Source organism: Bradyrhizobium liaoningense (genome assembly GCF_018130955.1).
Lineage (GTDB): Bacteria > Pseudomonadota > Alphaproteobacteria > Rhizobiales > Xanthobacteraceae > Bradyrhizobium > Bradyrhizobium liaoningense_C.
The window spans coordinates 57,672-112,913 of sequence record NZ_JAFCJM010000013.1; the positions used below are offsets into that span (position 1 = coordinate 57,672).

Annotated in this window: 54 protein-coding genes (1 of these 54 cut by a window edge); 26 read left to right on the forward strand and 28 right to left on the reverse strand. The window is 64.7% G+C overall.

Annotated elements, in window-relative coordinates; all coding sequences use genetic code 11:
• The 7 genes in view from JQ632_RS13430 to JQ632_RS13460 are tightly spaced (at most 15 nt apart) and all read left to right on the forward strand, a layout consistent with a single transcriptional unit that may run on beyond the window.
• Positions 1-403, forward strand: partial view of a cytochrome D1 domain-containing protein gene (locus JQ632_RS13430; protein ID WP_249151900.1) — the 3' end only. 770 nt of this gene lie to the left of the window's left edge; the window shows 403 of its 1,173 coding nt (coding positions 771-1,173); its start codon lies off the left edge, out of view; the stop codon is at positions 401-403.
• Complete coding sequence (locus JQ632_RS13435) at positions 400-1,386, forward strand: Lrp/AsnC family transcriptional regulator (protein ID WP_212402806.1); 987 nt, start codon at positions 400-402, stop codon at positions 1,384-1,386. The genes JQ632_RS13430 and JQ632_RS13435 overlap by 4 nt, the downstream gene beginning before the upstream one ends.
• Positions 1,386-1,838, forward strand: coding sequence for an Lrp/AsnC family transcriptional regulator (locus JQ632_RS13440; protein ID WP_212402807.1), 453 nt, complete (start codon positions 1,386-1,388; stop codon positions 1,836-1,838). Before JQ632_RS13435 ends, JQ632_RS13440 begins: the two co-directional genes overlap by 1 nt.
• 2 nt (positions 1,839-1,840) lie before the next feature.
• The gene (locus JQ632_RS13445) at positions 1,841-2,317 is read left to right on the forward strand and encodes an AsnC family transcriptional regulator (RefSeq protein WP_212402808.1); all 477 of its coding nucleotides are present in this window, start codon (positions 1,841-1,843) and stop codon (positions 2,315-2,317) included.
• A 15-nt stretch (positions 2,318-2,332) separates the two neighbouring features.
• Positions 2,333-3,541, forward strand: coding sequence for a heme d1 biosynthesis radical SAM protein NirJ (gene nirJ / locus JQ632_RS13450; protein WP_212402809.1), 1,209 nt, complete (start codon positions 2,333-2,335; stop codon positions 3,539-3,541).
• A complete protein-coding gene (locus tag JQ632_RS13455; protein ID WP_212402810.1) occupies positions 3,519-5,084 on the forward strand; it encodes a nitrite reductase in 1,566 nt (521 codons plus the stop codon). Before nirJ ends, JQ632_RS13455 begins: the two co-directional genes overlap by 23 nt.
• A complete protein-coding gene (locus JQ632_RS13460; RefSeq protein ID WP_212402811.1) occupies positions 5,068-5,811 on the forward strand; it encodes a CbiX/SirB N-terminal domain-containing protein in 744 nt (247 codons plus the stop codon). Before JQ632_RS13455 ends, JQ632_RS13460 begins: the two co-directional genes overlap by 17 nt.
• Before the next feature lie 5 nt (positions 5,812-5,816).
• Here JQ632_RS13460 and JQ632_RS13465 read toward each other — a convergent pair whose 3' ends face one another.
• Both JQ632_RS13465 and JQ632_RS13470 read right to left on the reverse strand, forming a co-directional pair.
• Positions 5,817-6,410, reverse strand: a complete 594-nt coding sequence (locus JQ632_RS13465) for a UbiX family flavin prenyltransferase (protein WP_212402812.1) — start codon at positions 6,408-6,410, stop codon at positions 5,817-5,819.
• Positions 6,407-7,927, reverse strand: coding sequence for a UbiD family decarboxylase (locus JQ632_RS13470; RefSeq protein WP_212402813.1), 1,521 nt, complete (start codon positions 7,925-7,927; stop codon positions 6,407-6,409). Before JQ632_RS13470 ends, JQ632_RS13465 begins: the two co-directional genes overlap by 4 nt.
• Before the next feature lie 102 nt (positions 7,928-8,029).
• Between JQ632_RS13470 and JQ632_RS13475 the strand changes: the two genes are divergently transcribed.
• The 6 genes from JQ632_RS13475 to JQ632_RS13500 all read left to right on the forward strand — a co-directional run bounded on the left by JQ632_RS13475 (position 8,030) and on the right by JQ632_RS13500 (position 12,812).
• On the forward strand, positions 8,030-8,572 hold the full coding sequence (locus JQ632_RS13475) for an SCP2 domain-containing protein (RefSeq protein WP_212402814.1): 543 nt from the start codon (positions 8,030-8,032) through the stop codon (positions 8,570-8,572).
• Between the two features lie 2 nt (positions 8,573-8,574).
• Positions 8,575-9,552 carry a peptidase U32 family protein gene (locus JQ632_RS13480; RefSeq protein WP_212402815.1) on the forward strand — a complete coding sequence of 326 codons (978 nt, stop codon included), beginning with the start codon at positions 8,575-8,577 and terminating at the stop codon, positions 9,550-9,552.
• Between the two features lie 52 nt (positions 9,553-9,604).
• Positions 9,605-10,492, forward strand: coding sequence for a U32 family peptidase (locus tag JQ632_RS13485; RefSeq protein ID WP_212402912.1), 888 nt, complete (start codon positions 9,605-9,607; stop codon positions 10,490-10,492).
• A gap of 144 nt (positions 10,493-10,636) precedes the next feature.
• A complete protein-coding gene (locus JQ632_RS13490) occupies positions 10,637-11,974 on the forward strand; it encodes a hypothetical protein (RefSeq protein ID WP_212402816.1) in 1,338 nt (445 codons plus the stop codon).
• Positions 11,975-12,000: 26 nt separating this feature from the next.
• On the forward strand, positions 12,001-12,504 hold the full coding sequence (locus tag JQ632_RS13495; RefSeq protein ID WP_212402817.1) for a DUF2249 domain-containing protein: 504 nt from the start codon (positions 12,001-12,003) through the stop codon (positions 12,502-12,504).
• Positions 12,501-12,812 carry a metal-sulfur cluster assembly factor gene (locus JQ632_RS13500; RefSeq protein ID WP_212402818.1) on the forward strand — a complete coding sequence of 104 codons (312 nt, stop codon included), beginning with the start codon at positions 12,501-12,503 and terminating at the stop codon, positions 12,810-12,812. Before JQ632_RS13495 ends, JQ632_RS13500 begins: the two co-directional genes overlap by 4 nt.
• A 117-nt stretch (positions 12,813-12,929) precedes the next feature.
• Here the strand turns inward: JQ632_RS13500 and JQ632_RS13505 are convergent, their stop codons facing one another.
• From JQ632_RS13505 to JQ632_RS13515, 3 genes are all read right to left on the reverse strand, one after another.
• Entirely contained in the window at positions 12,930-13,769 is an 840-nt protein-coding gene (locus JQ632_RS13505; RefSeq protein WP_212402819.1) for a GGDEF domain-containing protein, read from the reverse strand.
• Positions 13,770-13,804: 35 nt separating this feature from the next.
• A complete protein-coding gene (locus JQ632_RS13510; protein ID WP_212402820.1) occupies positions 13,805-14,116 on the reverse strand; it encodes a hypothetical protein in 312 nt (103 codons plus the stop codon).
• 224 nt (positions 14,117-14,340) lie between these two features.
• Positions 14,341-16,356, reverse strand: coding sequence for a bifunctional diguanylate cyclase/phosphodiesterase (locus tag JQ632_RS13515; protein ID WP_212402821.1), 2,016 nt, complete (start codon positions 16,354-16,356; stop codon positions 14,341-14,343).
• A 329-nt stretch (positions 16,357-16,685) separates the two neighbouring features.
• Between JQ632_RS13515 and JQ632_RS13520 the strand changes: the two genes are divergently transcribed.
• The 5 genes from JQ632_RS13520 to JQ632_RS13540 all read left to right on the forward strand — a co-directional run bounded on the left by JQ632_RS13520 (position 16,686) and on the right by JQ632_RS13540 (position 22,543).
• Positions 16,686-17,537: a 3-hydroxybutyryl-CoA dehydrogenase gene (locus JQ632_RS13520; RefSeq protein WP_212402822.1), complete on the forward strand. Its 852-nt coding sequence runs from the start codon at positions 16,686-16,688 to the stop codon at positions 17,535-17,537.
• 253 nt (positions 17,538-17,790) lie between these two features.
• Positions 17,791-19,275, forward strand: coding sequence for a cytochrome c oxidase accessory protein CcoG (ccoG, locus tag JQ632_RS13525; RefSeq protein WP_212402823.1), 1,485 nt, complete (start codon positions 17,791-17,793; stop codon positions 19,273-19,275).
• Positions 19,276-19,303: 28 nt separating this feature from the next.
• A complete protein-coding gene (locus tag JQ632_RS13530) occupies positions 19,304-19,768 on the forward strand; it encodes a group III truncated hemoglobin (protein ID WP_212402824.1) in 465 nt (154 codons plus the stop codon).
• Between the two features lie 264 nt (positions 19,769-20,032).
• The gene (locus tag JQ632_RS13535) at positions 20,033-20,689 is read left to right on the forward strand and encodes a ubiquinol-cytochrome c reductase iron-sulfur subunit (RefSeq protein WP_212402825.1); all 657 of its coding nucleotides are present in this window, start codon (positions 20,033-20,035) and stop codon (positions 20,687-20,689) included.
• A 126-nt stretch (positions 20,690-20,815) separates the two neighbouring features.
• Positions 20,816-22,543 (forward strand): methanol/ethanol family PQQ-dependent dehydrogenase, encoded by a 1,728-nt coding sequence (locus JQ632_RS13540; RefSeq protein WP_212402826.1) that lies wholly within the window; start codon positions 20,816-20,818, stop codon positions 22,541-22,543.
• A gap of 312 nt (positions 22,544-22,855) precedes the next feature.
• Here JQ632_RS13540 and JQ632_RS13545 read toward each other — a convergent pair whose 3' ends face one another.
• From JQ632_RS13545 to xoxF5, 6 genes are all read right to left on the reverse strand, one after another.
• Positions 22,856-25,171, reverse strand: coding sequence for a molybdopterin cofactor-binding domain-containing protein (locus JQ632_RS13545; protein ID WP_212402827.1), 2,316 nt, complete (start codon positions 25,169-25,171; stop codon positions 22,856-22,858).
• 1 nt (position 25,172) lies between these two features.
• Positions 25,173-25,625, reverse strand: a complete 453-nt coding sequence (locus tag JQ632_RS13550) for a (2Fe-2S)-binding protein (protein ID WP_212402828.1) — start codon at positions 25,623-25,625, stop codon at positions 25,173-25,175.
• A 639-nt stretch (positions 25,626-26,264) separates the two neighbouring features.
• Complete coding sequence (gene gfa, locus JQ632_RS13555; RefSeq protein WP_212402829.1) at positions 26,265-26,828, reverse strand: S-(hydroxymethyl)glutathione synthase; 564 nt, start codon at positions 26,826-26,828, stop codon at positions 26,265-26,267.
• A gap of 33 nt (positions 26,829-26,861) precedes the next feature.
• On the reverse strand, positions 26,862-27,971 hold the full coding sequence (locus tag JQ632_RS13560; RefSeq protein ID WP_212402830.1) for an S-(hydroxymethyl)glutathione dehydrogenase/class III alcohol dehydrogenase: 1,110 nt from the start codon (positions 27,969-27,971) through the stop codon (positions 26,862-26,864).
• Between the two features lie 60 nt (positions 27,972-28,031).
• Complete coding sequence (locus JQ632_RS13565; protein WP_249151902.1) at positions 28,032-28,553, reverse strand: c-type cytochrome, methanol metabolism-related; 522 nt, start codon at positions 28,551-28,553, stop codon at positions 28,032-28,034.
• 80 nt (positions 28,554-28,633) lie between these two features.
• A complete protein-coding gene (gene xoxF5, locus JQ632_RS13570) occupies positions 28,634-30,442 on the reverse strand; it encodes a lanthanide-dependent methanol dehydrogenase XoxF5 (RefSeq protein ID WP_212402831.1) in 1,809 nt (602 codons plus the stop codon).
• Between the two features lie 520 nt (positions 30,443-30,962).
• Between xoxF5 and JQ632_RS13575 the strand changes: the two genes are divergently transcribed.
• Positions 30,963-31,931 carry a helix-turn-helix domain-containing protein gene (locus JQ632_RS13575; RefSeq protein WP_212402832.1) on the forward strand — a complete coding sequence of 323 codons (969 nt, stop codon included), beginning with the start codon at positions 30,963-30,965 and terminating at the stop codon, positions 31,929-31,931.
• Positions 31,932-32,005: 74 nt separating this feature from the next.
• On the opposite strand, the gene JQ632_RS13580 is transcribed toward JQ632_RS13575, so the two are convergent.
• The 4 genes from JQ632_RS13580 to JQ632_RS13595 all read right to left on the reverse strand — a co-directional run bounded on the left by JQ632_RS13580 (position 32,006) and on the right by JQ632_RS13595 (position 35,312).
• On the reverse strand, positions 32,006-32,431 hold the full coding sequence (locus JQ632_RS13580) for a hypothetical protein (RefSeq protein WP_212402833.1): 426 nt from the start codon (positions 32,429-32,431) through the stop codon (positions 32,006-32,008).
• A gap of 111 nt (positions 32,432-32,542) precedes the next feature.
• Positions 32,543-33,586, reverse strand: a complete 1,044-nt coding sequence (locus JQ632_RS40270; RefSeq protein WP_212402834.1) for an FUSC family protein — start codon at positions 33,584-33,586, stop codon at positions 32,543-32,545.
• An 85-nt stretch (positions 33,587-33,671) separates the two neighbouring features.
• Entirely contained in the window at positions 33,672-34,643 is a 972-nt protein-coding gene (locus JQ632_RS13590) for an ABC transporter substrate-binding protein (protein WP_212402835.1), read from the reverse strand.
• Positions 34,644-34,733: 90 nt separating this feature from the next.
• A complete protein-coding gene (locus JQ632_RS13595) occupies positions 34,734-35,312 on the reverse strand; it encodes a LysE family translocator (RefSeq protein WP_312015607.1) in 579 nt (192 codons plus the stop codon).
• On the opposite strand from JQ632_RS13595, the gene JQ632_RS13600 reads away from it, so the two are divergent.
• Complete coding sequence (locus JQ632_RS13600; protein WP_212402836.1) at positions 35,287-35,922, forward strand: HAD hydrolase-like protein; 636 nt, start codon at positions 35,287-35,289, stop codon at positions 35,920-35,922. The two genes, JQ632_RS13595 and JQ632_RS13600, sit on opposite strands and share 26 nt — an antisense overlap.
• A gap of 28 nt (positions 35,923-35,950) precedes the next feature.
• On the opposite strand, the gene JQ632_RS13605 is transcribed toward JQ632_RS13600, so the two are convergent.
• The 3 genes from JQ632_RS13605 to JQ632_RS13615 form a co-directional block, all read right to left on the reverse strand.
• Positions 35,951-36,988: a medium chain dehydrogenase/reductase family protein gene (locus JQ632_RS13605; protein WP_212402837.1), complete on the reverse strand. Its 1,038-nt coding sequence runs from the start codon at positions 36,986-36,988 to the stop codon at positions 35,951-35,953.
• A gap of 107 nt (positions 36,989-37,095) precedes the next feature.
• Positions 37,096-38,643, reverse strand: coding sequence for a L,D-transpeptidase (locus JQ632_RS13610; RefSeq protein WP_212402838.1), 1,548 nt, complete (start codon positions 38,641-38,643; stop codon positions 37,096-37,098).
• Positions 38,644-38,916: 273 nt separating this feature from the next.
• Entirely contained in the window at positions 38,917-41,985 is a 3,069-nt protein-coding gene (locus tag JQ632_RS13615) for an ABC transporter substrate-binding protein (RefSeq protein ID WP_212402839.1), read from the reverse strand.
• Positions 41,986-42,290: 305 nt separating this feature from the next.
• Here JQ632_RS13615 and JQ632_RS13620 point away from each other — a divergent pair, with 305 nt between their 5' ends.
• Complete coding sequence (locus JQ632_RS13620) at positions 42,291-43,610, forward strand: solute carrier family 23 protein (protein WP_212402840.1); 1,320 nt, start codon at positions 42,291-42,293, stop codon at positions 43,608-43,610.
• On the opposite strand, the gene JQ632_RS13625 is transcribed toward JQ632_RS13620, so the two are convergent.
• Genes JQ632_RS13625 through JQ632_RS13635 form a run of 3 tightly spaced genes read right to left on the reverse strand, consistent with a single transcriptional unit; the run spans position 43,607 to position 46,582 of the window.
• Positions 43,607-44,539, reverse strand: coding sequence for an ABC transporter substrate-binding protein (locus JQ632_RS13625; RefSeq protein WP_212402841.1), 933 nt, complete (start codon positions 44,537-44,539; stop codon positions 43,607-43,609). The genes JQ632_RS13620 and JQ632_RS13625 overlap by 4 nt on opposite strands.
• Entirely contained in the window at positions 44,536-44,904 is a 369-nt protein-coding gene (locus JQ632_RS13630; protein WP_212402842.1) for a cytochrome c, read from the reverse strand. Before JQ632_RS13630 ends, JQ632_RS13625 begins: the two co-directional genes overlap by 4 nt.
• Before the next feature lie 13 nt (positions 44,905-44,917).
• The gene (locus tag JQ632_RS13635) at positions 44,918-46,582 is read right to left on the reverse strand and encodes a methanol/ethanol family PQQ-dependent dehydrogenase (RefSeq protein ID WP_212402843.1); all 1,665 of its coding nucleotides are present in this window, start codon (positions 46,580-46,582) and stop codon (positions 44,918-44,920) included.
• Positions 46,583-47,018: 436 nt separating this feature from the next.
• Here JQ632_RS13635 and JQ632_RS13640 point away from each other — a divergent pair, with 436 nt between their 5' ends.
• From JQ632_RS13640 to JQ632_RS13655, 4 genes are all read left to right on the forward strand, one after another.
• Positions 47,019-47,423: an EF-hand domain-containing protein gene (locus tag JQ632_RS13640; RefSeq protein WP_212402844.1), complete on the forward strand. Its 405-nt coding sequence runs from the start codon at positions 47,019-47,021 to the stop codon at positions 47,421-47,423.
• Positions 47,424-47,598: 175 nt separating this feature from the next.
• Positions 47,599-47,679, forward strand: coding sequence for a pyrroloquinoline quinone precursor peptide PqqA (gene pqqA, locus JQ632_RS13645; RefSeq protein ID WP_212402915.1), 81 nt, complete (start codon positions 47,599-47,601; stop codon positions 47,677-47,679).
• Between the two features lie 237 nt (positions 47,680-47,916).
• A complete protein-coding gene (locus tag JQ632_RS13650) occupies positions 47,917-48,795 on the forward strand; it encodes a hypothetical protein (protein ID WP_212402845.1) in 879 nt (292 codons plus the stop codon).
• Between the two features lie 110 nt (positions 48,796-48,905).
• Complete coding sequence (locus tag JQ632_RS13655) at positions 48,906-49,115, forward strand: hypothetical protein (protein ID WP_212402846.1); 210 nt, start codon at positions 48,906-48,908, stop codon at positions 49,113-49,115.
• 11 nt (positions 49,116-49,126) lie between these two features.
• On the opposite strand, the gene JQ632_RS13660 is transcribed toward JQ632_RS13655, so the two are convergent.
• From JQ632_RS13660 to JQ632_RS13680, 5 genes are read right to left on the reverse strand one after another with little or no spacing between them, the layout of a single operon-like run.
• Positions 49,127-49,474, reverse strand: a complete 348-nt coding sequence (locus JQ632_RS13660) for a hypothetical protein (RefSeq protein WP_212402847.1) — start codon at positions 49,472-49,474, stop codon at positions 49,127-49,129.
• A gap of 27 nt (positions 49,475-49,501) precedes the next feature.
• Complete coding sequence (locus JQ632_RS13665; protein WP_212402848.1) at positions 49,502-50,296, reverse strand: pentapeptide repeat-containing protein; 795 nt, start codon at positions 50,294-50,296, stop codon at positions 49,502-49,504.
• A 47-nt stretch (positions 50,297-50,343) separates the two neighbouring features.
• On the reverse strand, positions 50,344-51,072 hold the full coding sequence (locus JQ632_RS13670; RefSeq protein ID WP_212402849.1) for an ABC transporter ATP-binding protein: 729 nt from the start codon (positions 51,070-51,072) through the stop codon (positions 50,344-50,346).
• Positions 51,062-51,799, reverse strand: coding sequence for an ABC transporter permease subunit (locus JQ632_RS13675; RefSeq protein WP_212402850.1), 738 nt, complete (start codon positions 51,797-51,799; stop codon positions 51,062-51,064). Before JQ632_RS13675 ends, JQ632_RS13670 begins: the two co-directional genes overlap by 11 nt.
• A gap of 1 nt (position 51,800) precedes the next feature.
• The gene (locus tag JQ632_RS13680) at positions 51,801-52,781 is read right to left on the reverse strand and encodes an ABC transporter substrate-binding protein (protein WP_212402851.1); all 981 of its coding nucleotides are present in this window, start codon (positions 52,779-52,781) and stop codon (positions 51,801-51,803) included.
• 86 nt (positions 52,782-52,867) lie between these two features.
• On the opposite strand from JQ632_RS13680, the gene JQ632_RS13685 reads away from it, so the two are divergent.
• Positions 52,868-53,227, forward strand: coding sequence for a hypothetical protein (locus JQ632_RS13685; RefSeq protein ID WP_212402852.1), 360 nt, complete (start codon positions 52,868-52,870; stop codon positions 53,225-53,227).
• A 178-nt stretch (positions 53,228-53,405) separates the two neighbouring features.
• On the opposite strand, the gene JQ632_RS13690 is transcribed toward JQ632_RS13685, so the two are convergent.
• A complete protein-coding gene (locus JQ632_RS13690; RefSeq protein WP_212402853.1) occupies positions 53,406-54,227 on the reverse strand; it encodes a quinoprotein dehydrogenase-associated SoxYZ-like carrier in 822 nt (273 codons plus the stop codon).
• A 47-nt stretch (positions 54,228-54,274) separates the two neighbouring features.
• On the reverse strand, positions 54,275-55,201 hold the full coding sequence (locus JQ632_RS13695) for a quinoprotein relay system zinc metallohydrolase 2 (RefSeq protein WP_212402854.1): 927 nt from the start codon (positions 55,199-55,201) through the stop codon (positions 54,275-54,277).
• Positions 55,202-55,242: the final 41 nt, after the last annotated feature.

Sequence of the window (55,242 nt, forward strand, 5' to 3'; positions counted from 1 at the left end):
CGGCGACAGGCTGCTGCTGCCGGCGGTCGGACGGCACGAATTGATCGCGGTCGATCTGCGCAGCTTTGCCGAAGCCGGCCGCGTCGCGACCCACGGCCAGCCGGTGTTCGCGGTGGCGCGGCCGGACGGCCGCCATGTCTGGGTCAACTTTGCCCATCCGCACAACGACACCATCGAGATCGTCGAGACGGAGACGCTGAAGGTCGTTCACCGGCTGACGCCGGGGCCGGCCGTGCTGCACATGGAGTTCACGCCGCGCGGCAACGAGGTGTGGGTCTCGGTGCGCGACGCCGATCGCATCGACATCTACGACGCCGTGTCCTTCGCCAAGAAGGGGGAAATCGTGGCGCAAAAGCCATCCGGCATCTTCTTCACCGCACGTGCGACGAGGATCGGACAATGACGCCGACGTCCATCGAGCTCTCCCTGATCGATCGCTGGCAGCATGGCTTTCCCCTGGTCGACAAGCCGTTCGAGGTGGTGGCGCGCGCCGCGGCGCTGGAGGAGCGGGAGACCATCGACGTCTTCCGCCGCTGCCAGGCGCGCGACCTGATCTCGCGGGTCGGCGCCGTGGTCAGGCCGAATACGGTCGGCGCAAGCACGCTCGCGGCGCTCCAGGTTCCGCCCGATCGGCTGGAGGAGGTCGCGCGGATCGTCAGCCGCCAGCCGTTCGTCACTCACAATTACGAGCGCGAGCACGATCTCAATCTCTGGTTCGTGGTCGCCGGTGGCGACACGGATGCGATCGCCACGACGATCCGCGCTATCGAGAACCAGGCGGGCCTGACCGCGGTCGTGTTGCCGATGGTGCGGGCCTATCATCTCGGTCTCGGCTTTCCGCTCGGCGCGGCGTGTGCGCAGAAGGGCAGGACGGTCCGCCCGATCGAGGCGTACACACCGGATCCGCGCGATCGCAACATCCTTGCCGCGATCGAGAATGGTCTTCCGCTGGTCGAACATCCCTATCGTGCGGTTGCCGACCGGCTCGCACTCGACCAGGCCGAGGTGATCGCGCGGCTGGAGCATCTGATCGAGGCCGGCGTGGTGACCCGGTTCGGCTGTGTCGTGCGGCACGACAAGCTCGGCTTCAGGTCCAATGCGATGGCGGTGTGGGAAATCCCGGACGAGAGCGTCGAAGAGGTCGCCGCGACCTTTGCCCGGCATCCCGGCGTCACCCTGTGCTACCAGCGCCCGCGCCGGCTGCCGCTCTGGCCCTACAATCTCTTCTGCATGGTCCATGCGCGATCGCGCCACGATGCCCATGCGGTCATCGACGAGCTCAATCTGCTGGCCGACACCGGCTTGCGGCGGCAGGCGGTGTTGTTCTCCAGGCGCTGCTTCAAGCAGCGCGGCGCCGTTTTCTCCAGCCGTAGCGGAGCGAATTGATGCGTCCGCTCGACCCGACCGAAAGAGCCGTCGTGAACGCCCTGCAAGGCGGCTTTCCGCTGACGCAGCGGCCGTTTCGCGATGCCGGCGCCAGGCTTGGTCTCAGCGAGGGCGAGCTGATCGACTGTCTCGGCGGCCTCATCGCCGGCGGGCAGTTGAGCCGGTTCGGTCCGCTCTGGAATGCCGAACAGCTCGGCGGGGCGGTTTGCCTCGCGGCGATGGCCGTCCCACCGGAGCGCTTCGACGAGGTCGCAGAGCTCGTCAACGCCCATCCGGAGATCGCGCACAATTATGAGCGCGATCACGAGCTGAACATGTGGTTCGTGGTGTCGGCCGCAGAGGCCGGCCGGATCGATCGGGTGATCGCCGAGATCGCGTGCGAGACCGGCCTTGCGGTCCGTGCCATGCCCAAGACGCGCGAATTCTTCGTCGGCTTTCGTGTCGAGGTCTGATCATGCTGGATGCCATTGATCGCAGGCTGGTCGCAGCCACACAGGCAGGGCTCCCGCTCGTGCCGGAGCCCTATCGCGTACTTGCAGACCAGCTTGGCCTCGACGAACTCGAGGTGACCGGACGGCTCAAGCGCCTGCTCGTGTCAGGCGCGATCCGCCGCATCGGCGCGATCCCGAACCACTATGCGCTCGGCTACACCGCCAACGGCATGTCGGTGTGGGATATCGCCGACAACGACATTGCGGACATCGGCGCCAGGGTCGGCGCGCTCGAATTCGTGACGCATTGCTATGAGCGGCCGCGGCACCTGCCGCTCTGGCCGTACAACCTGTTTGCGATGGTGCACGGACGGACGCGGGATGAGGTCCGGAGCAAGGTCGCCGAGATTGCCGCGCTCGTCGGTCCGGCTTCGCGCGCCCACGAGGTGCTGTTCTCGACCCGGATCCTGAAGAAGACCGGCCTTCGCATCGCGGCCTGAACACAAGGAGCGGTCATGTTCCGCCTCAGCCAATATCTGCGCGAACTGGATAAGCCGGCGCCCGCGGGGCCGGTGCGTCAGCCGCCTGGGCCCGTCGTGATCTGGAACCTGATCCGGCGCTGCAACCTGACCTGCAAGCATTGCTATTCGATCTCGGGCGATGTCGATTTTCCCGGTGAGCTCTCGACCGCGCAGGTCTTCCACGTCATGGACGACCTCAAGGCCTTCCGCGTTCCGGTGCTGATCCTGTCCGGCGGCGAGCCCCTGATGCGGCCGGACATTTTTGAGATTTCCGCACGCGCCAAGGCGATGCGGTTCTATGTCGGCCTGTCCTCCAACGGAACGCTGGTCGATGCTGGTATGGCCGACCGCATCCGCGATGTCGGCTACGACTATGTCGGCATTTCGCTCGACGGCATCGGCGCGACCCACGACCGCTTCCGACGCAAGGAGGGTGCCTATCAGCAGGCGCTGGGCGGCCTGCGGCAGCTGCGCGATCGCGGCATCAAGGTCGGCGTCCGCTTCACCATGACCGAGGACAATGCGGCCGAGCTGCCGCGCCTGCTCGATCTCGTCGAAGAGGAAGGATTTCCAAAATTCTATCTCTCGCATCTCGTCTATGCCGGCCGCGGTAACAAGAACCGCGGCGACGATGCGCTGTGGCAGACGACGCGGCAGGCGATGGACATGGTGATCGCGCGCGCCTGGCGCTGGGCACAGGCCGGCAGCGAGATGGAGATCGTGACCGGCAACAACGACGCCGATGCGGTCTATCTCCTGCATTGGGCCGAGCGGAATGCGCCGGAGCGCGTGAGTGATCTGCGCGCAAAACTGATGCGCTGGGGCGGCAATTCCTCCGGCGTCAACGTCGCCAATATCGACAATCTCGGCAATGTCCATCCCGATACCATGTGGTGGCACCACGACCTCGGCAATGTGAAGGCTCGTCCGTTCTCTGAGATCTGGACCGATCTGTCCGATACGATCATGGCAGGCCTGAAGCAGAGGCCGCGTCGGGTCTCGGGCCGTTGCGGCGCTTGCGCGTACTTCGACATTTGCAATGGCAACACCCGCGTGCGCGCGCAACGCATCACCGGGGACGCCTGGGCGGAAGATCCCGGCTGCTATCTGAGCGACGAGGAGATCGGCCTGACAGTATCAAGCGCGCGCGTAAAGACCAGCATCTATCGCGGAGCACGTCATGAAGCACCGCTCTCTGTCTAGCTGGCTCTGCATCGCGCTTGCGCTCGGCGCGCTGACCGGTCCCGCTCGCGCAGAGCCGGATGCGGCAAAACTGTTCGCCGACAATTGTGCGGAATGCCATGGCGGCGATCGGCTCGGCCGGCTCGGACCGGCATTGCTGCCCGAGAATCTCGGCCGCATGACGGGCGCCCGCGCAGCCTCAGTCATCGCCGACGGCCGCACCGCCACCCAGATGCCGGGTTTTGCAGACAAGCTCGGCAAGGATGAGATCGCCGCGCTCGCCGCCTTCATTGCGTCGCCCTTGCCGTCGGTGCCGATCTGGGGTGCGAGCGATATCGAGGCCAGTCGCGTTACGCATGCGTCGGCGCCAAGACTCGACCGTCCGCGCTTTGCGGCCGATCCGATGAACCTGTTCGTCGTCGTCGAGGCGGGCGATCACCACGCGACGATCCTCGATGGCGATCATTTCGAGCCGCTGACGCGGTTCGAAACGCGCTTCGCGCTGCATGGCGGCCCAAAGTTCACCCCGGACGGACGCTACGTGTTCTTCATGTCGCGCGACGGCTGGGTCAGCAAATATGATCTCTGGACATTGACCATGCTGGCCGAGGTCCGCGCCGGTATCAATTCGCGTAACATCGCGATCTCGCCTGACGGCAGGCACATTGCGGTGGCCAATTATCTGCCGCATACGCTGGTGATGCTGTCGACGGACGATCTCGCGGTCGAGAAGATCTTTGATGTCAGGGATCGCAAGGGCAATTCATCCCGGGTGTCGGCCGTCTATCAGGCGCCGTCGCGCAACAGCTTCATCGCGGCGCTAAAGGACGTTCCCGAGATCTGGGAGGTCGCAACCGACGCGAACGCACCGCCGGTCTATTCCGGTCTCGTGCACAGCCACGAGAAGGGCATGATCGAGGCGCTGCCGTCTTCGCAGGGCCTGTTCGCGTTGCGCCGGATCGAGACGCCGGAACCGCTCGACGATTTCTTCTTCGATCCACCGTATCGCAATTTGATCGGCTCGGCGCGGGAGGGCAGGGCTATCGTCATCAACCTCACCACCGGCCGCGACATCAAGGCGCTCGACCTGCCGGGGTTGCCGCATCTCGGCTCGGGCATCACCTGGACCTGGAACGGCCGGGCTGTGATGGCGACGCCGCTACTGAAGGCGGGCAAGATCAGCGTGCTCGATATGCAGGACTGGTCACCGGTCAAGACGATCGAAACGCCCGGGCCCGGCTTCTTCATGCGCAGTCACGAGAACACGCCCTACGCCTGGACCGACAGCATGATGAGCGCGACGAAGGATACGCTCTCGATCGTCGACAAGCGCACGCTGGAGGTGGTTCGCAGCGTGACCCCCGAGCCCGGCAAGACCGCGGCCCATGTCGAGTTCGACCGATACGGACGCCACGCCCTGGTCTCGATCTGGGAAGACAAGGGCGCGCTCGTGGTTTACGATGCAGCGACATTCGCCGAGGTGAAGCGCATTCCGATGTCGCGTCCCTCGGGCAAGTACAACGTGTGGAATAAGATCACCTTTTCCGATGGCACCAGTCATTGAACGAGCAGGCAGCTCGTCACGGACCGGCTTGCTGCTCGCCGCGCATGGCGAGCGGCGGCCGGACGCCGGCAACGAGGGCGTGTTTCGCATCGCTGAGGCGCTCGCCGGTCGGGGACTGGAGGTTGCCGTCGGCTTCATCTCGGGCGTACCGTCGGTCCGCGAGGCACTGCAAACGCTGGTTGCCGATCGCATCCTGGTCTATCCGCTGTTTGCCGCCAACGGCTATTTCACCCGGGATCGGCTGGTGCAGATCCTGGAGGAGGCCAACAAGGCCGGTCGCAGCGTCGAGATGCTGACGCCGCTCGGGCTCGATCCCGGCTTGCCCCACGTCGTGATGCAGCAGGCATTGGGCGCGGCGCATGAGCACGAACTGACGCCGGCCGCCTGTACGGTGATTCTGCTGGCGCATGGCTCGCAGCGCAACCCGGCCTCCCGCCAATCCACCGAGGAGCTTGCGCGTGCGCTCGAACGGCACGGCGTCTTTCGCAAGGTTGAGGTCGCCTTCCTCGAGGAACAGCCCTCGCTTGATGACACGGCCGCGGCGCTCGCCGGTCCTGCGGTCGTTGTCGGGGTGTTCTCAGGCGAGGGCCTGCACGGGGCAAGGGATGCGCCTGGGCTGGTCGCGCGGCTCGGCCGCCGCGACGTCGTGTTTGCCGGCATCATGGGAACCGCTCCCGGCATCGCCGACCTGGTGGCGCAGGCAGTTGCCGCGAGGCAGGCGACCTGACGCGGTCAGGGACGAGCTGCGTCAGTCCCCCAGGCTTGCGCCGGCGCCGACACGTTTGCGAGATCGAGCAGGTTGATTGCGCGACAGGCGATCTGGTCGACCATCTCCGCGAGCGACTGCGGCTTCAGGTAAAAGGCCGGCAGCGGCGGCGCGATGATCGCACCGGTTTCGGTCACCTGTTGCATGGCTCGGAGATGGCCGAGATGCAGCGGGCTATCGCGCACCAGAAGCACCAGGCGCCGCCGTTCCTTGAGCTGCACGTCGGCGGCACGCACCAGGAGATTGTCGAGCTGCCCATAGGCGATGGCTGACAGCGTGCGGACGGAGCAGGGCGCCACGATCATCCCCCGGATCGGAAACGAGCCGCTGGCGATGCTCGCGCCGATGTCGGAATGGCCGTGGTGGCGGAAGGCGAGGTCGCGCAGGTGCGACAGCGCGCCGGTGCCGACCTCTTCGCTCAGCGTACGTTCCGCCGCCGGCGAGACCACGAGATGGACCGCGCAGCGCGGATTCTCCGCCAGCCGTTCGACGACCCGCACGCCGATCGCAGCGCCCGACGCGCCGCTGATGCCGACGATGATTCGCTGCCGCTCGCTCATGCCGGCTCGCGTGCTGTGCCCGTGAGGCCGAGGCGGGACCACATCGCATCGATACGCCCGATCACGGCGGGATCCATCGCGAGCGGCTCGCCCCAGAGCCGCTCCGTCTCCGGCGCAATCTTGGTGGTGGCGTCGATACCGAGCTTGCCGCCGAGCCCGGATTTCGGGGAGGCGAAGTCGAGATAGTCGATTGGCGTGTCGCTAAGCGTCACCAGATCGCGCGAACTGTCGCTGCGGGTCGAAACCGCCCACATCACCGCGCGCCAGTCGCGGATGTCGATGTCGTCGTCGACCACGATCAGGAGTTTCGTGTAGCTGAACTGCGGCAGCATCGACCACAGGCCGAGCATCAGCCGCCGCGCCTGCCCCGGATAACGCTTCTTGATCGACGCAATCGCGATTCTGTAGGAGCAGGCCTCGGGCGGCAGGTGGCAGTCGACGACTTCGGGGAATTGCTGCCGGATCAGCGGCACGAACAGCTGGTTCAGCGCTTCGCCGATCCGCGACGGCTCGTCCGGCGGGCGACCGGTGAAGGTCGAGAGATAGATCGGCTGGCGCCGGCTGGTCACGGCGGTGACGCGCAGCACCGGAAACGGCTCGACCGAATTGTAGTAGCCGGTGTGGTCGCCGTAAGGACCTTCCTGTGCCGTCTCGGTTGCCGAGACAAAACCCTCGATGACAATCTCGGCGTGGGCCGGAACGGCGAGCGGCACGGTGCGGCATGGTGTCAGGTCGGGCCGTTCGCCGCGCAAAATGCCGGCGAATCGCAGCTCGGAGATCGTTTCGGGCAGCGGCAGTACTGCGGCGAGGATGGTCGCGGGGTCGGCGCCGATCACGATCGCGACCGGCATATCCCGTCCAAGCGCCTTCCACTGCTGATGATGGCGGGCGCCGCCGCGATGGGCGAGCCAGCGGATGATGGCGCGGTCGCGGCTGAGCACCTGCATCCGGTAGACGCCGACATTCTCTTCCTGATCGGCGGTCGGCGATTCCGGCGGGACGGTGACGACCAGCGGCCAGGTGATCAGCGGCGCCGGTTCGCCGGGCCAGCAGATCTGTGCCGGAAGCCGGCCAAGGTCGATGTCGTCGCCCATCGCAACGCAGTCCTGCACCGGCGCGGCGGCGCGCGTTCGCGGCCGGGTCGCGAGCGCCGCCCGTGCCAGGGGCAGCTTGTCCCAGGCCTCGCGGAGACCGTGCGGCGGACGGGGCGCGCGCAGCTCGGCCATCAGCGAGCCCAGCTCCTCGAGACGATCCGGCACGATGCCCATGCCCCACGCGATCCGCTCGACGGTGCCGAACAGGTTGGTGAGGAGCGGCATTCCGGACGGCGTGCCGTCCGCCTTGATCGGGCGCTCGAACAATAGTGCAGGGCCGTGCCCGGCGAGAACCCGGCGATGGATTTCGGTGATCTCGTGAACCACCGAAACCTCGTTACGAATGCGTCGCAACTGCCCCTTGCCTTCGATGAAGCGCAGGAAGTCGGATAGTTCCCGGAAGCGCGGGAGATCACGCTGCAACTGAACGGGCTCCTCAAAAAAGAGCAGAGCTAGCCGGGTTGATCTTGGCTTTCATTGTTCCGGCTCAAATACATCCGTGTCGGATACGTCCAGATGTGGTCCATGAGTGATCCGTCCGCCGCACGATCCGGTTCGTTACCCGTCATTCCGCCGCTTCTCGCCGTTGCGATGCGGCCCCTGCCGCTGCTGCCCTTGCAGCTCATTCTCTCCGGCGTCCTGCAACGGATCTTGCAGCGCAATCCCGCCATCTTCGACCGGCTTGGCGAGCATTCGCGCGCGCGGTTCGGCATCGAGCCGACCGATCTGCCGTTTTCATTCGTGGTCGAGGCGTCGCCGCCGCGCCTCGGCGTGGTGCACGTCCTGCCGCGCGATCTGGATGCGCGCATCCGCACCTCGCTTGCCAGTCTGCTGGCTCTGCTCGAGGGCAAGGTCGATGGCGACGCCTTGATGTTCTCGCGCGATCTCGTGATTGAGGGCAACGTCGAGGCGATTCTGGCGCTGCGCAATGCGATCGACGACGCACAGCTCGACCTCGTCGAGGAGCTTTCCTCCCTGTTCGGACCGCTCGGCCGTCCGGCCCGGCGCGCCCTTGCCATGGCACGCGAGCGCGTGCTTGGCGCGTCCCACCGCCACGGTGGATTTTGACCATGGAGCTGATCTGTCCCGCCGGCACGCCGGCCGCGTTGAAGAGCGCCATCGAAGCCGGAGCCGACGCGATCTACTGCGGCTTCAACGACGAGACCAACGCCCGCAACTTTCCCGGCCTGAACTTCAGCCGCGACGAGATGCGCAGGGGGATCGCGCTCGCCCACAGGAGCGGGGCCAAGGTCCTGGTCGCCATCAACACCTTTCCACGCGCCGGCGGTGTCGACCTCTGGCACCGCGCCGTGGACGATGCGGTCAGCGCCGGGGCCGATGCGCTAATTCTCGCCGACATCGGCCTGATGGACTATGCGGCCAGGCGCCATCCAAACCAGCGCCTGCATGTTTCAGTTCAGGCAGCGGCCGCAAATCCCGATGCCATCGCCTTCTATGTCGAAGCGTTCGGCGCGCGCCGCGTCGTGCTGCCGCGCGTGCTGAGCGTGCCGGAGATCGCTGAAATCACGCGTGAAGCCGCCTGCGAGACCGAGGTCTTCGTGTTCGGCGGCCTCTGCGTGATGGCGGAGGGACGCTGCTCGCTGTCGTCCTATGCCACCGGCAAATCGCCGAACATGCAAGGAGTCTGCTCGCCGGCAAGCCACGTCGTCTACCAGCAGACGCCGCAGGGCACGAATTCGCGCCTCGGCGGCTTCACCATCAACCGGTTCGGACCCGACGAGCCCGCCGGCTATCCGACGCTGTGCAAGGGGCGCTTCTCGACGGAACTGGGCACCGGCTACATCTTCGAGGATCCCGTCAGCCTCGACGCCACGACGCTGCTCAAGGGCTTGCGCGATGCCGGCGTGACCGCGCTCAAGATCGAGGGACGGCAGCGCGGACGGGCTTATGTCGACAGCGTGGTGCGCCATTTTCGCGGCGCGCTCGATGCGCTCGCGGGTGGGCGCGAGGCCGATATCGCAAGCCTGAAGCCCTTCACCGAGGGGCAGGCGAGCACGGTCGGGGCGTATCGCAAGACGTGGAAGTGAAGCCTTGGAAGCGAAAACTTGGAGTGACATGAGCAATTCGTCAGACGGCCGGATGCAGCTCAGCCTCGGTCCGGTCCTCTACAACTGGGCGCCGGACCGCTGGCGCGACTTCTACTTTGCGATTGCGGACGAAGCGCCGGTCGATGTCGTCGCGGTCGGCGAGATCGTCTGCTCGAAGCGTTCGCCGTTCTTCGACGATCATCTGCCGGCCGTGATCGAGCGGCTGCGGAGCGCCGGCAAGCAGGTGTTGCTGGGCTCGCTGATCCTGGTATCGCAGCGGCGCGAGCGGCGTCAGACCGAGGAACTCGCGGCCGTGACGGACATGCTGATCGAGGTCAACGACCTGACCTGCCTCAGGGCGCTGGCCGGCCGCCGCCATGCGATCGGGCCTTTCGTCAACATCTACAGTGAGTCGGCGGCCGCGTTTCATGCCGCACAAGGGGCTGCGCGAATCTGCCTGCCGCCGGAATTGCCGTTGTCATCGGTGGCGGCGATCGCGGCCGGGGTTCCTGACGTCGCGATCGAGGTGTTTGCGTTCGGCCGTGTGCCACTCGCGATCTCCGCGCGCTGCTACCATGCGCGTGTGCACAAGCTTGCGAAGGACAATTGCCGCTTCGTCTGCGACAAGGATCCGGACGGGCTCGCGCTGAAGACGCTGGAGCAGCAGGACTTTCTGACCATCAACGGCGTCCAGACCTTGTCCTATACGTGCACCAATCTTCTCGGCGACGCCGGTCGGCTGCGCGACGCCGGGGTCGCCTCGCTCCGCCTGTCGCCGCAGGCCTGCGACATGGTCGCCGTCGCCAAGGTCTTTCGCGGCGTGCTGGACGGCCGCGACGATGCCGAAGGCGGTAACCGGAGCCTGGCCGCACTCTATCCGAACGTGCCGTTCTCGAACGGATTTTTGCACGGATCGGCCGGCGTTTCCTACCTGTCATGATCGTGGACCCTGAAGGGTCGTCGCCGCAGCCGGCCTGATCCACCGCACCGAAGTTTGCGTCCGGACAAAGATACCGGGCCGCCGTCGCTCCTATCTTGCAGGCTGAGGGTGCTTGGAGCGTGGCGGGCAGGAACCGGACGGATCATGATCGGCGGCAGCGTATCCAAATGGACCATGAGCTATTTCGCGATGGGCATCGCGTGGCTGTTCGCGGCCGAGGCGCTGATGATCGCGGGATTTGGCTATCCGGGCGCTGATGTCGCGGCGCCCGAGACGCTCGTGCTCGTTCATGTCGTTGCGATTGGCTGGCTCAGCATGTGCATCTGCGGCGCGCTGCTGCAATTCGTACCTGTCCTGGTCGGCAAGGCCCTGGTCTCGGAAGCTGGCGCGCTTCCGGTGCTTGGCCTGCTCACCGCTGGATTGATCGCCCTGCTGCTCGGATTTCTCGCGCTGGGCGGGCGGCTTCCGCCCTGGCTCTGGCTGCTTCCCGTCGGTACGACGCTGCTGGTCGCAGGCTTCGGCCTGTTCGCCGCGAACATCGTCATGACGATGTGGCGCGCCCGTCCCCTGGCGGCTGCGGCGCGCTTCGTCCTCGTCGGCCTCGCCGCCCTCGGTGCGACGGCCGCCTTGGGTACCTCCTTCGCGTGGGCCCTGGCGGGCTACGGCGGGTCAGGGCTCAATGCCGTGCTCGACGCCGGCATTCCCTTGCATGCCATCGCCGGTCTCGGCGGCTGGCTGACACTGACCGCGATGGGCGTGAGCTATCGCCTGCTCGCGATGTTCATGATGTCGCCCGACGTCGACATCAGGAGAAGCCGCACGACTCTCCTCGTGGGAGCTGCGACGCTTGGCCTCGCCGTTGCCGGCGGCCTCGCCGCGATCGCGATGCGCGCCGGACTTGATCTGGTTTTCGTCCTGACCGCCGTCTGTGGCGTGGCAACTGCCGCGCTGTACGGCCGAGACGTCGTCGATCTCTATCGCAAGCGCAAGCGGCGCACGCTCGAGCTCAATACCTCGATGGCCGTCTACGCCTTGACCAGTCTCGCGGCGTCGGTGGTGCTGGGGCTCGCGCTGGCGGTGCGCGGATCCTTTGCCGCTGATATCGGTGCGTTTGTCTTCCTCCTCGGGTTCGGTTGGCTGTCCGGGCTGGTGCTTGCCAAGCTTTACAAGATCGTGGCCTTCCTGACCTGGCTCGAAACCTATGGTCCGGTGATGGGACGGGTGCCGACGCCCCGGGTTCAGGATCTCGTCGTTGAACCGCGCGCGACGAAATGGTTCGCGGCCTATTTCGCCTCTGTCTGGCTCGCGACCGCCTTGCTGTTTGCCGGCCAGGCTCCGGCGTTTCGTGTCGCGGCGTTCGGCATGATGGTGGCAACGGCCGGGATCGTGCAGGAACTCCTGCGGACGCGAATGCTCGCCGACGTCACCACGAATGCGCGATTGCCGCAGGGTGCTAAACTGCCGCGCCTCCTGCATTCCTGAGAACAGAGAACTCAAAGGAAAACGAAATGACCGAGTATCTCGATGTCGATGTCCGTCCCATCCTGCGTGCGGGTGGTGAACCGTTCTCCGTCATCATGGCCGCCGTGGACAGCATCGCGCCGGGGCAGGGCATCCGGCTCCTCGCGCCGTTCAAGCCGGTGCCATTGTTCGGCGTGATGGCGGGCAAGGGCTTTGCGCATTCCGAGACCGAGATCGGCGGCGGCGAATGGCAGGTTCTGTTCACGCCGATGGAGACGCCGCCGCCGGCCGCCGTTCCGGCGACGTCGGCCGGCGGTGCATGGCCCGAGCCGAAGATACGGCTCGACAACCGTGAGCTCGATCCTCCGGAGCCGATGGTCAGGATTTTGGCCGCAGCCGAAACGCTTGGTCCCGGCGAGACATTGAGCGCGCTTCTCGCGCGCGAGCCGGTGTTCCTGTTTCCACAACTGGAGCGACGGGGATTCAACTGGCTCGGCGGCTTTCTGCCCGACGGCGTGACCTACGAGCTGACGGTGAGGGCACCCTCATGACTCCTGACGTTGCACAGATCAGGGACGCGCTGCGGGTCGTCATCGATCCCGAGCTCGGCGTGAACATCGTCGACCTCGGGTTTATCTATGACATCGCCGTCGCGGAGGGCGATGTGCGCATCACCATGACCGCCACCAACAAGGGATGCCCGGCCTCCGGTTTCCTCAAGGAAGGTGTTGCACGCAGCGCATCGCAAGTGGATGGGGTTCGTTCGGTCGATGTCGTCATGACGTTCGAGCCGACCTGGGATCCATCCATGATCTCGGCGGACGCAAGGGCAAGTCTCGGCTTCGCATCCGTTCACTAAAGCGCGATGCTTTAGGTTGAATCTCCATTGCACTTTAGCTCTCTCTTTTTGAGCACGATGTTTTCGGAAAACCGCTGCACACTTTTCCGGATCGTGCTCTAGCACGCTTCGTGCAGGCTATCGCGCGAGGACCGCGACCTCGCCGTGGGCATCCATGGCAGGCGCGAGGCTCACATTCTCCACGCACGGAGCGTGGATCACGAAGCCGCCTTTGCCGCAGCGCTTCGCCTCGTACATGGCGCGATCAGCTGCGCTGAGTAGTTCGCCGGCTGTGGCCCCGTCGCGCGGCGCAGCCGCGATACCGATGCTCACGCCGATCCGTGCCGCGGGCGCGAATGCGAACGGCTCGGAGACACGAGCGATGACCCGCCGGGCGATCGACACCGCTTCGTCGTCGGTGAGATCGGGCAGCAAGATGACGAACTCGTCGCCGCCCAGACGGCAGGCGAAGTCGACGTCGCGAACGGTCGCGCGCAGACGTTCCGCCACCGCGACGAGGACGGCGTCGCCTGTCGCATGTCCAAATCCGTCGTTCACGGCCTTAAAGCCGTCGAGATCGAGACAGAATACCGTTAGCTTCGACTTCGGCGACGTCGCATCCGGAGCCGGGCCGGCAAGCAGTTCGCCAAAGAGCTTGAGGTTCTGGGCGCGGTTGGGAAGCCCGGTGAGCAGATCGTGATGCGCCATCTGGCGATTGCTGAGTTCGGAGCGGTGCAGGTCGAGCAGGACCTTGTGATTCTCCAGCAGCAGGAAGATCATGCCGACGGTGTAGAGCGGCGTCTGGACACCGACGAGAAACATATAGGGGATCGGCGACAGGATCGTCGCGACCGCGAAAGGCAGCGTCAGGATGCAGATCAGCAGTGCGCCGTAGCGCGGCGTCCCGGCGTTGCGCGAAGAGATGCCACCGACCAGATTGGCGATGCCGATGCCGGCAAGCAGGATCAGCGGCAGCACGCCAGAGGCGACGCATTGAAAGCAGCCCGCGGAAATCAGGATGCCGAGGCGAGCCCCGCCCAGATCGGAGCAATCGTCGTTCCGGTACGCTGCGCGGCTTTCGCCTTCGCAACGTCCTTCATCATCAGATAGACCCTGGTGGTGCCCAGAACCACCTCTGCCGCGACCCATGCGTAGGCCCACAAGGCCCCGGTCAGCGCAGCCGCGATCGTCGACGTGAGCAGTGAGGCGAATATCGCGACCGCGAGCGTCTTGGTCTTGCTGGCCCGCTGATGCAGCAGGTCCTTGCGGATTTCGTCCGGCTCCGGATGCGTGCCGGCGAGGAGCCAGTCGACGCAGGCGCGCATGTGCGACCTCGGCCGCTGTGGTTGCGCGGCGCATCTGGAGGTGGCGGTCGTTGAGGCTGCGGCTGACATGGCGCCAGTCTCGCGGAGATGCATTGAATACCGTTTAAGCGGACGGCAAAGTTCCAAAGAGCGTAAAGATTTAACTTCCGGTCCGAGAGGCAAATCCCATCACCAGATGCAGCGCATCATCCTGGTGTGCCTGCGCAGCCGACCGGGTGTGAGGCTCAGGCCGGAATCTTGGCCGCGTGTGGCACATCCTCGCCGAGCCGCTTCGCCTCCGCAGTGAGATAGTCGGCGATCGCGTGGCCTGGCATCGGCTTGGCGAAATAATAGCCCTGGATGAAGTCGCATCCGAGCCGCCGCAGGCTGTCGAGCTGGGCGCGGGTCTCGACGCCTTCGACGACGCAGGCGATCTCCATGTCCGCACACAGGCCGGTCAGTGACTTGATGATTTTGTGACTCACCGGGTTCTCGTTGACGTCGGCGACAAAACTGCGGTCGACCTTGATCTTGTCGAGCGGCAAGCGGTGGACGTGGCTGAGCGAGGAATAGCCGGTGCCGAAGTCATCCAATGAAATGCCGCAGCCCATCGCTTTGAGCGTCGCGATCGCCTGCTGCGCCCGGACGAAGTCGAAGGTGACGGCGGTCTCGGTGATCTCGAAGTCAATGCGGCGCGGCGATACGCCGCTCGCGTTGATGATCGCGATCAGCGGCAAAATGCCGTCGGAGGCGCAGACGTCGTGCGCCGACAGGTTGAACGAGACGCGGATGTCGTCGGGCCAGCCCTTGGCCGCGGCGAGCGCGCGGAGGAGCGCCTGCGTCAGCGGGCGGATCAGGCCGATGCGCTCGGCGGCGGGGATGAAGTCGGCCGGCGACACCAGCCCGAGCCGCGGGCTGTTCCAGCGCGAGAGGACCTCGAAGCCGCTGGTGCGTTCGCTCATGGCATCGACGATCGGCTGGAACACCAGGTCCATCTCGGTCGCGAAGTCCGAGGTGCGCAACAGGTTTTCGATGACGCCGCGACTGCGGATCTCCGCCTCGAGCTCGCTGGAGAAGATCACCGTGCGCCCGCGCATCTGGCGCTTGGCATGGTAGAGCGCATAGTCCGCGCATTCGTACAACGCCTCGGCGTCGGTCGCAGCATTCGGATACGACGCAAACCCGATCGAGCAGGACAGGCCGGTATGGGCGGTGTCGAGCTGGTAGGGGAGTTTGACGCGCTCGCCGATGCGGCGGCCGAGCTCGGCGAGATCCTCGTCGGTCGGATCGCCGCACACGACGAGCCCGAACTCGTCGCCGCCAAGGCGGGTGAACGCCACGCGGTTCGCGGCAAAGCCCTCGCAGACGTCGCGGATGCGGCGTCCGGCCTCGATCAGCACGCGGTCGCCGACCGAGTGGCCGTAATTGTCGTTGATCGGCTTGAAGCCGTCGAGGTCGATGATGCCGACTGCAAGCCGGATGCCGCGGCGCTCGGCGTCGCCGAAGGCGCTCGACAGCTCGGCGAAGAAACGCCGGCGGTTCGGCAACTCGGTCAGCGAATCGAGATTGGCGAGCCGAAAATTCTCGTCCGACAGCGCCTGCGTTGCCGCCTGCTGCGCGATCAGCGATTTGCGGCTGGAGACGAGGTCGGCGAAGTCGCGATAGTAGATGAACAGCACCGTCACCATCGCTCCCGACACCAGGAGATTGTTGACGGCAATCGCCTTCAGCGTCGGTTCGCCCGTGGAGAAAAAGTAGATGACATAGGGCACGTCGACGATCAGCGTCACGATCAGCGCCGCCGAGCGCAGATGCATCAGGCAGAAGATGCAGCCGATCACCGTCACGGCCATGTAGAAGGCGACCTGTCCCTTGGCGAAGGGATCGCCATAGGGAAAGAGCGCAAACGACCAGGCGGTGAAGCCGGCCCCGACCGGGAGCGTCAGCCAGTTGGTGGCGCGCAGGTTGCGCAGGATATCGGCATCGCTGCGCACGAGATGGCGCTGCTTCAGCCACCAGAAGGTCCGCAAGGCGGCGAGTGCGGTCAGCACGCCCGGCACCGCGACCGTGAGCCAGAACGGCGCTACCGGCACGTAGGTGTAGGCGACCGCCAGCGTGTTGGTGATGAGGATGAAATAGAGCAGGGGGACCTGCTTGGAGAAGGCGTCGAACTGGGCGCGCGTCAGGTCGGGGTTGTCGGCTGGCACGCGAAACAGCCCTGCCGCCGCGGCCAGACGAGACTTCAAATCTGCAATACGCATGGAAAACGGGCCCCAGAACCAAAGCAATGAAAGGCGCGATAGTGCATGGGGCAGGTAAAGGTGGCGTTAGATGGGCTCGCCGCGCCGGCGCGGCAAGACTGCAAATGGTTGCTTGCCAGCGCAAATTTTGCTGTGCTGGCCGTCCCCGGTGAGGCTCCGTTAAGGATAGGCGCGGGAATGGCGCTTCGGCGTCCCGAAGGACGCGGTATCGGCGGCGGTTACGGCCTGCTAACTATGGGCCTCGGTGGGCGAAATATCGCTTCAGATTTCAAGCGGGTGCGCGCTGCCTGAGGCGGGCGTGCCCGATCAAGGAGAAGGACGAAACAACAATGATCGAAACCGTTGGCATCATCGGCGCTGGCACCATGGGGAACGGCATTGCCCAGGTCAGCGCGGCGGCCGGGCTGAAGGTGGTGATGATCGACATCTCCGACGCGGCCGTGTCGCGCGGGATCGCGACCGTCGACGGCAGCCTCGAGCGGCTGGTCAAGAAGGAGAAGATGAGCGCGGCCGATCGCGATGCCACGCTCAAGCGCATCACCGGCACGACAGACCGGGCAAAGCTTTCCGATTGCGACCTGGTGATCGAGGCCGCCACGGAGAATGAGGAGTTGAAGGTCAAGATCCTGAAGGACCTTTGCGCGACGCTGTCGCCGCGCACGCTGGTCGCCACCAACACCTCCTCGATCTCGATCACCAAGCTCGCTGCGGCGACCGATCGCCCGGATCGCTTCATCGGCATGCACTTCTTCAACCCGGTGCCGGTGATGGCGCTGCTTGAGCTGATCCGGGGCCTGCAGACCTCCGACGACACCCATGCCAAGGCCCTGGATTTCGCCAAGCGCGTCGGCAAGGTCGCGATCACCGCCAAGAACAGCCCGGGCTTTGCCGTCAACCGCATCCTCTGCCCGATGATCAACGAGGCGATCTTCGCGCTGCAGGAGGGCATCGCGAGCGCCGAGGAGATCGACGCCGGCATGAAGCTCGGCTGCAACCATCCGATCGGACCGCTGGCGCTCGCCGACCTCGTCGGCCTCGACACCATGCTCTCGGTGATGGAGGTGTTTTACAAGGGCTTCAACGATCCCAAATACCGCCCGGCCCCGCTCTTGAAGGAGATGGTCGATGCCGGCCATCTCGGCCGCAAGACTGGCCAGGGATTTTACATCTACGGCAAGTAACGGTGCCGCCAGCCGGCCGATGCGCCGGCGGCCTTTGATCTGGAGGAACGGTGCCCTGACGGGCGCCGTTTCTTTTTGACTCATGTCCCGCGCCTCTCGAACACGCACTTTGGTTCCGAAGTTTGCGCTCCATCAAAGAGGAACCCGCTGATGTGCCTATGGTGGCGGGGTAGGGGGAAACCCATCAAGATCTTGGTCTGGCGGACGGAATGTGCCTCTCGCCGAGCCGGGCGACAGGCAAGCCGAATCCACGATGACCGTCATCGAAATCGATCATTCCCGCACGCGCGCCAAGGCGGCCCTGCAACGGACCGAGGCCGACAAGGGCGTGCTGAAGAAGGCGGGTGCCAACCGCGTCGCCGCACACCGCATCTCGCGCGTGGTGCCGCAGGCCGTGTCGGGTCGGCTGCGGCGGATCAAATGGGCGATCCTGCTCCTCACGTTGTCGATCTACTACGTCACGCCGTTCCTGCGCTGGGATCGCGGACCGAACGCGCCTGACCAGGCGATCCTGCTCGATTTCGCGCATGGACGGCTCTACGCGTTCTTCGTCGAGGTCTGGCCGCAGGATCTCTACATCGTCACCGGCCTGCTCATCCTTGCCTCCGTCATCCTGATCCTGGCGAATGCGCTTGCGGGGCGGGTGTGGTGCGGCTTCGCCTGTCCGCAGACGGTGTGGACCGATCTGTTCCTGCTGGTCGAGCGCCTGATCGAAGGCGATCGCCGCCAACGGCTGAAGAACATGGACGCGCCGCTCAGCGCCGTGCGGGTGGTCCAGATCGGCGCCAAGCACACCGCCTGGATCCTGATCTCGCTGCTGACCGGCGGGACGCTGATCTTCTATTTCACGGATGCACCCAGCCTCGTCCGCGCGCTCGCGAGCGGCGAGGCCTCGGCGACCGCACTGACCTGGATCGCCGTTTTTGCCGGCACGACCTATGGCCTCGCCGGCTTCGCCCGCGAGCAGGTCTGCACCTTCATGTGTCCGTGGCCGCGGCTGCAGGGCGCGATCTGGGATCCCGAGGCCTTCACGGTCAACTATCGCGATTATCGCGGCGAGCAGCGCATGTCGGTCAAGAAGGCCGCCGATCTCCGCGCGCGCGGCGAGGCGGCCGGCGACTGCGTCGACTGCGGCCTGTGCGTCAATGTGTGCCCGATCGGCATCGACATCCGCGAGGGGCCGAATTTCGCCTGCATCAATTGCGGGCTCTGCGTCGATGCCTGCGACAGCGTGATGACGAAGCTCGAGCGGCCGCGCGGCCTGATCGATTTCGAGAGCTGGGACAATATCGAGCGCGGGCGACGCGGCGAGCCACGCGCCACGCGCCTGATGCGGCCGAAGACGGTGGCGCTCACGGCCATCGCCGTCGGCCTTGCCGCAGGCTTGGCCCTGCTGTTGGCAACGCGCGCGACCGGCGCCCTGGCGGTGCTGCACGACCGCGATCCGCTCGCGATCACCCTGTCCGACGGCTCGGTCCGCAACGCCTATACGGTCAAGCTCCTCAACAAGGCGCAGGTGACGCGGCACTTCACTTTGGCTATTCAGGGCATAGATGCTGTCATGTCCATCGTTGGAAACGACAATGGAACTCCCATCGCGGTTGAACCTGATGGCTCGGAATCGCTGCGGGTCACCCTGACCATGGCGAATCCGAAGGACGCCAACGTCGTGTTCATCGCCAGGGACGAGACCGGCGGAACGGTGCTGTCGGCCTCAGACCGGTTTGTGGTGCGCTAGATCCAAGGAACGGACATCGAGAACAACAATGTCAGATCGATTGAAGATCGACCGCGAAGAGGCGGCAGCGCGGCGGAACCTGTTGGTTCAGGACGTCATCGAGCGCACCGGCATCACCGAAGCCATGATCAGGGAACTCGTGACGAAGTTCTACGGGCGTGTGCGCGAGGATCATCTCCTCGGTCCGGTCTTTGCGGTCGTGCAGAATTGGGACGAACATCTCGCCAAGCTCAGGGATTTCTGGTCGTCGGTGGTGCTGATGAGCGGCCGCTATCACGGCCAGCCGATGCGCGCGCACTTGCCGCTGAAACTGGCCGGTGATCATTTCGATCGCTGGCTCGACCTGTTCGAGAAGACCGCGCAGGAAGTGTGTCCGCCCGCGGCGGCGGCGCTGTTCATCGACAAGGCACGCCGCATCGCCGACAGTTTTGAGATGGCCGCGGGCACCCAGACCGGCCGCATCGTGGCGCCGCGTCACGTCTACCGTTCCTGAAATACGATTTGCGTCCCTGCTAAGTGAGCAGGCATAGTGGCACGTGCGGCTGCGCGTAAGGCGACGGCGCATTGCACCAATTCCCGCATGTTGAGTCTGATCTGCGAAATGATCATGACCGATCGCGCGCCGTGACGTTGCAACTGAAAAAATGCTGATCGCTGCGCAAATCTGCGTTCAATCTCCGCGAGCAGGACCTAATAATGCACTGCGGCGCGCTGGCGTCGCCTTTTTTTCGGCTGAGTTGCGGCGCCAGCTTGTGCTATGTCGCATTCATATCCCAGCATCACATCGTCACCATCCACCGACAATGCTGCGGAACCTGAAGCCGCACATTGCCAATGCACGACGCGGCGATCGCTTCTGCTCGCCGCGCTCGCTTCCACCGCCTGCCTCGCAAGTTCCGGAGATGTCGCCGCCGCCGACGAACAGCCCGGCGCCGATGAGCGTCCGAAGAAGGGCGATCTGCTGGTGCAGTCCGAAGGCGATCGCGAAGGCAGCCTCGTCACCCTGGCCGACCTGCCGGTCGGCGGACCGCCGGTGCATGCCTGGCCGAAGGACCCAACGACGTCGGTGGTGCGCAGCGGCTCGCGGCTGAACGAGATTCTCATCATCCGGCTCGATCCCGCCGATCTCGACGAGCAGACGCGCGCGCGCGCCCAGGACGGCATCATCGCCTATTCGGCGATCTGCTCGCACGCCGGCTGTCCCGTCACCGCCTGGGTCAAGAGCGATGTCGGCGACAAGGATGTGTTCAAGTGCATGTGTCACAACTCCGAATACGATCCTCGCAAGGGCGCTCAGGTCGTGTTCGGGCCCGCACCGCGCAGGCTCGCGGCGCTGCCGCTCGCATTGAATGAGGGCACGCTGTCGATCGCCGGCGGCTTCATCGGAAAGGTAGGTGGCCAGCAGCCAGGATGACCGCACGCCGCGGGTCGCGCCCGCGCGCCACAAAGAGGCCGCTCCGCTAGCGCGCGGTGCCGGAAGTACGCCAAGAATTCAGACCTACAAGAACTCAAAACGGATGAGTCAAAAGGGGAAACGTCGATGACCAGAAAAGAATGGTTACTGTCCGGCTTTGTCGCCTTCACGTGCCTTGTATCGACCGCTGCCGGCGCCGGCCCGATCGAGAACTACAGCCCGGTGAACGCGGCGCGCCTCGAGAATCCCGAACCCGGCAACTGGATGCTCTATCGCCGCACCTATGACGGCCAGGGCTACAGCCCGCTCGACCAGATCAACAACACCAACGTTCAAAATCTGACGCCGGTCTGGACCTTCGCCACCGGCGTGGTCGAAGGCCACGAGGCGCCGCCGATCATCAACAACGGCGTGATGTTCGTGGCGACCCCGATGGGGCAGGTGATTGCGCTCAACGCCAAGACCGGTGACGAGTACTGGCGCTACAAGCGGCAGCTCCCCGACGATCTGTTCCAGTTGCATCCGACGAGCCGTGGCGTCGGCCTGTGGGACGACAAGCTCTATCTTGCGACCACCGACGACTACGTCGTCGCGCTCGATGCCAAGACCGGCAAGGTGGCCTGGGAGACGAAGGTCCAGGACTACAAGAAGGGCCAGTACATGACCCTGATGCCGCTGATCATCGACGGCAAGGTCATCGTCGGCGGGTCCGGCGGCGAACTCGGCGTGCGCGGCTATGTCGCTGCCTACAACGCCAAAGACGGCAAGGAGCTATGGCGGACCTACACCATTCCCGGCGAGGGCGAGCCCGGCCACGACACCTGGCAGGGCGACGACTGGAAGAACGGCGGCGGTTCAGCCTGGATGACCGGCAATTACGACAAGGACACCAAGACGATCTATTGGGGCGTCGGCAACGCGGCGCCGTGGCCCGGCGATGCGCATCCCGGCGACAACCTCTACACGTCGTCCGTGCTGGCGCTCGATCCCAACACCGGCAAGATCAAGACCCACCACCAGTACCATCAGAACGATTCCTGGGACTGGGACGAGGTCGAGGCCCCGATCCTGGTCGATCTTCAGCGCGACGGCCGCACCATCAAGAGCCTGATCCATCCGGGACGCGATGCGATCTTCTGGGTGCTCGAGCGCACGCCGACCAAGATCAACTACGTTGCCGGCTGGCCCTTCGTCTCGACCGACGTCTGGAAGGGCATCGACGCCGAAAGCGGCAAGCCGATCGTCGATCCCGCGCACAAGCCGGTCGTCGGCAAGCGCGTCGAATTCTGCCCGTCGCTGTGGGGCGGCAAGGACTGGCCGTCGGCGGCCTACAGCGAGAGGACGAAGCTCGTCTATGTTCCCGCCAACGAAAATTTCTGCGGCGGCTTCACCGGCGAGAAGGTGGCGCTGAAGCCCGGCGAGCTCTGGCTCGGCACCAAGCCCGAGGATATCGGGCTCAAGGCCAAGGCGGGCGCCGATCATTTCGGCGAGCTTCAGGCTTGGGATCCGGCGACGGGCAAGAAGGTGTGGCAACACAACTTCCCGAAGTCGCAGCTCTTCGGTTCGGTAACGGCGACGGCGGGCGACCTCATCTTCGCCGGCGGCACCAACGACCGCAACTTCCGCGCCTTCGACGCCAAGAGCGGCAAGCTGTTGTGGGAGCAGAAGACCAACTCCGGCATCATGGGCATGCCGGTGTCCTATGAGGTCGACGGCACGCAATACGTTGCGATCCAGTCCGGTTGGGGCGTCGACGCCCAGCGCATCCAGGACGCGCTCGCGACCAACAATATCGGCATCGAGGCTAACGTGCCGCAAGGCGGCGTCGTCTGGGTCTTTGCGCTGAAGAAGTAGTGAGCTGAAGCAGTTCCTGGAGGCGGATCGAAGGAAGCGGCGCGGCCAGGGGGGAGCGGCAAATGCGGCGGACGGAAACGTCCGCCGCATTCTGCGTGTGGAGGCGGACTGTACTGCCTTTCCTTCTCCCCTTGTGGGAGAAGGTGGCGCGCGTAGCGCGCCGGATGAGGGGTCTCGATCCGCGGAGACAGACCCCTCACCCAATCGAGATCGCGGCAGCCAGCGTCGCGGCCCTCTCCCACAAGGGGAGAGGGCACATCGATGCGCTTTGGCGAGAAAATAGCGCGGCTATCACGCCGGTGCGCGTGATCTTCACGCCTCCAATTGCTTGCCGATCGGCAACGACCGGATGCGTTTTCCCGTGGCCGCGAAGATCGCGTTGATCAGCGCGGGCGCGAAGGGCGGCACGCCGGGTTCGCCGACGCCGCTCGGCGGCGTGTCGGCGCCGGGCGGCACGATGTGGACGTTGGTCACCAGCGGCGACTCGTCCATCCGGATCACCGGGAAGTCGTCATAGTTCTTCTGCTGCACCTTTCCGTCCTTGAAGGTGATCTCGCCATATTTGGCGAGGCTGAGTCCCATGATCGCGGCGCCCTCGATCTGGGAGTGGATGCGCTCGGGGTTGACGTAGGTGCCGCAGTCGATCGCGGTATCGACCCGCGGAATCGTCAGCTTGCCCTTGTCGTCGACAGCCACCTCGACGATGGTCGCGATGTAGCTGACGAAGCTGCGGTGCACGGCGATGCCGAGCCCGCGCCCCTTGGGCAACGAGCGGCCCCATTCGCCCTTCTCCGCGACCAGCTCGACCACCTTGCGCATCCGCGCGGTGTCGATCGGGTAGCTGTCGTAGGGCTCGCCGTAGTTCCAGAGATCCTTCACCGAATCGAGCTTGATGATGCGGGGCGAGCCGATCAGCTCGAGCAGCATGTCCTTCGGGTCACGTCCCGTCGCCTGAGCGATCTCGCCGACCATCGACTGCACGGCGAAGGCGCGCGGGATGTTGGAGACCGAGCGGAACCAGCCGATCCGGGTGTGCGCGGCTGCCTCCGGGTTCTCGCAACTGATATTGGCGATCTCGAAGGGCATGTCGACGAGACCCATGCCGAGCTCGAAGGGAGCCTGGTGCACCGTTCCGGCGGCGAAGGTCGAGGCGATGCTGGGCGCCACGCTGCGGTGGCGCCAGGCGATCACCTTGCCTGACTTGTCGAGCCCGGCCTCGATGCGTTCGACCGAGACGGTGTGCAGGAAGCCGTTATGGATGTCGTCTTCCCGCGTCCACTGCACCTTGACCGGTGCGCCGAGCTCCTTCGAGAGCAGGGCGGCCTCCAGCGCGAAGTCGCATTTCGATTTGCGGCCAAAGCCGCCGCCGAGCAGCGTCACGTTGACACTCACGCTGTCCTCAGGAATGCCGAGCGTCTTGGCGACATCTTCGCGCGTCCCGCCCGGGCTCTGCACCGGGGCCCAGATCTCGGCCTTGCCGTCCTTGACGTTGGCGACCGCGACCGGCGGCTCCATGCTGACATGGGCGAGGTGAGGGATGTAGTACTCGCCGACGATGACCTTGTCGGCGGTCTTCAAGGCGGCGTCGGCATCGCCTTCCTTGCGCACGACGAGACCGGGCTTGCGCGAGGCCTCTTCGAGCTCCTTGCGGTAGGCAACGGACTCGTACTTGCCGTTCGGTCCGTCATCCCAGACGATCTTCAGCGCATCGCGGCCCTTGATTGCCGCGCCCGTGTTGCGCGCGATCACCGCCACGCCGCCGAGCGGCTGGAATTTCGAGGGCCACGGCCAGCCGCGGACCTCCATCACCTTCTCGACTCCCGGCACTTTCAACGCCTCGGCCGGATCGAACGAGACGAGCTTGCCGCCGGTCACCGGCGGCCGTGCGATGACGGCGTATTTCATGCCGGGGAGGCGGACGTCGGCGCCGTAGCGCGCCCGGCCCGTGGTGATGTCACGCAGGTCGACGATCGAGACCTGGCCCTTGGTCAGGTAGCGGAAGTCCTTGGGGTCCTTCAGCTTGAGGCCTTCGATGCTCGGCAGCGGCTCCCTGGCGGCGTCGGCCGCGAGCTCGCCAAAGCCGAGCTTGCGCGAGGTTGCGCTGTGCACGACCTCGTGGTTGACGGCCTTGACCTCGGTCGCGGGCACGCCCCAGCGCTTGGCTGCGGCCTGCTCCAGCATGGTGCGCGCGGAGGCGCCGATCTGCCGCATCGGGATCAGATAGTGCCGCGTGCTGCGCGAACCGTCGGTGTCCTGGTTGCCGAACTTGACTTCGTCGCCATGGGCCTGCTGGACGCGAACCTTTGTCCAGTCGGCCTCGAGCTCCTCGGCGACGATCAGCGGCAGGCTGGTGCGCACGCCGGTTCCCATCTCCGAGCGATGCGCGACGATGGTCACGATGCCGTCGGGCGCGATCGCAACGAACACGCGCGGGTCGACCACGACGCCATGCGGCATCTTGCCGGCGCCGGTCTCATAGGCCAACGCCTGACGCGACATCACGGGAGCGGCGAGCACGAAGCCGCCGGTGATGCCCAGCCCCTTCAGGATGCTGCGGCGTGAAACCTTCTCGATCCTGACATGCTTCTCGAAGCCGCGAAGCTTTTTCGGGTTCTCGATGAAATTCATGTCACACCCCCGTCGAGGCGAGATGGACGGCGTTCTCGATGCGCTGGTAGCAGCCGCAACGGCAGATGTTGCCGGACATCGCCTCACGGATCTGGTCGTGCGACGGCTTCTGGTTGTCCATCAGGAGCGCTGCGGCCTGCATGATCTGGCCGGCCTGGCAGAAGCCGCATTGTGGCACGTTGAGCTGGCGCCAGGCTTTTTGCACGGGATGATCGCCGGACGGGTGCAAGCCCTCGATGGTGGTGACCTCGCGGCCCGCGACGTCGTTGATCGAGGTGATGCAGGCGCGCACGGCCTCCTTGTCGACGATCACGGTGCAGGCACCGCACAGCGCCTGGCCGCAGCCGTATTTGGTGCCGGTCAGACCGGCCTCATCGCGAAGATACCAGAGCAGGGGAAGATCCGGGTCGCCGTCCCAGCTTTGTTCCTGGCCGTTGATTTTTATCTTGATCATGATTGGTCCTCGCTCTTTTTAAGCTATTGATCTGCTCTGGCGTGAATTCGGACGACGGTGGTTTGCCCATGCATCCCGGTCCTGCGCCGGGCAAATCCCGGGAGGACGGTCGGGATAGATGGGTTCTGTCTGGAATGTGCGCGATGTCTCCCGTTTTGAACTTTAATTGAATTTGCTTGGCGCGCGGGGCTGTTCGGCGCGTTCGGAGACCGGCGGGGCGGACGACGCGGCCGCGCTTGCCTCCACGTGCAGAGATTGCATCGACGGTTTGTCAAAAGCAGGGCGCGCAGGCGCAGCGCAGCTCGCCCTGCATTGCATGGCAGCGCGCAAAAAAAATGCTTCGCCCGCAAGTTTGCACGGACGAAGCAAGAGACCTCAGTCGAGGGAGAGAGAAACGCTGGACGTCATCTTCGCTTGAGAAGGTGGCGACACTGCGGAGTCACGACGGACTTAAGACTGAGGGCCATAGAAATTTGAAGTTCGGCCGCGTCGCGCGCAAGATGAGGCGGAATGGCTGACCATTTCCTCGCGATGCGGCGGAAGATCGATCGCACCGCTGTCCCGCCGGTGGAGGTCTCAACCGGCGGGATGCGGCGGCGTTGTCGCAGACTAGGCAGCCTTAGCCTACGCAGCCTTGGCCTAGGCAGCCTTGGCCTTCGCCACGTGGGTTGCGATCGCGTCCATCAAGGCCGGCGACAGGCAGTCATACGGCTCCAGCCCTATCTCCTTCAGCCGTGAACGGATGCCGGCCATCTGCTCCGGCTTGACGCCGGATTCGATCACCGAGGAGACGAAGGCGGCGAATTGCGGCGCCTGCGAGCCCTGCTCCTGGAACAGCTCGGGATGGATGAAGTCGAGGCCGTAGAACGGATGGCCCTTGTTCTCGATGCGGCCATACATGTGGGTGCCGCAGGCCTTGCAGGCGTAGCGCTGGATCACCGCAGCGGGATCGACGATCGCGAGCTTGTCGCCGTTCTCGAGCACGGTGACGTTCTGGCGGGGGACGACGGCGACGACGGAGAACGTCGCGCCCTGCGGTTTCCAGCACTTGGTGCAGCCGCAGGCGTGGTTATGGGCGACGTCGCCCTTGATGCCGACCTTGACCGGATGGTCCTTGCACTTGCAGACCAGCGTACCTCCGGCGAAGCTGCCGGTGCCTTGCTTGAGGCCGTTGTCGATCGAGGGGTGGAGTTGGACAGTCATGGGTCATTCCTCCTTGGTGTGACGCTTTTGGTTTCAGTAGACGACGACGGAACGGATCGACTTGCCCTCGTGCATCAAGTCGAAGCCCTTGTTGATCTCTTCGAGCTTCAGCACGTGGGTGATCATCGGATCGATCTGGATCTTTCCGTTCATGTACCAGTCGACGATCTTCGGCACGTCGGTGCGGCCGCGTGCGCCGCCGAAGGCGGTGCCGCGCCAGTTCCGGCCGGTGACGAGCTGGAACGGACGGGTGGCGATCTCCTTGCCGGCTTCGGCAACGCCGATGATGATCGAGGTACCCCAACCGCGATGGCAGCACTCCAGCGCCTGGCGCATCACGGTGGTGTTGCCGGTGCAGTCGAAGGTATAGTCGGCGCCGCCGTCGGTCAGCGTCACCAGGTGAGCCACGACGTCGCCGGTGACCTTCTTGGGATTGACGAAGTCGGTCATGCCGAACCTGCGGCCCCAGTCTTCCTTGGAGTCGTTGATGTCGACACCGATGATCTTGTCCGCGCCGGCCATCTTGGCGCCCTGGATGACGTTGAGGCCGATGCCGCCGAGGCCGAACACGACGACGTTGGAGCCGGGCGTCACCTTGGCGGTGTTGACCACGGCGCCGACGCCGGTGGTCACGCCGCAGCCGATGTAGCAGCTCTTGTCGAAGGGGGCGTCCTGCCGGATCTTGGCGACTGCGATCTCCGGCAGTACCGTGAAGTTCGAGAAAGTCGAGCAGCCCATATAGTGGTAGATCGGCTTGCCCTTGTAGGAGAAGCGGCTGGTGCCGTCGGGCATCACGCCCTTGCCTTGCGTGGCGCGAATCGCGGTGCAGAGGTTGGTCTTGCCGCTCAGGCAGCTTTTGCACTGCCGGCATTCCGGCGTGTAGAGCGGGATGACGTGATCACCCGGCTTCACCGAGGTCACGCCCGCGCCGATCTCGCGGATGATGCCGGCGCCTTCATGACCCAGGATCGACGGGAAGATTCCCTCACTGTCGAAGCCGTCGAGCGTGTAGGCGTCGGTGTGGCAGATACCCGTCGCCTTGATCTCGACCAGAACCTCGCCGGCCTTCGGTCCTTCCAGGTCAACCTCGACGATCTCAAGCGGTTTTTTCGCTTCGAAAGCGACGGCGGCACGTGTCTTCATCGTAAACTCCTCAAATCCTCATAGGACGCCAAGAGGTAGTCTCGGCAGTCCCCTTAACGTTCATTTCTTGCCCATGCAGGAGTCTTCCGCCTTGGTGTAGGCCTCCGGTTTCTCCTCTTTCTTGCCAGGGCGCTGTCGGCCCCAGGCCTCCGTGGAGCGGGCGCGCAGGTAGACGTAGAGATCGTCCATGTAGCAGGCGACGTTCGGGTTATCGCCGAAGGCCGGCATCACGTTCTCCGCCGCGGTCGAGATGTTCTTGCGGCCGGAGGCGATCACGCCGATGAAGTCGCCATAGCTCATGGTCTTGACAGAATCCTTCAGCGCCGGTGCGTAGGTGGATCCCATGCCGTCCGGGCCATGGCAGACGTGACAGTCGGAGTGATAGCGGCGGTATCCGGAATAGGTGAACCAGTCCACGGTGCCGTCGGCCAAAATCTTGTAGGTCGGGTTTCCTTCCTTATCGAGCCATTTGCCGTCCTCTTCCTTCTTGACGGCAGTCGGGTCGCCGGGGCCGTCCGCAAGTGCAAGTCCCCCGGACGCAGCGAAGGCGATGGCAACGATGGTCGTGCAGATTTTACGCAAGAGAGTTTCCTCGAAGACGCTCGGTGAGACGAGCCGGCGCGTGGATTGGATCCACGCGCCGGGACGAGACGAAGGTGAGGCTAGTTCGACGGCAGCGCGAACACCGTCAGCGTACCGCCGAGCGCCGTGTAGTTCGAGAGCGCCGCGTAGCCGCCGACTGCGCCGAGGCCTGCGGTCGGATCGGTCAGACCAGCCGCCAGACCGATGCCGGCCCAGCCGCCCACACCGGAGAGCACTGCGACATACTGCTTGCCGCCGTTCTCATAGGTGGTGACGTTGCCGATGATGCCGGAAGGAGTCTTGAACTTGTAGAGCTCCTTGCCGGACTTGGCGTCGACCGCCTTCAGGTAGCCTTCGAGCGTGCCGTAGAACACCACGCCGCCGGCCGTTGCGAGAGCGCCCGACCAGACCGAGAACTGCTCCTTGTTCGACCAGACGATCTTGCCGGTCTTGCCGTCCCAGGCGATGAAGTTACCCATATGGGTCTCGCCCTGCGGCGGATACATCGAGAGCGTTGCGCCCACATAGGGCTGGCCCGCGGTGTAGCTCACCTTGAACGGTTCGTAGTCCATGCAGACGTGGTTGGTCGGAACGTAGAACAGTTGCGTGTCCGGCGAGTAGGTCGCCGGCTGCTCGTCCTTGGTACCGAGCGCCGCCGGGCAGATGCCCTTGGTGTTCTTGTCCTCGCCGCCCTTTTCAGTCGACGCTGCGTCAAGAACCTTCGGACGACCATAGGTCGGCGAGTTCTTGTCCATGTCGACGCCGGAGGTCCAGTTCACCTTCGGATCGTACTTCTCGGCGACCAGGAGCTCGCCGGTCTCACGATCGAGGGTATAGCCGAGACCGTTGCGATCGAAGTGGGTCAAGAGCTTGCGCGCCTGGCCGTTGATCTGCTGGTCGGTGAGGATCATCTCGTTGACGCCGTCATAGTCCCACTCGTCGTGGGGCGTCATCTGGTAGACCCACTTGGCCATGCCGGTGTCCGCATCGCGCGCGAAGATGGTCATCGACCACTTGTTGTCGCCCGGACGCTGCTTCGGGTTCCAGGTCGAGGGGTTGCCCGACCCGTAGTAGACGAGGTTCAGAGCGGGATCGTAGGACATCCAGCCCCAGGTGCAGCCGCCGCCGATCTTCCACTGATCGCCTTGCCAGGTCTTCAGCGAAGAGTCGGGTCCGACCGGCTTGCCGAGCGCCGTGGTCTTGACCGGATCGAGCTTGATCTGGTCATCCGGGCCTTCGGAGAAGGCGCGCCAGGCCTGCTTGCCGGTCTTGAGGTCGTAGGCGGTGACGTGACACTGCACGCCGAACTCGCCGCCGGAGATACCGACCAGCACCTTGTCCTTGACGACGAGCGCTGCCGAGGTACCGGTCTCGCCCTTCGCAGGATTGCCGTTGGTCGAGCTCCAGGCGACCTGACCGGTCTTGGCGTCGAGCGCAACCAGGTTTGTGTCGGCCTGATGCAGGATGATCTTGCCGTCGCCATAGGCGAGGCCGCGATTGACGGTGTCGCAGCACATCACCGGGATGACGTTCGGATCCTGCTTCGGCTCGTACTTCCAGACGATCTTGTTCTCGTTCGACAGGTCAATGGCGTAGACCTTGTTCGGGAACGGCGTGTGGACGTACATCATGTTACCGATGATGAGCGGCCCGCCTTCGTGGCCGCGCAGCACGCCGGTGGAGAAGGTCCAAGCGACCTGCAGCTTGCCGACGTTCGATGCATTGATCTGGTTGAGCTTGGAGAAGCGGGTGTTGGCGTAATCACCCGCCGGCATCACCCAGTCTTTCGGGTTCTGCGACATCTTGATCAGCTCGTCATTGGCTGACGCGCTGCCGGCGGCGAAAATCGCCGCAGAGCCGAGATAGGTCGCGAGTAGTGCCTTGCGCATAGTCATTCCTCCTAGGTCTCGTTTATTTGTTTCCGAAGCATTGCTTGTCGCTGGGCATTGTCGTCCAGCGTCTGCTCGTGCAGGGCGGTCACGTTCTGGACCAGAAACGATGTGGGGCTGTTTCCTCCTCCTGGTATGAGCCATTCCTGGTATGGACTCTGGGTCCGCGATTTGAGGGTGCGGCCCATTTTCTTGTTGTTCCTGCCGCAATCCCTAATCCGTTCGGCAACGGGAAACTTGCCCAAGAGGGAAGCCGCTTTGCTTCACAGCGCACGGAGTCAATTTTTTTGATTTTGCAGTAGCGAATTCAGCAGCTTCCGCATCGACTGAACGCGGCTGTTGGGTTTAGGTTCCCCTTGACTGCGCTGCAACTAAGGCGGAGGATTATCAGTCAAGGATGGCAGCGGAGCATGGCGCTTGCTCCAAAAGACCGCCCTAATTTGAGGTAAACGTCGCTTTGTCGTGATGGGGGGCCTCTGGGCGTTCCTGTCGCGATTCGGGTCAAATCAGTGGCTGGATCATGTCCGATACAATTCACACGCTCTCGACGACCGGACTGACGCCGAAGAAGCAGATCCAGAGCTGGATCGACGGGCTGACGAGTCTGTGCGGCCATTTCGACGTCGATCCCTTGGAAGCATCGTCGCTCGAGGGTCGTATCGACTACACCACCATCTCGCGATTGAAGCTCTGCCAGATCGAGGTGAGCCAGCATCGCATCGCGCATACGCTGGCGCGCGCGAAGGCGAACGAGCATCCCTACATCAAGATTCACTTCCAGACCTACGGCGTGTCCTATTTCGAGCAGGAAGGCCGCCACATCGAATTGATGCCGGGCGACATCATCGCCTACGACGTGTCCTGCCCGCACTCCATCATCAGCCCGGCCTTCACCCGCCACGACGTCGTGATCGTGCCGAAGGCGCTCTTGCGCGACCGCGGCTTCCCGTCGCAGCGCATGCCCGCCTGCAAGCTGTCGGCGCGCACCGGCACCGGGCGCATCGCCCACGACTTCGTCCATGCCACGTTCGACGAGGCCGCAAAGTTGTCGGCGAACAGTGCGGTCGGCGTCGCCGATTCGCTGATCGACCTGTTGCTGCTGCCGCTGCGCGAAGCCGACACGATGTTCGATCGCGTCGGTCCGGAAGCGATGTATGTGCGCGCGCAGTTCTTCATCCGCGAGCATTTGCGCGATCCCGATCTCTGCATCGATCAGATCTCCGCCGAGCTCGGCTGCTCCAAGCGCTATCTGCACATGCTGTTCTCCGAGCGCGGCACCACGGTGAGCGACTATATCTGGCAGGCACGGCTGCAGAACTGCCGCCAGGAGCTCGAGGCGCATGCCGGCAAGACCATCACCGACGTCGCCTTCTCCTGGGGCTTCTCCAGCTCCTCGCATTTCAGCCGTGTGTTCCGGAAGTATTTTGGCGTCGTGCCCTCGTCGATCCACAAGGCGCAGCAGCACGCCGCGTCCTCCGGCGAGCATTAGGCGCGAGGTCGGCGACCTGTCGCCGCGTTCAATCCCGACAAATTCGACGTGCGCCCGCCTCAGCCCAGGATGGCTCAGGTCAACGGGGCGGCGTAGGGAATGCTGGCTACGAGCGCGACGAGCAGCACCGCATTGCAGAGCATGCCGACCCAATGCAGCCGCCGCAGCCTTCGCGGCGCCTCGGCATCGCCCGCATCACGTGCGCTGAGCTGGTCGTCCATCCGTTGCATGAACCAGCGGCGTCCCCGGATCGCGAAAGCCGCGATCGCGCCGACGCCGATCGCGAAGACCGGCCGGCCGGCTACGAGGAAGGCCACCGTCCCGATCACGCTGGCGACGCCCATCACCAGGAAATGGGCGTTGAACAATCCGCGCAACAATTGCGCGACGGGCTGGATGTCGAGCTTCACCAGCAGGAAGGCGGGCGAAGCCAGCGTGAAATAGCCCATCGGAAAGATCAGGATGATCATGGCGGCGATGGTGACGGCATCCGGCGTCATGCGATCGGCCCTTCTCGTCCCGCCCGGGTCCCCCGGCGGTGGTCCCCAATCATAGCCGCAGGACGGGACTTCGACACTAGGCTTTGGTCGAAAAAGGGAAGCGTTAACGGGCTAGCGCGCTGCGCCATCGCCGGCGGGTTCGCCTTCGACCTTCTGCGCAAGGCGCCGCCAGATGATGTCCGTCAGCGCCACCGCGATCAGGCCGAATGTGCCGCCCATGAGCACGTTCGCCACGCGCTCTTCGGCAATCCCGCTTGCGCCGCCGACGAACGCCGCGGCGAGCGCGATCAGAAAGCAGCGCAGGCCGAAGCCGACGGCATAGCGCGAGAAGGCAATCAGCGTCAGCGTCGCCCCGAGCACTGCGAGCGAATAGCCGATCCGGCTCGGCGGCAGTGCGATCCCGACCATGAGGCCGAGCGGGACGCCGACCAGCGCCCCGATCGCCCTCAGCTTCAGCTTGCCGGTGGATGCCGAGAGATCGCCGACCACGACGCTTGCGGCCGACCAGATCACCCATTGCCCTTGGGCGAGATCGAGCATCTCGACCAAAGCTGCCGCCGCGAACACCGCGATGGCGGTCGCAGCCGCCGGCAAAAACCATTGCACCGCCGCGGGCCCGTAACCGGACGGCACGGGTTCACCGTGCCGCCGGTCGAGAAACTGAATCCCGCAGACGAGCACCAGCGCGATCGGCGATGACGCGATGATGACACCGGCATGACGGAGCGCTTCCTGCGCGCTCACCCCTTCGCGCACCTCGCAGGCGAGGTAGACGGCCGGGATGAACACCCAATTGCCCAGCGTCCGCAACGCCTCTCCATAGCGCGTCACCGCCACCGCCAGAAACGCGGCGAGCGCCGCCAGCGACACGAATAGCGGCTTGACGGGCGCAGCGAGGAAGAGCGTGCCGAAGGTGACGAGGATGACGACGTAGTGGAGGACAACGGAACGCGGCGCCAGCCGAAGTCTTAGCGCGGGGATCAGCAGCGAGATCGCGATCAGGCCGAGGTTGAGCAGTGCCGGCTCGCTCAGGACGAAATAGGCGGCGACCAGCGGACCGACGACGACCAGCGCGCGCGAAAGCTCGCTGGCCTTGATCTCCCTGGCGAGGACATCCCCTAACCTTGCCGCGAGCGGTGCTGTCGGCGGGCTCACGAGTCACCAGATTGACGAGATTGACGAACAACGTGACCGCACGACGAGAGCGCGGCCTCAATGCGAGTCCTGCGCAATCTCTGCGTCATTCGATCACTTCATCGGCGCGGGCGAGGACCGTCGAGGGGAGCTCGATTCCCAGTGCTCGCGCGCTGCGCAAGTTGATTCTCAGGTCGAACTTGGTGGGGCGCTCGAAAGGCAGATCGCCCGGCTTTGCACCCTTCAGAATGCGATCGAGCAGCGACACCAGGTGACGGGTGGCGTCCGCAAAATCGGGCCCGAACGACATGAGGGCGCCGTTGGCCACCCAGTCCGGTGAAGGAAAGATCGCCGGAGTCTTGCTCTGGCCGACCAGATTGATGATCTCGGACATGTGCGCGCTGAGCACGACGTCCGGGACGAATACGAGTGCGTCGAATTCGGCGAGGATTTCAGGCTTCAGAATCTTGGCCAAGTCCGCGGGATCGTTGACGTTGATGGCTTCGACCGCAAAGCCCAGCTTGCGTCCCGTCTCCAGAACCGGTGTCAGGCTCTGTGCGCCGCTGCTGACTTTCGTTGTCACTGTTCCGAGGCGCACGGCGCGCGGGGCAACTTCCCGCATCAGCTCGACCCGTTTGACGGTCGTCTCTTCGGAAAAGACCGCGATACCGGTCACGTTGCGCCCGGGACGCGCAAGGCTTTCGGCAAGGCCTGACGCTACGGGATCGACGGCAGCCAAAGCGATGATCGGAATCGTCTGGGTAGCCTTGTGAGCAGCAAGCGCAGCGGGCGTGCTTATCGCGATGATGGCATCGACGTCACCCTCCTGCACTACGTCCCGCGCGAGCGCAGGAAGCGCATCGGCATTTCCACCGGCGTTGCGAAACTCAAAGCGAATATTGCGAGCTTCGACGTAACCGAGCTCACGCAGCAGACCTCGGACCGTCTCCACCTGCGCTGCAATGTGGACCGGAGCCAGTAGGACTATGCGTGGTGACTTTGCCGCCGGTTGCGCACGTGCGACGCCCGGCCAAGCGGCGGCTGCGCCAAGTAGCGTGATGAACCTGCGTCGTTGCACTTGGCCTCGCGGGGAGTTCTCGGCGCAATGCCGGGATTATAGCAGTCGCGGACCGCGCCGGGAGTCGGAATATCGGACCGGTTCGGGCCGTCACCCCGTGCGGCGCGCGAGCAGCAGTGTCGCGCCGAGCCCGCACATCACGGCGCCCGACGCCTGCCGCGTCCTGGCAATGAGGGACGGCCGTCGTGCAAGCCCCGATCTCGCCTTCGCGGCCCAATAGGTCACGATCAGGTCGACGCCGGTGTTGAGCGCCACGGAGATCAGGCCGAGCACGATGAACTGCGCGGCGACGCTTGCGCTGGGGACGACGAATTGCGGGATGAAGGCGAGAAAGAACGCTGCGGTCTTCGGGTTCAGCGCCTCGACGACGATGCCTTGGCGAAAGGCGCGGCGGCCGCCGGTCGTCTCGATTTCGGTGGGGCCGACGATGCGTGCCTCGCGCCAGGTCTTGAGCCCGAGCCAGACGAGATAGAGCGCGCCCGCGATCTTCAGCGCGGTGAACGCCTCGCTGCTCGCCATGACCAGCGCCGACAGGCCGGCTGCGCCTGCGAAGACGTGCACCAGACCGCCGAGGCCGAGGCCGACGCTCGATGCTAGCCCTTCCGTTCGGCCGCCCGCGAGCGTTCGTGCCACGATGTAGAAGATGCCCGGCCCCGGCGTGATCGCCACGACGAGTGCCGCGGCGAGGAAGAGGGCGAAGGTGCGTGCGCTCGGGCACGATCCTGGCGAAGCGCTCGATGTGAAGAGCGTGATCGGGCCGCCGCTCGAAGACATCTTACGGGCTTTGCTGCAGGTGTATGGAGACGATCGGGTCGATGAAGCTGTCGTGGCCTATCGTCGGCACTATGGAGAAATCGGCTTGCTCGGAAGCGAGCCTTATCCCGGGATCGGCGAGGCGCTCCGGGACATGCAGCGGGCCGGTTTGCGAATCTACCTTGCCACGTCGAAGCGCGAGGTCTTCGCCAGGCACATCTTGGAGAACCTGAAACTGGCGACGTACTTTGACGGCATCTACGGTTCGGTGCCAGGCGGCGAGCTCGATCACAAGCCCGAGCTGCTCGCCCATATCCTGTCGGATCGAGACATCCGTGCCTCGTACAGTCTCATGGTCGGGGATCGCCGGTATGACATCGCCGGAGCGCACGCGGTCAGGATGCGCGGTCTTGGCGTGCTCTGGGGGTATGGTAGCCGCGGCGAGCTTGAAGCAGCCGGCGCAGATCAAATCGTGGAACGGCCCGTCGATCTCGCCGGCATGGTCGTGTCGATGTTGGACGGATAGCCACGCTTCAAGCCTCGCCCACGCGCCGTCAATGACGGTTGCTGCGAGATGGGAGATCCGGGCACAGCACGAGCTTGCCGTCGAGGCCGCCGGCTTCCAGTCGTCGGTGCGCTTCGGCAACTTCATCGAGCGGGATTCGCTCGGCGACGCGTGGCCGGATGGCCCCACTGGCCAACATGGCAAGCAGGCGCTGGAGGTCCTCGATGAACCAGGCGGGATGCCGCAAGCGCATCGCGTTGATGGAGTAGAAGAACGCCCGCCTGCCGCCGGGCAGCCACCTCCAGAGATACAGGCGCGCGATCCACATCAACATCGTCAGCATGCGCCGGTGCCCCTCGACACCCGCCGAGTAGCCGAAAGCACAGAGTAAACCGCCGGGTTTGAGTGCTGCGAACGACCGGCGATAGCCGTCCTCGCCGATACCATCGAACACGACGTCAAAGCCGCCCGGCAGGACTCGGGTGAAGTCTTCTCGCTGATAGTCGACGGGCGTAGCACCGAGGTGTCGAATCAGGTCGGCGTGCTTCGCGTGAGCGCCACCCCAGAGCTCGAGCCCCGCCAAACCGCCGAGTACGAGCAGCGCCTGACCGACCGCACCGGCAGCGCCATGCACCAGAACGCGCTGGGCTCGACGCACCCGTGCCGCCCGGTGCAGCAGTTGGTACGCCGTCATCCAGCTCAGGACCAGCGTGGCAGCCTCAGCGGCATCAACGCCTTCCGGGACCTCGGTCAAGTCGCTTGCCTGGAGCGTCCGATACTCGGCATTCGACCCGATCACCGTCATGTCGGCCACACGTTCGCCAAGCCGAAAGCCGCTCACGCCTTCGCCGATTTGATCGATTTCCCCGATCAAATCGTAGCCCATGACAAGCGGCGGACGGCGGGAAGAGGTTTGGGGGTAGAGATGGCGTCGGATCAGCGTGTCGGTGTATTCGAGGCCCGAGGCCAACACCCGGACCCGCACCTCGCCTCGACCGGCGGTCGGCAAGGGAGCGTCGACGACTTCCAGCTCGTCGGGACCGCCGTAGCGCCGGAGTTGAACAACGCGGTTGCGCGGTTCGATCACGTGCCCGTCCTCGCAGTCTCAGACTGTGAAATAGAAGCATGCCAGACGCACGGAGCGAGAAAGTTGATATCGATCAATTCCGCCGTTGGGGCGCGGCGGACGGTGCCTCACCACCAGCGCGGTTGCGGAGGATAATAATACTGCTCGCCGCGCCGGCGCATGTTGCCGGGTTGCGGTTGCGGGTTGGGATTGCGCGGCTGGAAGAAAAAGAAGCCGCCGCCGTTGTCCCAGCCATCGTCGCTCGCGATGGCCATGGGAGCCGTCGGCCTGCGGGTGATGAAGCCGCCCTGGGGCTGGTTGCTCAGCACCGCGACGAACTCGGTGCGATAGTTGGTCTCGCTGCTCAGCGGCTCGTCCGAGATGACGATCGAGGATCGCGGCAGCGCGGTCGGCGCGATCCGGTCGAGCACGTCCTGCGGGAAGGTGATCCGGTCCAGCGCGGCCTTGGCCTCGTCGCCATTGTCGATCGTGACCACGCTCCAGCGCAGGCCCGCATCGGTCTTCGCCATGGCGGTGAAGATATGCGTGCCGAGTGGCCGCTCAGGATTGCGGATCGTGACGGGAACCTCGATGCTCGTATCGAACACCTCGCCGCCGCCGTCCGGTGCCGACTTGTGGGTGTTGCGGCGGACGTAGAGTTTTTGCGTCGAACGGCTGATGTAGACCGAGACCGGCTCGAGCGCGAGTTTGGCATCGTTCGCCGCCCTGGCGGTGTCGGCCTTCCTGGTCGCCGCGGCCTTGGCGCCGTCCTTGGCGGCAGCGGCAGCATCCAGCTTCGTCTTCGCGTCGGCCTTGGCCGTGTCGAACTGCGTTGCCGCCTCCGCAGCCTTGGGCGCAACCTTCTGCTTCAGTTCCTCGGCCTTCGCCTTGGCCTGGTCCGTCTTGGCGGTGGCGAGCGATTTTTCGGCGAAAGCAAGGTCGGCGGCGGTGCGGGCCTTTTGTTGTTCCAGCTTGCGCAGTGACGCCGTCAGCGTTGCCGTCTCGCGCGTCGACGTCGCAGCAAGCTTCTTCGCCTCGTCGGCCGCCTTGGCGGCATCGGCGGCTTCGCGGAGCAGCGTCTCGGCGCGCGCCGGGGCCGCCGCGATGGCCTCGGCCTTCGGAGCGAACAGCGCCGGGTGGGAGATGTCGAGCGGGGCCGCGTCGTCCGGCGAGATGATGATCCGCATGCCGATCCGCGTCCTGTCGAACAGCTTTTCCGCAAAGCCAAACGGCATCCGCACGCAGCCGTGCGAAGCGGCATAGCCGGGCAGCGGACCGCCATGCAGCGCGATGCCGTTCCAGGTGATGCGCTGCATGTTCGGCATCCAGGCATCGTCATACATGGTCGAGCGGTGGTCCTTGTCCTTCTCGATGATGGCGAAGATGCCGGCCGGGGTCTCGCGTCCCGTGGTGCCGGTCGATACCGGCGCGCGCAGGATCCAGCCCTCGGAATCGTAGAATGTGACCTGCTGGCTCTTGATCGACACGATCGCCATGATCGGCTCGCCGGCCTCGCGCGGCGCCACCGCCTCGACGGCGGCCGCGGGGCGCTGTTTCGCCGAGACGTCGGCGGTCAGGGCGGCGAGGGCGGCCATTGCCGCAAGCGTCACAACGCCGCAGGGCCTCAAACGACGCATCGTCACGGTGGATTGCGCCATCGGAAGTCGGTTCACCATGCCATGCCCCGGTTGAATTGCCTGTCCACGCCTGCGCCGATCAAGTGTCACCTCGCGATTGCCGGACCAACGCGCCGCCACCATCCATACCGCAAACTTGTTCAGGGAATCATGCGGCATTTTTGGGGGCAAATCTCTCATATACGACGGCTCCGGCAGGCGGAAGGGCGGCGCGGGGCCGCCGGCTATGTCGATCGCTCGGCCAGGCGTTCATGTTGGTGAACGCAAGGCCCCCCGGCATGAATCGACCAGACAGGGTCCAATGCCGATTGTTCAGGGCACGCCCACTCTTCTGGCAGCCAATTCGGGCAGGTCGAGCATTGCCTTCGCAACGGGATCGTCAGGATGGCGGCCGAGTATGTGGCGATAGGCGTTCGCCGCTTCGCGATGGCGGTCGGCTTCAAATAAGGCGGACGCAGCTTCCGTCAGTTTGCTCAATTCCAGGGCGTGGGGGGCCGCCTTCAATTCCGGATCATCGCTATCCCTCACGCCGAGCAGTTCGTAGATCATGAAGCGTTGCTCGCGCCCCTTCACGGCAATGCGGCGCAGCGGCCTGACGAGGATCTGCGGCTCGACTGCGTTGACCACCGTCTCGCTCACGCAGATTGTCGTTCCGAACTGCTTGTTCACGCCTTCCAGCCGCGAGGCGACATTTACGGTATCACCCATGGCCGTGTAGCTGAACCGCTCGGTCGAGCCGACATTTCCGACCAAAGCGTCGCCCGTGTTCAGGCCGATCCGCATCCGGAACGCCGAATGCCCGGCTGAGCACTGCGTTTCGTTCGCGACGCGCAGGCGGTGGACGGCGCGAAGCGCCCCGCGGCAGGCGCGCAAGGCATGGTCGGGCAGTTCGAGCGGTGCGCCCCAGAAAGCCATCACGCCGTCGCCGATGAATTTGTCCACGGTGCCACTCTCATCGGCAACGGCTTTCGACACGATGTCGAAATAGGTCGACATCTGCCGGAGCAGTTGATCGGGATCTGAGTGCTCGGCATGAGTGGAGAAGGCCTCGATGTCCGAGAAGAACACTGTCAGCGGCCGCTTCTCGACGCCGAGCGTCAACGGGATTCCCGACTTGACCAGGCCCTTGACGACCTCGACGGGCGCAAACGAGGCGAATGACTGGAGCGAGCTGCGCAGCAGTGTCGCTGCCGTCTGGAGCTGGGCGATCTCCTTGATCTTCGATGACGGATCGTGGCTTTCCCGGAAGGTCAGATCCTCGATCGCTTCGAGCTCCCGGGTGACCTTTTCCAGCGGGCGCGTCAACCGCCGCGCGATCAGGAAAATGAACGCCAGTTCGATCGCCGTCAGCGTGACGATGGTCAGGACGATCTTCTGGTTGGTTTCGCGAAGCTGACCCACGAAGTCGTCGGTCGGTGTCAGGATTACCGATTGCCAGGGGCTGCCGAACGTCTCGGGAAAGCGCGCGAATGACGCGCTCAGCTCGCGACCGTTCCCTGGCGAGCTGAAGACAAAGTTGTCCCTGTTGGTCTCGACATGCCGCCGGTAGGCTTCCCGAACGTCGGCGTTGTCGACGGTCGAAAGCGTAGCGATTTGCGGCGTGCCGCCGACGAATTTGACAGCGTTCTCACGCTCGGATGAGGCGACGATCCTCCCGTCGTTTGGATCGGCAATCATGGTGACGCTGTGCCGGCTCGGCCGCTGCGTCGACAGATAGCGTGACAACACGTCGAAAGTGATGTTCACCGAGGCGCAGCCGAGAAACTCGCCGTCAATGGTGTAGATCGGGTAGCGCGCCGAGATAATGGGATAGCCGGTATCGGGGTTGATCGACGGCGGGGTGACGTAGAGCGCGTGCGAGTCCCTTGCGGCCGCGTAGCCGGGCAGGGCGCGGATGTCGAGCGTCGTCGGCGCGCTGTAGCGGCCGATGATGTTCGGCCAGACATCGAAGAAGGTACGGTGCCGGCTGCGTGAGAGCCCAGCCGAGAAAGCCTCGATATAGCTCGAATGCCAGTTCGCCCCGATGGGAATTTGCGGATCTGAGCGCTTACGGTCCTCGTCGACCCGGGTCACGACTCGATGATAGCCGTCCTCGAAGCTCACATAGGCGGCATCGATCTGGGTCGATGAGGTCAAAACCCGATAGAGCGCATCCCGGCTGCCTTCCGTCCTGAAGAAGGAGGGCTGCGCAGCCGCCGACTCCGCGAGCAGCCCCAGGACACCTCCGACGCCGCGCATCAGGTTCTCGATGCTTTCAATGGTCGCGGAGCGCGATTTCGCGATTTGCTCCTGCAGGATCGTAACGATCGCTTCGCTGTTCTTCTGGTGGTTGAAGACGAGGATGAAGATCAGTATCGGAATGCTGAGGCAGACAAACAGCCCCGCCATCAAATAGCTCAGGCGGAACTGGCTCACGATGGTCCGGTTGGCCTTGCGGTAGAGCAGGAAGGCGCCAGCACCGGCCAGCAGAAGCACGGCCCCGATCGCAGCCTGCTTCAACCAGTGGAGAACCCTGTCCCCGGATGTCTCGTAGGTGGGCGGAGCTGGCAGCTTGCCTTTCGGCAGCATGCCGAGATCCTGGTAGATACGGGCGATGGCGGCCCATCGCTCCGGCGTCTGGCTGCCGAGCGGGATGAGATCCGGTTCGATCAGCGCTTCCGTGCGTACAGCCTCGAAGACCAGCGCATCGCGCGATTTGATGACGGGATAGCCGCGCAGGATGATATCGACCGCTTCCTGCTTGTTGGCGAGGGCATACTCCCACCCCTTCAGGCTCGCTGCGAGGAACGCCTGCACCATCGCGGGCTTGCGCCGCGACAGCGCTTCAGTGGTGCAGAGATTGTCGCCGTAGAAGTCGAAGCCGAAGGTTCGGGGCGTGAAGGATCGATAGGGGACGCGGTTCTGTTCCAGGACGAACGGCTCGTTGGTCACGTACGACACCATGGCGTCGGCCTTTCCGGCCACCAGGTCGAGTGGATTGCCGGTGTGCTCGACGCGCGGGAGTGCCGCATAGTCCACGCCCTGCTGCTTCAGCATCGCGGCGAGATCGTCGCTTCCGGAGGCGTCCATCAGCCGCCGGCCCTTCAGTTCGGGCACGGCGTTGATCCGCGCCCGGCTAGGCACGAGGATATTTGCGGCGGAATGCTGAAAGATCACGCCAAGCACAACGATCTTCGCCTGGCCAGGCCGCGGCAACAGGACGCCGGTCATGCAGACGCCGAAATCCGCCTTGCCGGCGGCGACGTCGACCATAGCGTCGATGCCGGGACCTCCGCTGCGGATGTCAACGTCGATCCCCGCGTCCCGATAGAACCCCTTCTCGAGCGCGACGTAGTATCCGGCAAATTGAAACTGATGCAGCCATTTGAGTTGCAGGGACACTTTTTCCAAAGCCTGAGCCGGTCCCGGCAAGAGGAGCGTCGCAAGAACCGCAAGCCTTGTTGCGGTCTTTGTCCAGGTCTCGCGGGCGAGCAAGAAAGGGTCCTCTCGACGTCGGCAGACGGCATGGGGTCAGGCGCCGTGACCCCGGGGTTGCGCTGGCACGCTATGGGCCGAGGTTCGGCAAAGGTTGATCTGAATCAAGGTCCAAAACCGGGCCGGCGCGCCCACGACGTGCGCCGCAGGATTTGCGAAACCGATTGCATTGTCAGACAATCGGCATGCAAGCGCGCCTTTGGGGGAAAATCATGCCGACGGCCACAGGACCTGACGGACGCAGCGAAACCTATTTCCCCCGCTGGACGCTGAAGACGACGGGCGTGATCATGCCCGATGAACGGCTACCCTGGGGCCAGACCCTGGTGTCGGGCTTGCAGCACGGCGTCGCCATGTCGGGTGCCACGATCATCGCGCCGCTGCTGATGGGGTTCGATCCCAACGTCGCCTTGCTGTTCTCCGGCATCGGGACGCTGATCTTCTTCGTGATCGTCGGCGGGCGCGTGCCGAGCTATCTCGGCTCGAGCTTCTCCTTCATCGCCGTGGTCATCGCCGTCACCGGCTATTCCGGGCAGGGGCCCAATCCGAACCTGCCCGTTGCGCTCGGCGGCATCGTCGCGGCCGGCGTGCTCTATGGAATCATCTCCCTGATCGTCATGCGGGCCGGGGTGGGATGGATCGAGCACCTGATGCCGCCGGTCGTGACGGGGGCGGTGGTCGGCGTCATCGGTCTCAACCTCGCGCCCGTCGCGGTCAAGGCGGTGAGCGGCAGCCAGTTCGACACCTGGATCGGGCTCGCCGTCGTGCTGATGATCGGCCTGGTCGCGGTGGCGGCGCGCGGCCTCTGGCGCAGGCTGCCGATCATCCTCGGCGCCGTCGGCGGCTATATCCTGTATCTGTTGCTCGCCAACGGTCTTGGCTGGGGCAAGCCGATCGATTTCGCGCCGCTCGCCGGGGCACCCTGGATCGGCCTGCCGAAATTCGAGACGCCGGTGTTTCGCGCCGACGCGATCATCTTGATCGCGCCGGTCGCTATCATCCTGGTTGCGGAGAACCTCGGCCACATCAAAGCCATCGGTGCCATGACGGGCAGGAGCCTCGACGGCCTGCTCGGCCGCGCTTTCCTCGGCGACAGCGTCGCCACAATCATATCTGCCTTCGGCGGCGGCACCGGCGTCACCACCTATGCCGAGAACATCGGCGTGATGGCGGCAACCAAAGTCTATTCGACGCTGCTGTTCGTCGTCGCAGCCTCTGCCTCGGTACTGCTGGGCTTCTCGCCAAAGTTCGGCGCGCTCATCCTGTCGATCCCGGGCGCCGTGCTCGGCGGCCTGTCGATCGTCGTGTTCGGATTGATCGCCGCCATGGCCGGCCGGATCTGGGTCGAGAACAAGGTCGACTTCTCCGATCCGCGCAACCTGATCACGGTCGCGGTGGCGCTCACCGCCGGCGCCGGCGACCTCACGTTCAAGTTCAGCGACTTTGCGATGGGCGGCATCGGCACCGCAACCTTCGGCGCCATCATCCTCTATCAGATCCTGCGCGCCGCCAACGCCAGGGACCAGGCCTAGCGCTGGATGATCTTTGTCCAGACGTCGCCGAGGATCGCGGGCTCGCGCGGCGGCAGGTAGGTCAGCCCCGCCTGCTTGCCGAACTCGGCGATCTTGCCCTCAGCGGCAAGCTCCGTCAGCGCCTTGTTCACGGCTTCGATCAGGGCCGGATCCGAGGCAAGCCCGACATAGCCGCGATTGGCGCCGATCGGATAGTAGTAGCCGGAGGCAGATATCGCGGTGTCGGGATGCGCGGCGCGGTGGGCGTCGAAGCGGCCGAGGTCAAGCAGCGTGGCGTCGAAGTCGCCGCGGTTGAGCGCACCGAGCAGATCGTCGCGGCCGGGCACCAGATGCGTGATGCCATCGATCAGCCGGCCCTTGTCGAAGGTCATGAGGATGGCATCGCCCAGCGATCCGCTTTCGATCGCGAGCCGCAGGCCCGCGAGGTCGCCGATCTCGTTGATCTTGCGGTCGTGCGCTTTGGGCCCGAGCACCACCGTCATCGGCGAATAGACGTAAGGCTTGCTCGGCACCAGCACGCCGAGTTCGACGCGGCGGCGCCGGTCCTCGCGCGTCGCGCCCTCGAAATCGGGCATCCGCGCCGTCTTCATGCCGGGCACGACCAGCGAATCCTTCGTCAGCGCATAGCCGCCGACCAGCGAACAGCGCCCGTCGGACAACAGCGCATTGGCTTCGAGTTGAGGGCTCGCTTCCTCGTCCAGCTTGGTCTCGAACCATTGAATCTTCAGAGGCCGGCCAAGCTTGTCCGCAATCGCCTGCGCCAACGCCACGTCGAAGCCCGCGTCGGGCTTGCCCTTCCGATGCGCTGACAGCGGCGGGCGATCCTCATCGAGGCAGACTCTGAGCGGCGGCGCATCCGACGCAAGAGCGGCGCCCGCGATCATGGAGAAGAGACCCGAAAGCACCCAGGCTGAGAACCAACCTCTCATGGCCGTCTCCGGCTCGAGACGAAGGCCCAGAGGTTGGTGATCTCGTCTTCGCTCAAAATGTCGGCCCAGGGCGGCATCTTGTTGTTCTTGCCCTGCTTGACCGTGGTGACGAAGCGCGTCTTGTCGTCGGGGAAGGCGCGCAAGTCCGGCGTGATGGTGCCGGAATTCATCATGTTGGGCCCGTGGCAGTGCGAGCACTTCTCGGCATAGGTGGTCTTGCCGTGGTCGATCTGCGCTTGGACCGGATTCTGGACCGGATTGCCGTTCTGTTCGTCCGCGGCACGGACGGTCGCCAAAGGCGCGACCGCCAGCACCGCGACGGCGGCGAGGATCGCCGCCGTCTTGCCAATGACTTCTTTCAGCACGTCTGACCCTGGGTTACTGCTTGACCGCGAAAACCCAGAGCGAGCCGCCGGGCGGCACCTTGGCGAGCCGCTCGTCTCCGGAGAACAGCGAGTAGACGCCGCCATAGCCGCTTGTCACGGCCACGTACTGCACGCCGTCCTGTTGCCAGGTCACCGGTTGTCCCTCGATGCCCGAGCCGGTCTGGAACTGCCAGAGCTTCTTGCCGGTGTCGGCATCGAACGCCTCGAACTCGCCGGTGAGTTGACCCGAGAACACGACGCCGCCGGCGGTCGACAGCACGCCCGAGAAGCGCGGAATGTCGCTCGGCTGTTCCCACTTCGACTTGCCGGTCATGGGGTCGATGGCCTTGAGGTGGCCGCGCGGTCCGTCGTCGAACTGCCACGGATCGGTCAGGTCCATGCCGAGATACCATTCACCCTGCTTGAAGGTGACGGGCTCGGCCTTGTACTTGCCGCCGAAGTTGAGCGTGTTGGCGTAGGCCAGCCCAGTCTGCGGGTTGAAGGACATCGGCTCCCAGTTCTTGCCGCCGAGGATCGACGGATAGACCGTGACCTTCTTGCCTTCGCGCGCGTCCTTGCTGACGTCAGTCTCGATCGGACGGCCGGTCTTCATGTCGATGCCGGTGGCCCAGTTAACCTTCACGTAAGGATTGGCCGCGAGCAGCTTCCCGTTGGTGCGATCGAGCACATAGAAGAAGCCGTTGCGGTTGGCATCCATCAGCACCTTGGTCGGCTTGCCCTCCACGTTCATGTCGGCGAGGACCATTTCGGCGACCGAGTCATAGTCGAATGGGTTGTTCGGCGAGAACTGGTAGTGCCACTTGATCTTGCCGCTCTTCGGATCCATCGCGATCACGGAGCAGGTGTAGAGGTTGTCGCCCGGACGCACCGCCGAATTGAACGGGCCCGGGTTGCCGATGCCCCAATAGACCGTGTTCAGCTCCGGATCGTACGACCCGGTGATCCAGGTCGAACCGCCGCCGAGCTTCCAGGTGTCGCCCTTCCAGGTGTCGCCGCCCGGCTCGTCTGGGGTGGGGATCGAGTGGGTCCGCCACAGATGCTTGCCCGTCGCCGGATCCCAGCCGTCGATGAAGCCGCGGGTGCCGAATTCGGCGCCGGAGATGCCGGTGATGACGACGCCGTCCGCGACAAGCGGCGCGACCGTCATCGAGTAGCCCTCCTTGATGTCGGCGGCCTTTTGACGCCACAGCTCCTTGCCGGTCTTGGCATCGAGCGCGATCACGTTGGCGTCGAGCGTGGTGCGGAACACCTTGCCGTCGAACAGCGCGGCGCCGCGATTGATGATGCCGCAGCAGACGATGCGCGGCGTCTCGGCGGGATATTCGACCTTGGTCTTCCAGATCTGCTTGCCGGTCTTGGCGTCGACCGCCATCGTCGCGTTATGGGACGTCACGTAGATCACGCCCTGGTAGACCAGCGGCTGCGATTCTTCGCTGCGATCGTCGTTGAAGCTGTAGTTCCAGACCGGAACGAGATTCTTGACGGTGTCCTTGTTGATCTGATTCAGCGTGGAGAAGCGCTGAAGATTGTAGCCCATGCCGTAGTTGAGCACGTTCGACGTGTCGGTCGCGCCCTTATTGAGTTGTTCGGTGGTTTGGGCGCTGACGCCCTGAGATGCAAGTATGACGAGGCTCGCGGCCATCGCAAAGCGTTTCATCCGTTCCTCCCAATATGCGCGCCTTTTGACGCTGCGGTTGCAACACTCCGCTGGAATGCAAAACCCGTCAATACGAAAGTCTAAACGTGCGTGCTGATTTGTTGGACGTCGAATGTCCCGTCGCTCGGCCACCGGTTACGTCGAGGAAACCGACGCACGCGACATGGCCGCGCTGTCAAATTCCGCCGCGTGAAGATTGCTGCAATTGCGTTGTCAGCAACATGAACGTCCCGCACTGCGGACACGCAGTTTTCGGAAAATGCGCGCAATGGATGATGCGCGGAGCGGTTGTAGGCCGGTCGGATATCGAACAAGGTGTGCCGTTCCCATCCGTCGGATCTTGCACGGCAAACCGTTCGGCCTAGATTCGCGAACCTTAGTTCCGTTGGCGATTTATGGAAGTGCTTCGATCCCGACTAGTCTCAAGGAGGTTGTGATGATCTCGCGCCGATCCGTTGCCTTCGTCATCTCGCTCGCACTCGCCGTTCCCCTGCTTTGCGCGCCGGCTCACGCGGCGCCGCGCAACGCCATCAAGATGTTCGACACCGACAATGACGGCACGCTCGATCTCGCCGAGGTGAAGAAGGCCGCATCGGCCCTGTTCGCAAAGCTCGATCCGGATCGCGACGGCACGCTCGATGCGCGCGAATTGCGCGGCCGCCTGACGGCCAAGGAGCTTGCCGCCGCCGATCCCGACAAGGACGGCACGCTCACGCTCGATGAATATCTCGCCGTCGTCGAGCAGCGCTTCAACGCCGCGAATCCCGACAAGGATGGAACGCTTGATGCGAAGGAGCTGAAGTCGCGCGCAGGCCAGGCGCTGTTAAGGTTGTTGAAGTGATTGTGCGTCGCGTTTGACCGAGAGCGAACACGTTTTGCCCGAGAGTGAAATAGAGCCGCGAAGAATTGACGCGAGAGCCGTTCGACCGCTGATTCCAGGCTTGCGCTGTGCGTCACGCAGCCCTAGGTTTCGCCGGGCGCGATGTCGCGCTCAATAGAGACTTGGGAGACCCCGTATGTCTTGGAAAGCTCCGAAGATCGTGGAAGTGCCGGTGGGCATGGAAATCAACATGTACGCCTGCGCTGCGCGCAAGTAAGAACGTGCCTTGAGACCTGCTGCGGCTTCAATGGCGAAAGCTGTTGAAGCCGCGGCAGTGTCTAGCCATTCGAATTGATCGCGGCATTCCTCCACGTCATGTCGACGCCGAGTTACAATTGAGCGGACATCGGCGATCGCGATCCAAAATCTCAACCCTCCATTCCTGCACTGTGTTACGCTGCCGCTTGGTCAGTGCTGTTGCCGCGTCCGTTGCGGCGCGCGCTTGGGAGCGGGAATGCAGGGACGGGGATTCGGCTTCGGCATCGTGATCGCGTGCGGCGTCGCGCTGGCGCCATCTTGCGCGCCGGCCGACGAGCGCGACGGCGGTTTCGACACCGAGCACATTTTCGGCTTCATGATCGGCACCGACGTCGGCAATGTCGGCGAGCGCGAATTCCAGAGCCAGACCACGGGCCGCTTCGGCAAGAATGGCGGCACCTATCGCGCCGTCGGGCAGGAAATGGAAATCGAGCTCGTGCCAGTGCCGAACTTCCGGATCGAGGCCGGCGCGAGCGCCACGGCGCATGACATCCGGGGCGTTCCCGACATCGACGACCGCCGCCAGTTGAACTTCCAGGGTTTTTCGCTCGACCTGCGCTACCGCCTGCTCGACCGCGCGGCTGCGCCGTTCGGCATGACCATTGCCGCCGAATTCCACGGCGACCGCATCGACGAGACAACGGCAGCGAAGGGGCGGAGCTACGGCACCGATTTCACGCTGGCTTTCGACCGTGAGCTCGTTCCGAACTACGTCATCAGCGCACTCAACCTGTTCTATCAACCGGAGTGGAGCCGCTTCGAGGCGACCGGTCTGTCGGAAAAGAGCTCGACCGTTGGTGCGGCTTTCGCCGGCATGGTGCGGGTCCGTCCCGACATCCTGCTCGGCGCCGAGGCGCGCTACTTCCGGCAGTATGAGGGCATCGGGCTTGGCGAGTTTGCGGGCCAGGCCCTGTTCGTCGGTCCCACCGCCTATTTCCAGCTCTCCGAACGCTCGCGCCTGACGCTGAGCTGGAGCATGCAGGCCTGGGGCCGCCCGGCCGGCTCCGGTGCCAATCTCGACCTCGTCAATTTCGAACGCCACCAGGCGCGCGTGGTGTTCGGCGTCAATTTCTAGCCGGTTAGCCTCGGTTCCCGGCGCGTTCTCACGGCGTCTTGAAACTTCCGGCTGCTCGCCGCGTAAGCCTTTTATGTTATCTCTTCACTGCAGTTCCAGGAATTTGGCCCATGAATCCGATTGACCTGATTGTGACCGTCTGCGCTGTGCTCTCGCCTGCGACCTGCGAGGAGCAGCATCTGGTGTTCAACTTTGCGGGCTCGCCGCGGCAGTGCGTGATGGCGGCGCCGCCCTACATCGCGCAATGGGTCGGAGAGCATCCGAAGTGGCAGGCGGTCCGCTGGCGCTGCGAATATCCGCACCCGAACGACAAGGCGTAAGGCGCACCGCGCTATTTCTTGCAGTCCTTCAAATCCTTGTCGGCGATCGAGAACACCGCATCGGCCTTGATCTCGATGTCGCGCACCATGCACTGGCGCCCGTTGGGATAGCCGACCTTGGCATCGTAGCGGCCGGGCTCGACGCCGGTGATGCGCAGCCGCTCGTCGTGGTCGACCTCCTTGTCCTTGTCGTTCAGGGTCTGGTTCGCTCCCCAGTCGGTCTTGCCCGCCGGCGAGAGCTGGAAGCCGGAAATGGTTTCCGAGGTCAGGTTCCAGAGCCTTATGCCCTTGCCCTTGGTTTGCGCGGCCGCTTCGCCCGCAAATGCCACCGCCACGATCAAAGCCAGACACCAGCGCATCAAGTAAGTCCTCCCAAAGCTGCGCCATCACTTCGTGATGAGGCGCTCGCGGTTCTTTGCCTTGTCGAAATTTTTGGCGCGGTCAAGGCCGACCGGGTCGATCAGTTTCGTCGAGACGAGGTCAGCGCCGTCGAAATCGGCCTCAGTGACCGTTGCGCCGGTCAGATCAGCCCCGCCGAGCTGCGCATTCTTCAGCGAGGCACCGCTCAGGTCGGCCGCCCTGAGCACCGCGAATTCGAGATCGACGCGCGACAGATCGGCATTGCGCGCGTTCAGCCGCTCCAGATTGGTGGACCGCAGCACGGCGCGCATCAGGCCCATCGATTGGTTGCGCATGTCGGCGCCGAGGCTGGCGCCCGCGATCGATGCGCCGGCGAGGCTCGCGCCGGTGAGGTCGGCGGCGATGCGCGCCCCGCTCAGGTCGGCGCCGTCGAGCCGCGCGCGGGCCATTTGCGAGGCGAACAGATTGGCGCCCTTCAGGCTCGCGCCGGTGAGATCGGCGTCCAGCAGCCAGGCCTGATCGAGGACCGCACGATCGAGTTTTGCGCCCGCAAGCTTCGTCTTGTTGAGCCGTGCTGCGCGAAAGACCGCGTTGGACAGATCGAGCCCGGAGAGGTCGAGGCCCGAGAGGCGCTTGCCGGTGAAATCGGCCGGCGCGGCGGCGGTTGCCTTGGCGATGATGGCCTCGACGTCCTGCCGGCTCATTTCGGCCGAAACCATCGCAGGCGAGGTGAGGTCGACGTCGCGCATCATGTCCTGCGCGCTCACAGCGTACGCGGCGAGTGCGAAGCCAAGGGTTGCTAGGCTGATCGTTCGCATCATCGAACACTCCGCCGCCGGCCTGTCTAGCACGCGCGCGCAGCCAATGCCTATGAGACATCCCGCGCGGCGTGCGCGCCTTGTGTCCGCCGCGCCAGACCGGCCTTGATCGCGGCAATTTCGGCGTCGCCACGCGCCGCGCGCGGCACGGTGATCGGCACCTCGGCCAGAATACGCGCCGGGCGCGGCGACAGGAAGAACAGGCGGTCGCCGAGACGCACCGCGTCGTCCAGGCTGTGGGTGACCAGCAGCGTCAGCACCGGCCGGCTCGCAACCAGCGTCGCGATCTCCTCGCGCAGGCGCGCGGCGAGCGCGTCGTCGAGCGAGGCCAGGGGTTCGTCAAGCACCAGAATGTCCGGCTCGACGGCGAAGGCGCGGGCCAGCGCCACACGGCGGGCGAGCCCAAGCGAGAGCTCGCCGGGAAAGTGGCTGCGATGCGCCTCCAGCTCCAGAATCTTGAACAGCTCCGCCAGTTTTGCGTCGCTGGCATCGGGCGCCGCCAGCCGCACGTTCTGCTCGACCGAACGCCAGGGCAACAGCCGCGGCTCCTGGAACACCATGCCGATCCGCGCGTCTGGCGGGCGCACCACCGCGCCTTCAAAATCCGGATCGAGCCCGAGGATGATCCGCAGCATCGTGCTTTTGCCGCATCCGGAGGGACCGACAAGCACGCCGACCTCTCCGCTCACAAGCGAGAGCTTGATCGGTGCAAGCACGTCCTGCGTGTCGCCCGCCGCGTTCTTGAACGCCTTGCCGGTGATGTCGACTTCAAGCCGCACGGGGCCGCCACCTTGTTGCGCGGGCCTCGAACGGCTGCACCAGTGCCGTTTCGATCACGAGCACGACCGCTGCGAAGGTCAGGGAGTAGGCGAGCAGCCGCGGCGTGTCGAAGAGCTGGAAGGCGACGCCGATCTCGAAGCCGACCCCGTTCGGGCGTCCCAAGAGTTCGGCGACCAGCACGATCTTCCACACCAGCGACAGACCGGAGCGCGCGGCGGCCGCGATATAGGGCGCAAGCTGCGGCAGCACGACATGGCGGAAGGCGCGCCAGCGGGGTATCGCGAATACGGTTGCCATCTCGTCGAGCGCGCTGTCGAGCGCTCGGGTGCCCTCGCGCAAGGTGACGACAGCGGTCGGCAGCTTGTTGATGGCGATCGCGGCGATCGCCGCGGCTTCGGTCAATCCGGCCCAGATATAGGCGAGCACGATCACGACCAGCGCCGGCAGGTTGAGCAGCAGGATCAGCCAGGGATCGCCGAGCCGGTCGGCGAGCCTGTTCCGTCCCATCAGATAGCCGATGGCGCTGCCGAGCGACATCGCCAGCACGAAGGCGAGGATGACGCGCGCCAGCGTCGCGCCGAGATGCAGAAACAGCGCGCCGGACGCGGCCTCCGCCAGCATTACATTCAGCACGGCCGGTGGTGACGGCAGTTTTGCGCCGCCGACGAACAGCGCGGCGATCCACCAGATCGCCAGGAACAGGGCAAACGAGAGGAGACGCAGCACCTCAGTCTCCGGGCGCGGCACGATAGAAGGTGCCGGGATCGAGCTCCGCCGCCGGCCCGACCAGGTCGCGGCCGCCGATCTCGGCGAGCACGCGATAGAGCACGCGCGCGTCGGCCTCCTCGTCGGCGATCGTCCGGCGCGGAATGCCCTCGCGATAGCGGGTGCGATAGGTCTGCAGCACCGCCGGATCGGCGGTGCCGGTCAGCGGCGCGATCTTGTCCCACGCGGTATCGGATGTTGCGAGCAGCTCCTTGGCCTTGCGCGTCATCGCGATGAAGCGCGCCACGACGTCGCGGTTCTTGGCCGCCCAGTCCTCGTCGAAGACGTAGCCGACCGCGGCCACCGCCCCCTTGGCGCCGAGCTTTGGCATGATGTCCTCGATGCCGGCGACGCGGCGAAAACCCTTGGCCTCGAGCTGGGCGCAGAAATTCCAGAAATTGAGGCTCGCATCCATTTCGCCGTCCAGCGCCTTGGCGGCGAGCAGAGGCGGGGCGCCATAGACGATGGTCGCCTCCGATTTCAAGTCGATGCCATCCTGCTTCATCCGCGCCTGCAGCAATAGCCAGCTCTTGTCGATCGCTCCGCCGGCGACGGCGAGCTTGCGGCCCTTGAGGTCACTGAGCGTCTTGATCGGGGAATTGGCCGGCACCATCACGGCGCCGAGTGCGCTGGAATAGGGATAGAAGGTCAGCTTGGCGCCGAGCGCGCGCTCGCGCGACACCCACAGCCAGTCCGACAGCATGACGTCGGCACTGCCGGCGCGCATCGCGATCTTGCCGGCCTCGGTGCTCGCAAGCTCCGTGACCTCGAGCGACAAATTGGCCGCCTTGTCCAGCCCGTTCTCGCGGATCGCGGCAAGCTCCCAGGAGAATGTTCCGGTTTTCTGCACCGCAAGGCGGATCGTCTCCGCGCCGCAGGGCAGCGCGAACAGCGATAACGCGAGCGCGATCGATGCCGTCAATGTGCGAGCAAGATGTCCCATTACCCTTTGCGCCGTTCCCTCGAAGCTGTTCTTGTCGTCACCATACGCATAGCATAGTTTCCGTCGCAACCAGCGGGAGGACGGCCATGATCTCGGCATTGCAGCTACGACCGATTGTCGCCGCATTGGCTGTCTTGGCCGCGACAGCGGTCCCGGTGCGGGCCGACGAGGCCAATGATTATCCGACCGCGGCGCGGGCCGAATACGTCTATGGTTGTATGAAGGCCAACGGTGAATCCCGGCAGTCGATCGAGCAATGTTCCTGCTCCATCGACGTTGTTGCCTCGATCGTGCCCTATGAGCGCTACGTTACCGCTGAAACCGCACTCAGCATGTCGCAGGTACGCGGAAACCTCGGCGTCCAGTTCCGCACCTCCGAGCAGGCGAATACCGCCGTGAACGATCTCCGCCGCGCGCAGGCCGAGGCCGAGGTGCGGTGTTTTTGATTACTTTCTTCCTTCTCCCCTTGTGGGAGAAGGTGGCGCGAAGCGCCGGATGAGGGGTCTCTATCGGCGAATTTCGGTGCGAGAGGAGTGTGCTGAAGCAGACCCCTCACCCGTCTCGCCGCTACGCGGCGAGCCACCCTCTTCCACAGGGGGAGAGGGAAAGCAGCGCACGCGTCGATCACGTCCCTGGCTTCTCGATCGCCCACTCGCTCCGGAACACATGTCCATCCGTATCCTTTGCCTCCGCGCGGAAATATTTTGCGCCGTTGGAGACGTAGGTGAAGCGGAGATTGGGATCCTCCGAGATCGAGATGCCGCCTTCCATGGCAAGCACGGGGCTGTCGTCCTGGGTCAGCCGCAACTGGTTGACGAAGAAGGCCGGGATATAGAGCTGCGTCACCTGGTCCATCTGCAGCCCGGAATTGTTGGGATGGCCGACCATGATCTGGGCCTCGCGGATCCGGCTTGCCGGCGCTTCGTCCGCGCGTGCGAATTGCCGGTAACGCATCTGGCCGAGCCGGTTTTTTGCCTCTTCGGCATTCTTGCCCGCCGGCGCCGAGCAACCGCCGGAGGCCTTCACATAAGTCTTGCTGACATAGAGCTGGCCGTCGCTGAGCTCGGCCACCGCGTGGACGTCGGTATAATTGTTGACCCGCACGCGCGTGGAAATCTCCGTGACATTGGCATCCGGCCCGAGCTCGAATTTGGCCGCCATCGGCGCCGGGTTGCGATCGATCACCAGCGTGATCGCGCGCACGCGGCGCGAGTCTCCAGGCGAAAGCTTCGTGCGCAGCGTGACCGGCACGATCGCGGCATCCTCGGCGCGATACGGCATCTCGATGCCGATGATCTCGCTGCCGTCGTTCATCGGACGGTTGCCAAAAATGTCCTGAACGAGTCCGGGCCAGGGATCATAGGCCTCGTCGGCGCGCGCGGGCATCGCCAGCGCAAGGCCCAACAGTGTGGCCACAAGGGGAAGGCGCAGCGAATGTCCAATCATGATCGCAGTCTCGCGCGGACGAAGCAGACGGCAGCGTAGCGTGACCGTTACTCCCATTCAATTTCCGAAAATGCTGCGGTTGCGTTGCGGGCGTTGTAGTCATCGAACAATTGCCAGTGCGACCGCTCCGACGAGCCGGCCTTGTCCGCAGCCACCTTGATCGGCGCGCCCTTCTCGTTGAGCGCGCGGACGTCGGCGAGCAAGGTTTCGAGATAGCGCCGTTCATCGGCCAGGCTAGCCGGAAAATCGCTCACGGGACCGTGACCGGGAACCACGCGGCGCGCGGGCAGGGTGCCGAGATCGGCGAGCACCTTCAGCCAGCCGCGAAGGCTGCCGTCCATCACGGGGATATGACCGAGGAAGACGAGATCGCCGCCAAACAGCGTCCCCGTGGTCGCGTCCAGCACCGTCAGGTCGTTGTCGCTGTGCGCGGCGGGCCATGCCCGCAGGATGAGGCTGCGCGATCCCAGATCGAGCGTCACGCTGTCGGTGACGAGCAGCGTCGGCGGCACGATCTTGACGGGATCGATCAGCGCTTCGCCCATGATCCGGCGGAAATTGTCCAGATAGAACGGCCCGCGTGTGGCCAGCGCGGCCGGCAGCTTGCTGTGTCCGACGAAGATCGTGCCTCGGCCGGCAAAGGCTGCGTTGCCAAAAACATGGTCGGGATGGCCGTGGGTGTTGATGACATAGCGGATCGGCTTGTCGGTCCGCGCCCGCACGGCGGCCAGCAGCGCCTCGCCCTCGCGTAAACTGCCGCCGGTATCGATGACGGCGACGGCGCTGTCGCCGACGATGAAGCCGACATTGGCGATGGCCCCTTCATTCTCGCGGGTCATCAGTTGAATTGACCCAGCGTGCACGAAGATTCCCGGGGCTACTTCGCTCACAGGCAATTCGCTCGCCTTGGCGCATGCTAGCGTCGCGAGCCCCAGCAGGGTGATGCCAGTGATTTTTGAAGCGAGATGGGCCACTTTTCCGCCTCAGTTCCTCAATTCGCGGCATTGCACTGCAG

What these genes read in the sequence shown, in the direction of transcription:
- JQ632_RS13435 (WP_212402806.1), top strand. Translation starts at nt 400, where the DNA reads ATGACGCCGACGTCCATCGAGCTCTCCCTGATCGATCGCTGGCAGCAT.
- JQ632_RS13440 (WP_212402807.1), top strand. Translation starts at nt 1,386, where the DNA reads ATGCGTCCGCTCGACCCGACCGAAAGAGCCGTCGTGAACGCCCTGCAA.
- JQ632_RS13445 (WP_212402808.1), top strand. Translation starts at nt 1,841, where the DNA reads ATGCTGGATGCCATTGATCGCAGGCTGGTCGCAGCCACACAGGCAGGG.
- nirJ (WP_212402809.1), top strand. Translation starts at nt 2,333, where the DNA reads ATGTTCCGCCTCAGCCAATATCTGCGCGAACTGGATAAGCCGGCGCCC.
- JQ632_RS13455 (WP_212402810.1), top strand. Translation starts at nt 3,519, where the DNA reads ATGAAGCACCGCTCTCTGTCTAGCTGGCTCTGCATCGCGCTTGCGCTC.
- JQ632_RS13460 (WP_212402811.1), top strand. Translation starts at nt 5,068, where the DNA reads ATGGCACCAGTCATTGAACGAGCAGGCAGCTCGTCACGGACCGGCTTG.
- JQ632_RS13465 (WP_212402812.1), bottom strand. Translation starts at nt 6,410, where the DNA reads ATGAGCGAGCGGCAGCGAATCATCGTCGGCATCAGCGGCGCGTCGGGC.
- JQ632_RS13475 (WP_212402814.1), top strand. Translation starts at nt 8,030, where the DNA reads ATGAGTGATCCGTCCGCCGCACGATCCGGTTCGTTACCCGTCATTCCG.
- JQ632_RS13480 (WP_212402815.1), top strand. Translation starts at nt 8,575, where the DNA reads ATGGAGCTGATCTGTCCCGCCGGCACGCCGGCCGCGTTGAAGAGCGCC.
- JQ632_RS13485 (WP_212402912.1), top strand. Translation starts at nt 9,605, where the DNA reads ATGCAGCTCAGCCTCGGTCCGGTCCTCTACAACTGGGCGCCGGACCGC.
- JQ632_RS13490 (WP_212402816.1), top strand. Translation starts at nt 10,637, where the DNA reads ATGATCGGCGGCAGCGTATCCAAATGGACCATGAGCTATTTCGCGATG.
- JQ632_RS13495 (WP_212402817.1), top strand. Translation starts at nt 12,001, where the DNA reads ATGACCGAGTATCTCGATGTCGATGTCCGTCCCATCCTGCGTGCGGGT.
- JQ632_RS13500 (WP_212402818.1), top strand. Translation starts at nt 12,501, where the DNA reads ATGACTCCTGACGTTGCACAGATCAGGGACGCGCTGCGGGTCGTCATC.
- JQ632_RS13510 (WP_212402820.1), bottom strand. Translation starts at nt 14,116, where the DNA reads ATGCGCGCCTGCGTCGACTGGCTCCTCGCCGGCACGCATCCGGAGCCG.
- JQ632_RS13515 (WP_212402821.1), bottom strand. Translation starts at nt 16,356, where the DNA reads ATGCGTATTGCAGATTTGAAGTCTCGTCTGGCCGCGGCGGCAGGGCTG.
- JQ632_RS13520 (WP_212402822.1), top strand. Translation starts at nt 16,686, where the DNA reads ATGATCGAAACCGTTGGCATCATCGGCGCTGGCACCATGGGGAACGGC.
- ccoG (WP_212402823.1), top strand. Translation starts at nt 17,791, where the DNA reads ATGACCGTCATCGAAATCGATCATTCCCGCACGCGCGCCAAGGCGGCC.
- JQ632_RS13530 (WP_212402824.1), top strand. Translation starts at nt 19,304, where the DNA reads ATGTCAGATCGATTGAAGATCGACCGCGAAGAGGCGGCAGCGCGGCGG.
- JQ632_RS13535 (WP_212402825.1), top strand. Translation starts at nt 20,033, where the DNA reads ATGTCGCATTCATATCCCAGCATCACATCGTCACCATCCACCGACAAT.
- JQ632_RS13540 (WP_212402826.1), top strand. Translation starts at nt 20,816, where the DNA reads ATGACCAGAAAAGAATGGTTACTGTCCGGCTTTGTCGCCTTCACGTGC.
- JQ632_RS13545 (WP_212402827.1), bottom strand. Translation starts at nt 25,171, where the DNA reads ATGAATTTCATCGAGAACCCGAAAAAGCTTCGCGGCTTCGAGAAGCAT.
- JQ632_RS13550 (WP_212402828.1), bottom strand. Translation starts at nt 25,625, where the DNA reads ATGATCAAGATAAAAATCAACGGCCAGGAACAAAGCTGGGACGGCGAC.
- gfa (WP_212402829.1), bottom strand. Translation starts at nt 26,828, where the DNA reads ATGACTGTCCAACTCCACCCCTCGATCGACAACGGCCTCAAGCAAGGC.
- JQ632_RS13560 (WP_212402830.1), bottom strand. Translation starts at nt 27,971, where the DNA reads ATGAAGACACGTGCCGCCGTCGCTTTCGAAGCGAAAAAACCGCTTGAG.
- xoxF5 (WP_212402831.1), bottom strand. Translation starts at nt 30,442, where the DNA reads ATGCGCAAGGCACTACTCGCGACCTATCTCGGCTCTGCGGCGATTTTC.
- JQ632_RS13575 (WP_212402832.1), top strand. Translation starts at nt 30,963, where the DNA reads ATGTCCGATACAATTCACACGCTCTCGACGACCGGACTGACGCCGAAG.
- JQ632_RS13580 (WP_212402833.1), bottom strand. Translation starts at nt 32,431, where the DNA reads ATGACGCCGGATGCCGTCACCATCGCCGCCATGATCATCCTGATCTTT.
- JQ632_RS13600 (WP_212402836.1), top strand. Translation starts at nt 35,287, where the DNA reads ATGCCCGGCCCCGGCGTGATCGCCACGACGAGTGCCGCGGCGAGGAAG.
- JQ632_RS13610 (WP_212402838.1), bottom strand. Translation starts at nt 38,643, where the DNA reads ATGGTGAACCGACTTCCGATGGCGCAATCCACCGTGACGATGCGTCGT.
- JQ632_RS13620 (WP_212402840.1), top strand. Translation starts at nt 42,291, where the DNA reads ATGCCGACGGCCACAGGACCTGACGGACGCAGCGAAACCTATTTCCCC.
- JQ632_RS13625 (WP_212402841.1), bottom strand. Translation starts at nt 44,539, where the DNA reads ATGAGAGGTTGGTTCTCAGCCTGGGTGCTTTCGGGTCTCTTCTCCATG.
- JQ632_RS13635 (WP_212402843.1), bottom strand. Translation starts at nt 46,582, where the DNA reads ATGAAACGCTTTGCGATGGCCGCGAGCCTCGTCATACTTGCATCTCAG.
- JQ632_RS13640 (WP_212402844.1), top strand. Translation starts at nt 47,019, where the DNA reads ATGATCTCGCGCCGATCCGTTGCCTTCGTCATCTCGCTCGCACTCGCC.
- pqqA (WP_212402915.1), top strand. Translation starts at nt 47,599, where the DNA reads ATGTCTTGGAAAGCTCCGAAGATCGTGGAAGTGCCGGTGGGCATGGAA.
- JQ632_RS13650 (WP_212402845.1), top strand. Translation starts at nt 47,917, where the DNA reads ATGCAGGGACGGGGATTCGGCTTCGGCATCGTGATCGCGTGCGGCGTC.
- JQ632_RS13655 (WP_212402846.1), top strand. Translation starts at nt 48,906, where the DNA reads ATGAATCCGATTGACCTGATTGTGACCGTCTGCGCTGTGCTCTCGCCT.
- JQ632_RS13660 (WP_212402847.1), bottom strand. Translation starts at nt 49,474, where the DNA reads ATGCGCTGGTGTCTGGCTTTGATCGTGGCGGTGGCATTTGCGGGCGAA.
- JQ632_RS13665 (WP_212402848.1), bottom strand. Translation starts at nt 50,296, where the DNA reads ATGATGCGAACGATCAGCCTAGCAACCCTTGGCTTCGCACTCGCCGCG.
- JQ632_RS13680 (WP_212402851.1), bottom strand. Translation starts at nt 52,781, where the DNA reads ATGGGACATCTTGCTCGCACATTGACGGCATCGATCGCGCTCGCGTTA.
- JQ632_RS13685 (WP_212402852.1), top strand. Translation starts at nt 52,868, where the DNA reads ATGATCTCGGCATTGCAGCTACGACCGATTGTCGCCGCATTGGCTGTC.
- JQ632_RS13690 (WP_212402853.1), bottom strand. Translation starts at nt 54,227, where the DNA reads ATGATTGGACATTCGCTGCGCCTTCCCCTTGTGGCCACACTGTTGGGC.